This is a genomic window from Gemmata palustris (assembly GCF_017939745.1).
Taxonomy (GTDB): domain Bacteria; phylum Planctomycetota; class Planctomycetia; order Gemmatales; family Gemmataceae; genus Gemmata; species Gemmata palustris.
In genome coordinates this window covers 461,370-519,040 of the sequence record NZ_JAGKQQ010000002.1, presented here as the reverse complement: position 1 = coordinate 519,040, position 57,671 = coordinate 461,370, and the positions used below count along the sequence as shown (strand labels likewise).

General features: G+C 65.3%; 48 protein-coding genes and 1 pseudogene (2 of these 49 cut by a window edge). 39 read left to right on the top strand and 10 right to left on the bottom strand.

What is annotated here, in order from left to right; genetic code table 11:
• The 8 genes from J8F10_RS36555 to J8F10_RS36520 form a co-directional block, all read left to right on the top strand.
• On the top strand, window positions 1-143 hold the 3' portion of the coding sequence (locus J8F10_RS36555) for an NfeD family protein (RefSeq protein WP_210663122.1). It extends 505 nt beyond the left edge of the window; the window shows 143 of its 648 coding nt (coding positions 506-648); its start codon lies off the left edge, out of view; the stop codon is at window positions 141-143.
• A gap of 50 nt (window positions 144-193) precedes the next feature.
• Entirely contained in the window at window positions 194-352 is a 159-nt protein-coding gene (locus J8F10_RS36550) for a hypothetical protein (protein ID WP_210663120.1), read from the top strand.
• Between the two features lie 62 nt (window positions 353-414).
• On the top strand, window positions 415-1,527 hold the full coding sequence (gene floA / locus J8F10_RS36545; protein WP_315854261.1) for a flotillin-like protein FloA: 1,113 nt from the start codon (window positions 415-417) through the stop codon (window positions 1,525-1,527).
• Window positions 1,528-1,589: 62 nt separating this feature from the next.
• Entirely contained in the window at window positions 1,590-2,321 is a 732-nt protein-coding gene (locus J8F10_RS36540; RefSeq protein WP_210663117.1) for a hypothetical protein, read from the top strand.
• Window positions 2,322-2,830: 509 nt separating this feature from the next.
• Entirely contained in the window at window positions 2,831-3,097 is a 267-nt protein-coding gene (locus J8F10_RS36535; protein WP_210663115.1) for a hypothetical protein, read from the top strand.
• A 31-nt stretch (window positions 3,098-3,128) separates the two neighbouring features.
• Entirely contained in the window at window positions 3,129-3,728 is a 600-nt protein-coding gene (locus J8F10_RS36530) for a Uma2 family endonuclease (protein WP_246524778.1), read from the top strand.
• A gap of 100 nt (window positions 3,729-3,828) precedes the next feature.
• Window positions 3,829-4,917, top strand: a complete 1,089-nt coding sequence (locus J8F10_RS36525) for a glycosyltransferase family 2 protein (protein ID WP_210663113.1) — start codon at window positions 3,829-3,831, stop codon at window positions 4,915-4,917.
• A 13-nt stretch (window positions 4,918-4,930) separates the two neighbouring features.
• Window positions 4,931-5,938 carry a glycosyltransferase family 2 protein gene (locus tag J8F10_RS36520; protein WP_210663111.1) on the top strand — a complete coding sequence of 336 codons (1,008 nt, stop codon included), beginning with the start codon at window positions 4,931-4,933 and terminating at the stop codon, window positions 5,936-5,938.
• A gap of 97 nt (window positions 5,939-6,035) precedes the next feature.
• Here J8F10_RS36520 and J8F10_RS36515 read toward each other — a convergent pair whose 3' ends face one another.
• Window positions 6,036-9,014, bottom strand: coding sequence for a PAS domain-containing hybrid sensor histidine kinase/response regulator (locus J8F10_RS36515; RefSeq protein WP_210663109.1), 2,979 nt, complete (start codon window positions 9,012-9,014; stop codon window positions 6,036-6,038).
• Between the two features lie 289 nt (window positions 9,015-9,303).
• Between J8F10_RS36515 and J8F10_RS41045 the strand changes: the two are divergent.
• Window positions 9,304-11,246, top strand: a pseudogene (locus J8F10_RS41045) (UbiD family decarboxylase).
• Here the strand turns inward: J8F10_RS41045 and J8F10_RS36505 are convergent.
• Together J8F10_RS36505 and J8F10_RS36500 are read right to left on the bottom strand one after the other, a co-directional pair.
• Complete coding sequence (locus tag J8F10_RS36505) at window positions 11,227-13,044, bottom strand: tetratricopeptide repeat protein (RefSeq protein WP_210663107.1); 1,818 nt, start codon at window positions 13,042-13,044, stop codon at window positions 11,227-11,229. The pseudogene J8F10_RS41045 and the gene J8F10_RS36505 overlap by 20 nt on opposite strands.
• 101 nt (window positions 13,045-13,145) lie before the next feature.
• A complete protein-coding gene (locus J8F10_RS36500; RefSeq protein ID WP_210663105.1) occupies window positions 13,146-14,639 on the bottom strand; it encodes a protein kinase domain-containing protein in 1,494 nt (497 codons plus the stop codon).
• Window positions 14,640-15,179: 540 nt separating this feature from the next.
• Between J8F10_RS36500 and J8F10_RS36495 the strand changes: the two genes are divergently transcribed.
• The 4 genes from J8F10_RS36495 (at window position 15,180) to J8F10_RS36480 (ending at window position 17,613) form a co-directional block, all read left to right on the top strand.
• Complete coding sequence (locus J8F10_RS36495; protein ID WP_210663102.1) at window positions 15,180-15,479, top strand: hypothetical protein; 300 nt, start codon at window positions 15,180-15,182, stop codon at window positions 15,477-15,479.
• A 256-nt stretch (window positions 15,480-15,735) separates the two neighbouring features.
• A complete protein-coding gene (locus J8F10_RS36490; protein ID WP_210663100.1) occupies window positions 15,736-15,981 on the top strand; it encodes a hypothetical protein in 246 nt (81 codons plus the stop codon).
• Between the two features lie 665 nt (window positions 15,982-16,646).
• Entirely contained in the window at window positions 16,647-17,144 is a 498-nt protein-coding gene (locus J8F10_RS36485; protein ID WP_210663098.1) for a hypothetical protein, read from the top strand.
• Between the two features lie 142 nt (window positions 17,145-17,286).
• On the top strand, window positions 17,287-17,613 hold the full coding sequence (locus J8F10_RS36480; protein WP_210663096.1) for a DUF6869 domain-containing protein: 327 nt from the start codon (window positions 17,287-17,289) through the stop codon (window positions 17,611-17,613).
• Between the two features lie 203 nt (window positions 17,614-17,816).
• On the opposite strand, the gene J8F10_RS36475 is transcribed toward J8F10_RS36480, so the two are convergent.
• A complete protein-coding gene (locus tag J8F10_RS36475) occupies window positions 17,817-18,902 on the bottom strand; it encodes a hypothetical protein (RefSeq protein WP_210663094.1) in 1,086 nt (361 codons plus the stop codon).
• 141 nt (window positions 18,903-19,043) lie between these two features.
• Between J8F10_RS36475 and J8F10_RS36470 the strand changes: the two genes are divergently transcribed.
• Window positions 19,044-19,514: a hypothetical protein gene (locus tag J8F10_RS36470; RefSeq protein WP_210663091.1), complete on the top strand. Its 471-nt coding sequence runs from the start codon at window positions 19,044-19,046 to the stop codon at window positions 19,512-19,514.
• 3 nt (window positions 19,515-19,517) lie between these two features.
• Window positions 19,518-20,921, top strand: a complete 1,404-nt coding sequence (gene hemG / locus J8F10_RS36465) for a protoporphyrinogen oxidase (RefSeq protein WP_210663089.1) — start codon at window positions 19,518-19,520, stop codon at window positions 20,919-20,921.
• 45 nt (window positions 20,922-20,966) lie between these two features.
• Here hemG and J8F10_RS36460 read toward each other — a convergent pair whose 3' ends face one another.
• A complete protein-coding gene (locus J8F10_RS36460; RefSeq protein WP_210663087.1) occupies window positions 20,967-21,968 on the bottom strand; it encodes a hypothetical protein in 1,002 nt (333 codons plus the stop codon).
• Between the two features lie 165 nt (window positions 21,969-22,133).
• Here J8F10_RS36460 and J8F10_RS36455 point away from each other — a divergent pair, with 165 nt between their 5' ends.
• Entirely contained in the window at window positions 22,134-24,284 is a 2,151-nt protein-coding gene (locus tag J8F10_RS36455) for a DUF1549 and DUF1553 domain-containing protein (RefSeq protein ID WP_210663085.1), read from the top strand.
• Between the two features lie 7 nt (window positions 24,285-24,291).
• Window positions 24,292-25,713: a DUF1501 domain-containing protein gene (locus J8F10_RS36450; RefSeq protein WP_315854260.1), complete on the top strand. Its 1,422-nt coding sequence runs from the start codon at window positions 24,292-24,294 to the stop codon at window positions 25,711-25,713.
• Between the two features lie 15 nt (window positions 25,714-25,728).
• Here the strand turns inward: J8F10_RS36450 and J8F10_RS36445 are convergent, their stop codons facing one another.
• Window positions 25,729-26,142 (bottom strand): hypothetical protein, encoded by a 414-nt coding sequence (locus tag J8F10_RS36445; protein ID WP_210663083.1) that lies wholly within the window; start codon window positions 26,140-26,142, stop codon window positions 25,729-25,731.
• 204 nt (window positions 26,143-26,346) lie between these two features.
• Between J8F10_RS36445 and J8F10_RS36440 the strand changes: the two genes are divergently transcribed.
• On the top strand, window positions 26,347-26,817 hold the full coding sequence (locus J8F10_RS36440) for a DinB family protein (RefSeq protein WP_210663081.1): 471 nt from the start codon (window positions 26,347-26,349) through the stop codon (window positions 26,815-26,817).
• Window positions 26,818-26,864: 47 nt separating this feature from the next.
• On the opposite strand, the gene J8F10_RS36435 is transcribed toward J8F10_RS36440, so the two are convergent.
• Window positions 26,865-27,176: a hypothetical protein gene (locus J8F10_RS36435; protein WP_210663079.1), complete on the bottom strand. Its 312-nt coding sequence runs from the start codon at window positions 27,174-27,176 to the stop codon at window positions 26,865-26,867.
• 273 nt (window positions 27,177-27,449) lie between these two features.
• Here J8F10_RS36435 and J8F10_RS36430 point away from each other — a divergent pair, with 273 nt between their 5' ends.
• Both J8F10_RS36430 and J8F10_RS36425 read left to right on the top strand, forming a co-directional pair.
• Window positions 27,450-29,636 (top strand): PSD1 and planctomycete cytochrome C domain-containing protein, encoded by a 2,187-nt coding sequence (locus J8F10_RS36430; RefSeq protein ID WP_210663076.1) that lies wholly within the window; start codon window positions 27,450-27,452, stop codon window positions 29,634-29,636.
• 114 nt (window positions 29,637-29,750) lie between these two features.
• Window positions 29,751-31,193 (top strand): DUF1501 domain-containing protein, encoded by a 1,443-nt coding sequence (locus J8F10_RS36425; protein WP_210663073.1) that lies wholly within the window; start codon window positions 29,751-29,753, stop codon window positions 31,191-31,193.
• A gap of 22 nt (window positions 31,194-31,215) precedes the next feature.
• On the opposite strand, the gene J8F10_RS36420 is transcribed toward J8F10_RS36425, so the two are convergent.
• Window positions 31,216-31,629, bottom strand: a complete 414-nt coding sequence (locus J8F10_RS36420) for a hypothetical protein (RefSeq protein ID WP_210663071.1) — start codon at window positions 31,627-31,629, stop codon at window positions 31,216-31,218.
• Window positions 31,630-32,941: 1,312 nt separating this feature from the next.
• Between J8F10_RS36420 and J8F10_RS36415 the strand changes: the two genes are divergently transcribed.
• The 14 genes from J8F10_RS36415 to J8F10_RS36355 all read left to right on the top strand — a co-directional run bounded on the left by J8F10_RS36415 (window position 32,942) and on the right by J8F10_RS36355 (window position 46,235).
• Window positions 32,942-33,694, top strand: coding sequence for an SDR family oxidoreductase (locus J8F10_RS36415; protein ID WP_210663069.1), 753 nt, complete (start codon window positions 32,942-32,944; stop codon window positions 33,692-33,694).
• Window positions 33,687-35,141 carry an aldehyde dehydrogenase gene (locus tag J8F10_RS36410; protein WP_210663068.1) on the top strand — a complete coding sequence of 485 codons (1,455 nt, stop codon included), beginning with the start codon at window positions 33,687-33,689 and terminating at the stop codon, window positions 35,139-35,141. The genes J8F10_RS36415 and J8F10_RS36410 overlap by 8 nt, the downstream gene beginning before the upstream one ends.
• A gap of 3 nt (window positions 35,142-35,144) precedes the next feature.
• On the top strand, window positions 35,145-35,570 hold the full coding sequence (locus J8F10_RS36405; protein ID WP_210663066.1) for a RidA family protein: 426 nt from the start codon (window positions 35,145-35,147) through the stop codon (window positions 35,568-35,570).
• 18 nt (window positions 35,571-35,588) lie between these two features.
• A complete protein-coding gene (locus J8F10_RS36400) occupies window positions 35,589-36,110 on the top strand; it encodes a 3-hydroxyanthranilate 3,4-dioxygenase (protein WP_210663064.1) in 522 nt (173 codons plus the stop codon).
• Complete coding sequence (locus J8F10_RS36395; protein WP_246524870.1) at window positions 36,110-37,120, top strand: amidohydrolase family protein; 1,011 nt, start codon at window positions 36,110-36,112, stop codon at window positions 37,118-37,120. The genes J8F10_RS36400 and J8F10_RS36395 overlap by 1 nt, the downstream gene beginning before the upstream one ends.
• Before the next feature lie 21 nt (window positions 37,121-37,141).
• Entirely contained in the window at window positions 37,142-37,912 is a 771-nt protein-coding gene (locus J8F10_RS36390) for a cyclase family protein (protein ID WP_210663061.1), read from the top strand.
• A complete protein-coding gene (gene kynU / locus J8F10_RS36385) occupies window positions 37,909-39,192 on the top strand; it encodes a kynureninase (RefSeq protein WP_210663059.1) in 1,284 nt (427 codons plus the stop codon). The genes J8F10_RS36390 and kynU overlap by 4 nt, the downstream gene beginning before the upstream one ends.
• 135 nt (window positions 39,193-39,327) lie before the next feature.
• Window positions 39,328-39,498 (top strand): hypothetical protein, encoded by a 171-nt coding sequence (locus tag J8F10_RS36380; RefSeq protein WP_210663057.1) that lies wholly within the window; start codon window positions 39,328-39,330, stop codon window positions 39,496-39,498.
• A 139-nt stretch (window positions 39,499-39,637) separates the two neighbouring features.
• On the top strand, window positions 39,638-39,943 hold the full coding sequence (locus J8F10_RS39610) for a hypothetical protein (RefSeq protein ID WP_246524773.1): 306 nt from the start codon (window positions 39,638-39,640) through the stop codon (window positions 39,941-39,943).
• A 168-nt stretch (window positions 39,944-40,111) separates the two neighbouring features.
• On the top strand, window positions 40,112-40,492 hold the full coding sequence (locus J8F10_RS39605; protein WP_246524771.1) for a hypothetical protein: 381 nt from the start codon (window positions 40,112-40,114) through the stop codon (window positions 40,490-40,492).
• 222 nt (window positions 40,493-40,714) lie between these two features.
• Complete coding sequence (locus J8F10_RS36370; RefSeq protein ID WP_210663055.1) at window positions 40,715-42,052, top strand: FAD-dependent oxidoreductase; 1,338 nt, start codon at window positions 40,715-40,717, stop codon at window positions 42,050-42,052.
• A gap of 137 nt (window positions 42,053-42,189) precedes the next feature.
• The gene (locus J8F10_RS36365) at window positions 42,190-43,824 is read left to right on the top strand and encodes a HEAT repeat domain-containing protein (protein ID WP_210663053.1); all 1,635 of its coding nucleotides are present in this window, start codon (window positions 42,190-42,192) and stop codon (window positions 43,822-43,824) included.
• A 179-nt stretch (window positions 43,825-44,003) separates the two neighbouring features.
• On the top strand, window positions 44,004-44,921 hold the full coding sequence (locus J8F10_RS36360) for a class I SAM-dependent methyltransferase (protein ID WP_210663051.1): 918 nt from the start codon (window positions 44,004-44,006) through the stop codon (window positions 44,919-44,921).
• A 582-nt stretch (window positions 44,922-45,503) separates the two neighbouring features.
• Window positions 45,504-46,235 (top strand): Bax inhibitor-1/YccA family protein, encoded by a 732-nt coding sequence (locus J8F10_RS36355; RefSeq protein ID WP_210663049.1) that lies wholly within the window; start codon window positions 45,504-45,506, stop codon window positions 46,233-46,235.
• Between the two features lie 133 nt (window positions 46,236-46,368).
• Here the strand turns inward: J8F10_RS36355 and J8F10_RS39600 are convergent, their stop codons facing one another.
• Window positions 46,369-47,538: a transposase gene (locus J8F10_RS39600; protein ID WP_246522717.1), complete on the bottom strand. Its 1,170-nt coding sequence runs from the start codon at window positions 47,536-47,538 to the stop codon at window positions 46,369-46,371.
• A 360-nt stretch (window positions 47,539-47,898) separates the two neighbouring features.
• On the opposite strand from J8F10_RS39600, the gene J8F10_RS36340 reads away from it, so the two are divergent.
• On the top strand, window positions 47,899-50,238 hold the full coding sequence (locus tag J8F10_RS36340) for a DUF11 domain-containing protein (protein WP_210663048.1): 2,340 nt from the start codon (window positions 47,899-47,901) through the stop codon (window positions 50,236-50,238).
• Between the two features lie 1,266 nt (window positions 50,239-51,504).
• On the top strand, window positions 51,505-52,137 hold the full coding sequence (locus J8F10_RS36335) for a PEP-CTERM sorting domain-containing protein (protein WP_210663046.1): 633 nt from the start codon (window positions 51,505-51,507) through the stop codon (window positions 52,135-52,137).
• 121 nt (window positions 52,138-52,258) lie between these two features.
• Here the strand turns inward: J8F10_RS36335 and J8F10_RS36330 are convergent, their stop codons facing one another.
• Window positions 52,259-53,380, bottom strand: coding sequence for a TIGR02996 domain-containing protein (locus J8F10_RS36330; protein ID WP_210663043.1), 1,122 nt, complete (start codon window positions 53,378-53,380; stop codon window positions 52,259-52,261).
• Window positions 53,381-54,265: 885 nt separating this feature from the next.
• Here J8F10_RS36330 and J8F10_RS36325 point away from each other — a divergent pair.
• From J8F10_RS36325 to J8F10_RS36315, 3 genes are all read left to right on the top strand, one after another.
• Window positions 54,266-55,942: a protein kinase domain-containing protein gene (locus J8F10_RS36325; RefSeq protein WP_210663041.1), complete on the top strand. Its 1,677-nt coding sequence runs from the start codon at window positions 54,266-54,268 to the stop codon at window positions 55,940-55,942.
• A 307-nt stretch (window positions 55,943-56,249) separates the two neighbouring features.
• A complete protein-coding gene (locus J8F10_RS36320; RefSeq protein ID WP_210663039.1) occupies window positions 56,250-56,873 on the top strand; it encodes a superoxide dismutase in 624 nt (207 codons plus the stop codon).
• A gap of 266 nt (window positions 56,874-57,139) precedes the next feature.
• On the top strand, window positions 57,140-57,671 hold the 5' portion of the coding sequence (locus J8F10_RS36315) for a ThuA domain-containing protein (protein WP_210663036.1). It continues 3,632 nt past the right edge of the window; 532 of the gene's 4,164 nt are visible here — the first part of the coding sequence; its start codon is at window positions 57,140-57,142; its stop codon lies beyond the right edge, outside the window.

Below are 57,671 nucleotides of genomic sequence, written 5' to 3'. Positions count from 1 at the left end.
GCGCTGATGCCGGGCTGTCCGCGCAACCAAAAGCCGGCGCGCCGGGCAGCGAAGACCCTCGGGCGGACGAACCCAAGCGCGACGAGCCGAAGCGCCCGCGCGACGACTTCGACGACTTCGACATCGGTCTCGATAAGATTTGACACGAACCGGTGTTCGGTACGAAACACTGCTCCGCGGTTCGGGGCCACGCATGTTCGGTATATTTGGACTGGGCGGCCCGGAAATCTTGATCCTCGTCTGCTGCGCTACGGTGCCCGTGGGCGCGGCCGGGATCGCGTTCGCCGTGATCCGTCTGTCTGCTCAAAAAGCGAAGCGCGACGACTTCGACGACGAAACTGATGACCAGTAACAAACAGTAACGTAATCGCCGGGTCGCTGTGACGCACCCGGAACCCGAAAGGACCGACACCCGTGACGCTTTCGACGACGCTCTCGACCGCGCTCGCTCTGTTCGCCCAAGGCAAGGACGCGGTAAAGGACGGGGGCGGGCCTAACCAGGTCAGTACCGTCAGCATCATCATCATCGTGGTGGCGCTGGTCGCGGTCCTCATTTTCGTGGTGTTCCTCTTCCTGTTCTTCAGCTTCATCCGGCTCTGGATTCAGGCCCTGTTGACGAAGGCCGACATCGGCATCGGCAGCCTGATCGGGATGAAACTGCGGAACGTCGATTACGCGATGATCGTGCGCCAGAAGATCGCGCTCGTGCAGGCCGGGGTGCGCGTCACTACCGGGGAACTGGAAAGTCACTTCCTCGCACGCGGGAACGTGCCGAAGACCGCGACCGCGGTGATCGCGGCGCACAAGGCCGGGCTCGATTTGCCGTGGCGCACGGCCGCGGCGATCGACCTCGCCGGGCGCGACGTGCTCGAGGCCGTCCGCACGAGCGTGAACCCGAAGGTCATCGACTGCCCGGACCCGGCCAAGGGCAAGCAGTTCCTCGACGCGGTGTGCCGCAACGGGATCCAGTTGCTCGCGAAGGCCCGCGTGACCGTGCGCACCAAGCTCGAGCGACTGGTCGGCGGGGCGACCGAAGAAACCATCATCGCCCGCGTCGGTGAGGGCATCGTGAAGGCCATCGGCTCGGCCCACGACCACAAGGAGGTGCTCGCGAACCCCGGCATGATCTCGCAGACCGTGTTGCACAACGCCCTCGACGCCCAGACCGCGTTCGAGATCGTGTCCATCGACATCGCGCACATCGAAGTCGGCGAGAACATCGGCGCGAAGCTCCAGGCCGACCAAGCCGCCGCGGACCTCCGGGTGGCCCAGGCCGAGGCCGAAAAGCGCCGGGCCGCGGCCGTGGCCCGCGAGCAGGAAATGCGGGCGCTCGTCGAGGAGAACCGGGCGAAGGTCGTCGAGGCCGAGGCCCAGGTCCCGCAGGCCATCGCGGAGGCCTTCCAGAAGGGCAACCTGGGCGTGATGGACTTTTACAACATGAAGAACGTGCAGTCCGACACCCTCATGCGGAACAACATCGCGACCATGACCGGCGGCGCGGAGGGGCAGAGCGGGTCCGGGCGGTAAGCGCTCGGGCCGGGGTGGTGTAAAACGGGTTCGTTCCTCGTCTCCGTTGGGCGGATTTCGTCATGGGTGCTCTCGCGGTCGTGGTCATCCTCGTCCTCGTCTCCACCGCGGTGGGGGCGCTGGCGAAGATCCTGAACAACATGCAGGAGGCGAGCAACACCCGCCGCCTCGAGCGCGAGCGGTACGAGCGCGCCGGGCGGACGGAGCGCGCCCGGAACGAGCGCGACAACGAGCGCGCGGAGCGGCCCTCGCCGCGCGCCAGTCGGTCCACGAACACGGAGAGCACAAGCACCGGTTCGGTGCGGGCCGCGAACTCGGACATGGACCGGTTCCTCGCCGAGATCGACCGCTTGCGGCGCAAGGCCGGGACGAGCCCGAGTCCGCCCCAACCCGGTTCGTCGGCCCCGGTCGCGCCGGTGGTTCAGCCGATCAAGCCGCCCACGGAGCGCCCCCGGTCCCGCGTGGTCGCGGACCTGGCGGATACCGCCGCCGCGTCGAGCGCCGCGGCCGGGTTCAGCACGTCCCCACAAGCGCCGACGCGCTCCGCCCCGATCGCCGGGCAGATCGAAGAGTTGCCGGTCGCGCAGGTGCTGCGCCCGAGTTCCTCCACGGGCGCCCCGGCGACGAAGGTGACTCGGTTCTTCAACCGCCCGCGCCCGACCGCGAAGACCAACTTCGGCAAGAACCTCACCGCGCTCCTCGGCTCGGGCCAGGGCGTCGCGATGGCGGTCGTGCTGCAAGAGATCCTCGGCCCGCCCAAAGCGAAGAAGAACGCCAACGCCGAGAAGCAGTAGCCGCGATGTACACCGGAAGCCCACCACTGGAACCGTGGGAAACCGACGATTGGCAGTGGTTCAATCACCACCGACAGGTCGTAACCGAAACCGATTGGCTTTCGTGCCCGAATCCAGTGGCACTCCTCGAATATTTGACCCAGAAAGACACTGCGAGTCGGCGCAAGTTCTTCCTTACCGGCGCGGCGTGCGTCCGGCGCGTCTGGCATCTCTTGGAACGTCCCGAGTCGCGAGCGGCGGTAGAGGCGGCAGAACTCTTCGCCGATGGCTACATAAGCCGCGACGAACTGGGCACGGCCAGTTTGACTGCGGTTGTTTACGATCAATTCCCTCCCGTCAGTTACCACTTCTGTGCGGCTCTGGCGGCTTCGCGGTTGCGTCACGACATTCGCCATAACCACGGCAACGCCGAAGAGACCGTGTACGTCCTCCACAGTGTCTCGGATGCTGTTGCTGTCTTGGCCGGTGCGGAGCGTTCAGATGAGTGGGAGGCCGCGCGTATTGCGGAGATGCGGGGTATCGCTGATTTGTACCGCTGCGTGATGGGCAATCCGTTCCAACCCGTCACCTTCGCTCCATCCTGGCGCACGGATACCGTCGTAGCGCTGGCTCGCGGAATGTACGAGTCGCGCGACTTCAGCGCGATGCCGATTCTCGCGGACGCACTTCAAGACGCGGGCTGCAACGAACCCGCGCTCCTCGATCACTGCCGCGATACCAAGCAAACTCACGTCCGCGGGTGTTGGGTCGTTGACCTCGTTCTCGGGCTGGAATGACGGTATTTTGAGATCAGAAGGGAGAACGTGCATGATGCCAGCAAATATTACGACACCGGTTCTGACTGGCCCTCCGCGCAATTTGCTCTGGACGGTCGATCAGTTCCACCATCTCGGTGACCTCGGCATGTTTGAAGGCCGGCGGGCGATGCTCATTAACGGGGTGATCGTGGAGGAGGGGCCGATGAACCCACCGCACCGGATCGCGCTCGAACTGAGCGAGAACGCCCTGCGGGGCGCGTTCGGCGCCGGCTGGCGCGTCTGTAACCAGATGCCGCTCGTTCTCGGACAGACGACCGACCCCGAACCGGACTTGGCGGTGATTGCCGGTTCGCCCCGCGGTGCCAGTACGCACCCGACGAGTGCCGCGCTCGTTGTGGAGGTCTCGGATTCTTCGCTCCGGTACGATACCACGGAGAAGATGAGCCTGTACGCTGCGGGCGCGATCGCCGATTACTGGGTCGTGGACGTGAGCGGCCGGCAATTACTGGTTTTTCGCGATCCGCAGCCGGATTCGACACAGTCTCATGGCCACGGGTACGCCTCGCGCCAGGTGTTCGGCCCGAACGATGCGGTTGCGCCCCTCGCCGCACCGCACGCGCCCGTCCGCGTTGCGGATTTGGTGCCGTAACCGCGCCCCCGCGCAGGTTGCGCTTGCATCGGGTTTCGTACTGTGCGTATCATCGTGCGACCGCGGGCGGACCCGCGGCCGGCACAGGGAAGGAACCCGCATGGCCCTGGCACACTCGCCAGACGGCACTTCGCCGCACGCGCCCGTGGCCGCACCCGGTCACGAACTCGCGCTCGTCACCCCGCGCCGCGCCCCCGCGCCGCCGGTGACCGAGCTCGCGGTAGTCGTCGTCAATTTCTGCCAGTGGAAGAACACGGCCCGCCTCGTGCGCCAGCTCCGGCGCGCGGCCGTCGTTCGCACGGGCGCCGCCCACATCCAGATCATCGATAACGGTTCGCCCGCGCACCCGCTCGCGGACCGCGTCGCGCGGCTCCGGGGCGTGTCGGTGCGCCGGTACGATGCCAACCTGGGCTTCGCGGCGGCCGTGAACCGCGGGTGCCGGCAGAGCGCCGGGCCGTGGGTGCTGCTGCTGAACCCCGACATCACCGTGCCCGACGGGTTCCTCGACGACGTGCTCGGGCGCGCGGCCCGCGGGGACCTGCCGGCCGACGTGGGCGTGGTCGGCTTCCGCCTCCTCAACCGCGACGGCTCGCCGCAACCGTCCACCGGGCCGTTCCCGTCACTCGGGCGCACGCTCGCGGGCCTGTGCCTCCCGCGCGCCCGGCGCAAGTGCCAGGTGAACAATCGCACCGTCGAGAGCCCGGTCGAGTGGGCCACCGGTGGGTGCCTGCTGGTGCGCCGCGAGTGCTTCGAGCAACTCAACGGCCTGGACGAATCGTTCTTCCTCTATTACGAGGACGTGGACTTCTGCCGGCGCGCGGCCGCGAGCGGGTGGCAGGTGCGGTACGACCCGGCGCTGCAGGTCACGCACCACTGGCCGCTGCACGCCCGCCGGGTGCCGCCGCCGCTCCGCCTCGTTACCCGGCACGCCCTCCTGACGTACACGCGCCGGCACTGGTCCGGGTGGCAGGCGCGGCTCCTTTCCAGCGCGGTGTGGGTGGAAGCCGGGGCGCGGCACCTGTGGGCGAAGGCGCGCGGCGAAACGGACGCCGCGCACTGTTTCGATCAAATGCGCCGGCTGGTCGAGGACGTGGCCGCCGGGCGCGAGCACGAGGCCGCCGAACGCATCCGCTTCGCCGCGTCGTTCCTCCACCCGATCGCCGCCGAACAAGACGGCCGAACGAGTTAGTGCGGAGCGCGGAATGCGGAACCCAGGCACGCGAGCCCCCGACCCGATTCCTCTTCATTCCGCGCTCCGCGCTCCGCGCTCCGCGCTCTCGATCCTCATCCCCTCGCACTCGCGCCCCGATTTACTCCGGCTATGTCTCACGAGTGTGTCACGGTACGCTCCCGCGGGGGCGGAAGTGATCGTCGTGGACGACGGTTCGCGCGACGCGATTGTCTCTCGCGCGGCCGCCGAGTTTGCAGGAATCAAAGTGGTGCGCCGGGCGCGGGCGGGCGGGTTCTGCGTCGCGGCGAACGCGGGCATCGCGGCGGCCTCGGCTCCGGTCGTGGAACTGCTCAATGACGACGCGGAAGTCACCGAAGGGTGGGCCGATTCCGCACTCGCGTGGTTCGCGGACGCGCGTGTGGCCGCGGTCGCGCCGCTCGTGCTCCAGAACGACCCGCACCGCAGGGCCTGCGGGCTCCCGCCGCTCATCGACACCGCCGGCGACGAGTACGATTTCGGCGGGTTCGCCGCCAAGCGGGGGCACGGCTCGGTTTGGGCGACCGGTCGGTGTGAGCCGGCCGGTGAGGGTGCAGAACCACACGTCGGTCCGGGCTCTCACCGGCCGGCTCACACCGGCCGGTCGCCCGAGTACGTTTTTGGTGCCAGTGCGTGTGCCGCGTTCTACCGGCGCGAGGCGGTGCTCGCCGCGGGCGGGTTCCCCGAACACTTCGGCGCGTACTTCGAGGACGTGGACCTGTCGTTCCGGCTCCGGCGGCTCGGCTTCGAGATCGTGTACGACCCGGCCGCGGTGGTGTGGCACCGGGTGTCGGGCAGTTACGGCCGAAAGCCGTCGCGCCGAACGCTGGAGCGCCAATCGTGTAACGAGGAGCGGGTGTTCTGGCGGAACGTGCGCGGGCGCCGACTGGTGAAATGCCTCCCGCGCCACGCCGCGGTGCTGGCCGGCAAAGCGCTCCGCCGGTGGCAGGAAGGCGCACTATTGCCGTGGTTGTTGGGGCGCTGCCGGGCCGTGATGGGGTGAACGAGGCGGAGCACTTCAGCGATTGCACGAGCCGCGCCCGCAAGGGCGCGGGCGGTCCCCGGCGCTCGCGGCCCGCCACGGGGAAACGGAAACCGGACTAACCGACGGGTTGGGGCGTGATCGTGAGTGCCGCGCGCACGGCGGCGACCAGTTCCTGGGGCCGGTAGGGTTTGCTCAACAGGCCCTGCGACCCGTCGAGTTCGGCCAAATCGTCGGCCGAGTACCCGGTCGAGAACAGGATGCGCACGCCCGGGTCGATGCGGATCATGTGGCGCGAGGCGTCGCTGCCCGACATGCGCGGCATGGTCACGTCCAGAATCACGAGCGCGATGTCCGCGCACTCGCGCTCGAACACTTCGACCGCTTCCTGACCGTCTTCGGCGGTGATGATCCGGTACCCGGCGCGGGTGAGGACCGCGGTGCCGAGGTCGCGGATCATCTGCTCGTCGTCCACCAACAGGATGGTCGCCGGGGCGGGCGCGATCGGTGTTCGCGCCGGCGCGCTCGGGGTGAGCATTGGGAACGGCGCCGGGATCGGAATCGGGAGCGGGGTGCGCGCGTGGGCGCGCGACGGAGTGGCCATCATTTCGGACATCGGCAGGTTCAGTTCGATCCGGGTTCCGGCGCCGGGGTTGGAGTGGACCTCGATCCACCCGTGGTGCTGCTTCACGATGCCGTGGACCATCGGGAGGCCCAGGCCCGTTCCCTTGCCGATCCCCTTGGTCGTGAAGAACGGTTCAAACAGCCGGGCCTGCACCTCGGGCGTCATCCCGGTGCCGGTGTCGGAAACCGCGAGCCGGACGTACCGGCCCGGGCGCACGTCGTCCCACCCGGCCGGGCACGAGTCGGCGTCGTGGAGGTTAACCGGTTCGGCGGTGAACGTGAGCGCCCCGCCGTCGGGCATCGCGTCGCGGGCGTTCAGCCCCAGGTTCATGATGGCCTGAACGAGTAGCGTCGGGTCGGCGTGAACCGCGGGGCAGTCGGGGTCGACCTCGAGTGCCAGGTGAATGCGCGGGTCCACCGTGTGCCGGAGGAGCGCCAGCACCTCGCCGAGCGCCTCGCGCGGTTCGACCGGGGCGAACACGAGCTGGTTGCGGCGGGCGTAGCCCAGGAGCTTGCGGGTCAGGTCGGCCGCGCGCGCCGCGGCCTGTTCCACGGCCCCCAGGAGGGAGCGGTTCGGGTCGTGGTCCGGCAGGCGCACCAGGGACAGGTTCCCGAGCACGGCCGTGAGCAGGTTGTTGAAGTCGTGGGCCACGCCCCCGGCCATCTGGCCGATGGCCTCCATCTTCTGGGCCTGGCGCAGTTGGTCCTCCAGGAGCCGGCGCTCGGTGACGTTGACCGAGACGCCCAGGCCGTACTCGTACCCGCCCGCGGCGTCGCGCACCGCGGAGAACGAGAGCTCGACCCAGACGATGTGCCCGTCGGGCCGGAGGTACCGCTTGGAGTAACTGAACCGGTCGCGGACCCCGGTGCGCACCTCGTCCATCAGGATCTGTTGTTCGGCCAGGTCGTCCGGGTGCGTGATGCTCGCGGGCGTGAGCTTCAGTACCTCGGGGACGGTGCGCCCGAGCATGGCGGCGAACGCCGGGTTGCACGAGACGAACAGGCCCTCGGCGTTGGTGAGCGAGACGCCCGCGGAGGTGCTCTCGAAGATCCCGCGGAACAGTTCTTCGCTGCGGCGCAGTTCCTCTTCCGCCTTGTAGCGCTCGGTCACGTCGTTAACAAGGGCCAACTTGACCCCGCGCCCCTCCAGGCTCAGGGCGAACGACGACACCTCGACGTTGATGAGCGCGCCGCTGCGGGTCCGGTGGCGCCGGAGCGCGGGCGGGCCGTCGGGCAGCCCGCTGTCGGTGGCCGACGAGAAGGCGTAGTTCACGTCGTCCGCGAGGCGAATGTCGGGCACCGTGAGGGCCAGGAACTCGTCGCGGGTGTACCCGTACTTGCGGATCGCGGCCTCGTTGACCGCGAGGATGCGGAGGGTCTGGGTGTCGTAAACGAACACCGGGTGCGGCACCGCCCGGAACAGTTGCCGGTACCGCTCCTCGCTCCGGCGCAGCGCGTCCTCGGCGGTCTTGAGCGCGGAGATGTCCAGCGCCACGGTGACCACGCCGCGGGCGCCGGCCGGCTCGCTGTCGATCCCGTCGGGCATCCACAGCGGGGCCTTGCTCGTCAGCCACGGGCGCGCGTCGCCGATCGGGGCCGGGTAGCGCGCCTCGTACTGGATCGGGCGGCACGTGGACATCACCTCGCGGTCCCGCTCCACCGTCATCGCGCCGTAGGCCGCGTCGACCAGTTCGGCCGCGGTCCGGCCCACGGCGTCCTCGGGCGTCACGCCCAGGAGCTCGGCCTGGAACTGGTTCATCACCAGGTACCGGCTGTCCCGGTCCTTGGCGCTGATCGGCCCGGGGAACGCATCAATGATGGCGCGGAGCAGCTGGCCGGTTTGGCGCGCCCGGCGCTCGGCCGACTTCCGCCGGTCGATGTCGCGCTGGATCATCACCCAGTGGGACAAGTTGCCGTCCGGGTCCGGGACCGGGACCGCGCTCAGGTCCACCCAGAAGGGCGTGCCGTCCTTGCGGTAGTTGCGCAGCTCCACGCGCAGCGGCGTGCCCGCGTTCATCGCGGAACTGAGGCGCGCGAGCGTGTCGGGGTCGGACCCGGCGCCGCGGAGCATGTACAGCGAGCGCCCGATCACGTCGGCGCGCGAGTACCCGGTGAGCCGGCAGAACGCCTCGTTCACGTACATCACGGACCGGCCCGGTCCCTTATCCGGGCGAGCCTCGACGATGGCCACCGCGTCGTGCGCGTGGACCACGGCCGACTCGAGGAGCCGGAGGCGCGTTTCGGACTCGGGGAGCGAATCGTGCGGCCCGACGTTCACCACGGCGCGCGCGGGCGGGGCGGGGCGGTTGGCCCACCACCCCAGAGCGGCGGCCGCCAGCACGAGCGCCCCGACGAGCGGCCCGGCGACCGGTGGGGGCGCTGCGGTCACGCACACCGCGGCCCCGCTCGCCGCGGCCACCACGAGGGCGATCGGGAACAACGGGAATGGTTTTTTGGGCGGTGAGAATGTCACTGACGGTCCAGGCGGAGGTCGGTTCGCGGTGTCCGCGACCAAAGTGGGCGAAACCCGGGGTCGGGTTCATACCCTACCATAAGCCCGATCCGGGCCGGTTCCAAACGCCCGATTGGGAAACACACGGGTCCGGTTGGGGTCCGTTCAGGAATCTTCTGAAATGGGCAGGAATCGTTAGTAACCGGGAGGAATTGTCAGCGCCCGGCGCGAACTCTCGTAGTTATCCGGCGGAACCCCGCCGCGGTTCTTCACCCGCCCCTCCCCGCGCCAAATTCCGAGCCGAGTTCCGATGGGTCACCGAAATCTGTCCGCCGCCGTCGCCGACCTGGAACGCGCCGGGCACCTCGTCCGCATCGAGCAAGAAATCGACCCGCACCTGGAGGCGGCCGAGATCCACCGGCGCGTCTATGCCGCGGGCGGGCCGGCGATCTACTTCGCGCGAACGAAGGGTTCGCCGTTCCCGATGGTGTCGAACCTCTTTGGCACACTCGATCGCGCGAAGTTCCTCTTCCGCGACGCACTCGAGGGCGTGCGCAAACTCGTTGAACTGAAGACCGACCCGACGAACGCCCGCAAGCGCCCGTGGCGGTATTGGAACTTGCCCCTCCTCGCGTGGCGCTTGCGCCCGAAGTTCGTCCGCTCCGGCCCGATCCTCAAACACACCACGACCGTTTCGCAGTTGCCGCAATTAAAGTGCTGGCCGCTCGATGGCGGCGCGTTCGTGACGCTCCCGCAAGTGTACACCGAGCACCCGGACGCCCCCGGCTGGATGAAATCGAATCTCGGGATGTACCGCGTGCAGTTGAGCGGCAACGAGTTCGAGCCGGACCGCGAAGTGGGACTGCACTACCAGATCCACCGCGGTATCGGTGTTCATCACGCCGCTGCTGTGCGCCGCGGGGAACGCTTGCGCGTGAACGTGATCGTGGGCGGCCCCCCCGCCCTGGCGGTCGCGGCCGTGATGCCGCTACCCGAGGGGTTGCCGGAACTCGCGTTTGCGGGCGCGCTGGGCGGGCGGAGGTTAGCGATGATCCGGGCGAACGGCCGGCGTGAGCCGGCTGGTGCGGTCGCGCGGTCGGTAGTCGCGGGAATTCTCACCAGCCGGCCGCCGGCCGTTCGCCCGAACTCACCCCTCCTGCGGGGGCCGATTTCGTCATCTCGGGGTGGATCGATCCGACGCGAACGAAGCCCGAGGGACCGTTCGGCGACCACCTCGGTTACTACAGTTTGACGCACGACTTTCCCGTCATGACGGTGGACGCGGTGTACCACCGGCCCGGCGCGATCTGGCCCTTCACGGTGGTCGGGCGCCCCCCACAGGAAGACACCACGTTCGGCGACCTGATCCACGAATTGACCGGACCCGTCATTCCCACGGTGATCCCCGGTTTGCACGCGGTCCACGCGGTGGACGCGGCGGGCGTTCACCCGCTGTTGCTCGCGATCGGCTCGGAGCGGTACGTTCCCTATGCCGGTATCCGGCGCCCGCAGGAACTGCTCACGCTCGCGAACGCGGTTCTGGGACAGGGGCAATTATCGCTGGCAAAGTACCTGTTCATCGTGGCGAAGGAAGACAACCCCGATCTCGATATTCACGACATCGGTGCGTTTTTGCGACACCTGCTCGAACGCTTCGACCCGGAAGCGGACCTGCACTTCCAAACGCGGACGACCGTCGACACGCTCGATTACTCGGCGGGATCGGGGCTGAATTCGGGCAGTAAACTCGTGATCGCTGCCGCCGGTCCCGTTCGGCGCACGCTCGGGACAACAGTACCGGCGAATCTGAGTCTTCCTGATGCGTTCTCGGACCCGCGCATCGTGATGCCCGGTGTGTTGGCCCTGAAGGGGCCGAAGTGCGGAGCGCGGGGTGCGGAGCGCGGAACGGACGACGAAGACCCTGACATTGTCCGACTGTGTGCCCGTCTCGGAACGCGGAACGTGGACCTGGAACCCCTGCCGGTTATTGTCGTGGTCGATGACAGTGAGTTCGTTGCGCGCACGCTGACCAATTTCTTGTGGGCGGTGTTCACGCGCTCGGACCCGGCAAACGACGTCCACGGTGTGGGCGCACACACGCGCCGCAAGCACTGGGGGTGCCGCGGGCCGCTCGTGATTGACGCGCGCCTGAAGCCGCACATGCCGCCGCCGCTGGACGCGGACCCCGCCGTGACCCGGCGCGTGGACGCACTGTTCGCGCGCGGCGGGCCGCTCAGCGGGGTTGAGAAGTGACGGGCGGGTTCCACTTTTCGGGCAAGCGGAACGGCAACTTCTGCTCGTAGAGCTTCAACCGGTCGCGAGCCGGGTTCCCGCTCGCGGTGGCAAAGTTCGGGTCTTCCAGGGCACGTTTTTGGAGCTTTACCGCGTCGGTGAACTGACCGGACTCGGCATAGACGCAGGCCAGGAGGTCCAGCGGGGTTCCCGACTTCCACGCGGTCATGTCGCACAATTGCTTCGCATCGGCATACGCTCGGTTCACGTCGCGGAACTTGGCGTCGGGGCACGCCGCCCGAATGACGATTCGGTTGTGTAAGGCGGTGCCCTCGCTCGGGTTGAGCGCGAGGGCCGCGTCGAGATCCGCGAGCGCCTGCTCCCAGCGCCCCAAGTTGAGCAGCACGCACCCGCGGTTCGACAGGATGGAGACGTTTTTCGGATCGAGTTTGACGCCCTCGTCGAGATCCTTGAGCGCGCGATCGATGTCGCCTCGAAGTATCCACTGCGGCGCACGCAGCGCGAACGCCTCGGCATTTTTCGGGTCGAGTTTGATGGCCTCGTCGCACTCCGACAGAACTTTGTCCCACTGCTGTTTTTGAACCATCACCGAGGCCCGCCCGACGAACGCGCGGGCCTCTTTCGGGTTGATGAGCAGGATTTTGTTGTAATCCGTGAGTGCGGAATCCGGGTCGCCGAGCCGGAGGTGAACGAGCGCCCGTGCGGCCAGCGTTGTGGTGTCCATTGGGTCGAGTTGGACGGCCGTTTCGAGATCGGTCTTCGCGCCCTTCAAATCACCGGCTTCCAATCGCGCTTGCCCGCGCGTCCGGTACAGTTCGGCTTCGGGGGGAACCTGGCCCGCAACGAAGCCCTCTGGAGCGGCAATTAGGTCCCCGGGCATCCGGTAGCGGTTGTTTTGACCGGAGGTGAGCCGGAGCACCGCGTCGAGATCGCTGATGACGTTTTTCCAGTCCTTTTTGGCCCACCAGAGCGAGACGCGCTTTAACAGCACCGCCGGCTGGTTCGGGTTGAGCGCGAGTGCTTGGGTGTAGTCCGTGAGCGCCAGATCCGGGTGCTGCTGCTCCCGAATGCGTCCGCGGTTATAGGCCGCTCCCGTGTGGCGCGGGTTGAGGCGCATCGCTTCGTTGAGATCCTGAATCGCCTTGTCTATTTCGCCCAGTTCGCTCCAGGCGCCGCCGCGGTTCGAGAAGGCATCGGAGTCGTTCGGGTTCAGGCGAATGGCCTCGTCACAGTCCGCGATAGCTTTGCGCCACTCCTTTTTCATACACCAGAGCGCGCCGCGCGCGGAGTAGCTCGGCGCGTACCGCGGCTCGGTTTTGATCGCCGCACTCAGGTACTCGAGTGCAGTATCGACTTCGCCCTTTCGTCCGTGAATGGCGCCCTTGAATTGGAGTGCAACGGCGTCTTTAGGGGCCAACCGAAGGGCTTCGTCCACGTCCCTCAGAGCGTTGTCGAGTTTCCCGAGTTCGGCCCATGCTCGGGCACGGGTGTAGTGGGGCGGGGCGGCCGTTGGGTCGAGTTGAATGGCCCGATCGCAATCGGGGAGGGCGCGGAGCCAGTCGCCCTTCTGAACGAGCGCCCAACCGCGGAAGCGGAACGCTTTTGCGTTGTGTGGGTCGAGGCGAACGGCCGTGTCGCACTCTTCGATGGCTTTATTGAACCTGCTCTCGTCGCACAATCGGTCGGCCCGACCGATGGCGGCGGCGGCTTTGAGCGCTGAGTACGGAGGGGCCGGGGGCCGGGCCGATGCGGTGGCGGTTGATAGCAACGCGGCGAGAAGAGCGAGCCGGGCCGACATGGGCGTTCCCTCCGAGGGGGCTGGGAGCGCGGCTCATTAGGCAAACTGCGGTCGTTGTGTCAATGCGAAGTGCGGGCAAGATGCCCGCGGTCCCAGGGGGATCAGCGCTGGATCTTGCACTTCGGAAGTGCTTTTTGAACGGCGTCGATTGCGACGGTCGTGAGTTTCGGGCAGTCGGTCAGTTCGAGCGTGCGGAGCTGGGCGAGGCCGTGGAGGTGAACCAACCCGGCGTCGGTGATGTTGGGGCACGCCCGCAGGAACAGTTGCCGCAAGTGCGTGAAGTCCTTGAGGCGCGTCAAACCGCTATCGGTGACCCCGGCACAGTACGAGAGGTTCAGATAATAGAGCGCGCGCAGCCCGCCCAGAACCGCGAGCGCGGCCACGTCCTTTTCGGTCGCGGTGGACTTGATCGAGAACCGGTACAGTTCGCCGGGCGCGATCCGCACTTCGGCGGGCGTGGTTGCGACGATCTGCCATTCGACCGCGGATTTATCGGCCGGGCGCGAGTACCAGCGCCCCCGCGCGGGGACGTCGAGCATTTGCGTCACCACGGACCCGCTCGTCCCACTCGAGCTCCCCGATTCGCTGAGGATGTCGAGTTCCTCGGTCGGGGTGTCGCGCGACACGTCCGGGGGCTGGGTGGGCGCGCGCCGCGCGACCGTTTTCTTCTGCAACACGGCCGCGAGTTTGGCTTCCCACTCGACCGCGTCCTTGGGGCGCCGTTCCGGGTCGAAGGCGACGCTCCGCACGATGAGCGACGCCAGTTCCACGGGGATCTTCAGCGCGCGCAGTTCGGCCGCCGCGTCGGGACCGGGAATGGCCGTCAGGTCGCTGAGCATCATCTGGTAGGCGAGTACGCCGATCGCGAACACGTCGTCGCGCGGGTTCGGCGGGCTCCCGAAGAGTTGCTCCTGGGGGGCGTACCGCGAACTCCCCATCGCCCGGAGCATCGTCGGCACGCGGGCCAGGATGCTGGTGTTGGCGTCCGGGCGCTCGGATTGGGCCGCTTCCGCGGCCACGCCGCCGATCCCGAAGTCGGTAATCCGCGGGACGCCGCGCGACATCAGCACGTTCTGCGGCTTCAGGTCGCGGTGGACGAGCGGCGGGGCGAGTTGGTGGAACTTGGCCAGCGCGCCGGCGATGACGTGCAGCACGCGCACGGTCCGGCCGAGCCGGCGCGGGGGCGGTAACGTGCTCCATTCCGCGACCGCTTCGGCGAGCGTACCGCCCTCAACGAACTCGTACATGAGCCACGGAATGTCGCCGCTGAGGTTGCACTCCAGTAGCGGGACGATGTTCGGGTGGTCGCCGTGTTTCATCACGCGGGCGACGACGGTCCGTTCGTGGGTGACGAGTTGGTGCCGGGCGGTCGGGTCGGTGCAGAACTTAACGGCGGCCGTGCCCTTGCGCTCGTGCCGGGCGAGCCAGACCTCGCCGAACCCGCCGCCCCCGAGCCACCGCTCGAGTACCCACATTTCCAGATTGGGGAGCGGGTCGCCGGGCGCGAACCGGGAGCGCGCCTCCGGTTGGGGGATTTCGAGGGGCGCGGGTCCGGGTGCGTTTTCGGTCGGGGGCCGGTCGCCGGTGTCGCTCATGGCGGCTCTCGGTCGGAAGGAAGCCCCAGGATAACACACCCGAAAGCGGTATGGAACCGGTCGGCAGGGCCGTACTACGAAACGAATACCGTTTCAGCAACTGCTGCCCAATCCTCTGAGCTACAAGGGCGAATGCCTTATTTCCCAATCGCTTGCGGCTTTTCCTTTGCCTTCTACCCACGAGTGACACCCGGTATCACTCGTGGGCGACGGAGGGTGCTGGTAACGCCCCCGATCGGGGCACAACAACCGCTTCTGAAGAACGGCCGCTGTGTCCAATGACGATTCTATTTCGTCTGACAGCTCAAACAAGCCAAACAAACCTTGGACACCGGTCCACGGTACCCGGCGCCCGCCGGGCCGTGGGTTCTGATCCTGCACGGGTGCTGGGTGGTGGACTTGGTGTTGAGGAAGGAGTAACATCAACGGCCGAACCCGACGTTGAACCTGACAGCGGCAAACTACCCGGCTCGTTTGTCGTTCAGTCGGCTCCCGCGACCGGTCAGCCGTATGTTAGGCCGTCCCGGAGGGCGCTGTGGCGTGTGGCGTTTCGCGTTCACGGTGGGCGATAGTTTCACGGTGCGGAGGCTCGGGCTGATCCTCTTCCCGAGCGTCGGTCAGCTCGATCACGGGCTGCGCATCGGCGACACGCTGGAACTGCGGCGGCCAGATGAGAGCGCCCGCCGGACGACGGTCGTGTGCCTCAACCCTGTGCATGCCAACCCGACGCCGTTCTGGGCGTTGGTGCTACCGGACTGGCAGCCGTTGGACGCGCCGGTCGGGACACAAGTCTGGGTCGCAGAGGCCGAACCCGCCGCGGCGCCGGACCCGGCTACGTGATTGGTTTGGTGTTGCTCGCCGCGCATCGCTGTAGCCGGTTGCGATCCCGGCCCGGCCGGTGAGCGTGGTCGTTCGGCGAAGGAGGCCGTCGGTGGGGTATCGGTTTACTGGGTTCTTCGCACAACCGCGAGTCGATCGACCTGCCAAGCTCCCCATCGGAGCGGTTTGGCGGGAAATATCCGCACCGTTCACGGGTGTCGGGATCAGCCTGCCCGGACACACTGGCAAACAGCCAGGTCCAGACGAGGTGCGGCGGTTGCTCGCCGAGGCTGGGCTGGGCGATACGACCAACTGGCTGTTCATTGACTACTCGACCTGGGGCGGCCGCATCGACTGCGTGTACGGGCTGGGATCGTCGGCTGGGCGGGCATTTGGCCCGGTGGACGAGTCGGGTCGTGATACGGTGGAACCGACCTACCTGGAGTTGATGAGCGCGTTCGGAGTGGCATCGGCCGACGCTCTCAATTTTCCGCCATTCGTCCGCGGTTTTTGGGGTGAATAGCCCACCGCTGAACCGGGTACTGCACCGGACCCAGCCACGTAGTTTTTCAGCACCAGTTGCCGTATGTGCGGCTGGTGAGCTTGGTCGTTCGGCTCCGCGAGGGATCTTTCGTTGATCGACGTGCGTCATCTCCGACAGCTTACTCCCGAGTCCTGCTTGCGGTGCGGGGCCTCGGATTTCGACCGCTTTGAACCGGGGCACATGAGCGGGGGGCGCGGACCGGGCATGAACTGGTTGGTGCGGTGTCGTGGTTGTAGCGTGCTGTGGAAGGCGTTGGCCCTGATTGATGCGGTGCTGGCGGGCGCGCCGTTGGATTGGTTCAGTGTCGAATCCGATCCCCGCACGGTTCCTCGGGTCGAGGAACAGCAGCCACCCGCGCCTCGTTGCCCTGGGTGCCGGGCCAAATTGACCTTCGGCGAGGAATCCGAGTGCTCGCATTGCGGCTGGTTGAAGTACCCGACCGCCGCACGTGAGCAGTGGGGGCGAGTCGGGAGCTGTCCCCACTGCGGATTCGCCTATCGTTGGGATGGCACCACATGCTCCCATTGTGGACATCCGGGAGGGGCCAAACCGAGCGCTGCACCTGATCCGGCCGCGTGTAGGCGCCCCTGACCACCGCGCCAAGGCGCGGTGTGGGTGATCTGTGTCGTTCGGGGATAAGGCCGATGAGTTTAAGTTACTTCTACGTCAACCGCGATAAGGAGCAGTTTTTCCGCTGTGGCCTCGACGGCCTGAATAACCGTTTCAATAGGGTTGGTACCGAGCCTGGTTCGCGGGCTCTGGCGATTCTCCTTTCCGAGCACGGTACTTGGCAGGGTGACCGCATCGCTGTCGTCAGCGACAGCTCCGAAGAGTTCGAGGAACTGGTGATCCGCGGCATCGACATCGGGGTGGAAGTCCAACTCATGCTCATGAAGTTCGATGGCTTGGGGTGGGTTGAGGAATGCCTCGACGTATCGATCTCAATGTTCCAGCGGATGTGTTGTTACGCACTCCTATTGAGGCACGCGGACGTAACCGTGATGTTGGACCGGAAGTACGGTCCCGGGAAGTGGCAGAAGCGCTACGAGAAGCACCTACAGGGCAACACCGATCTCCAGTCGCAGAGGGTCGTTGATGCGAAGAACAGGGCACTTGATCTCTTGAGGCGGCGAGAAGACTGAACGGTTCGAGCCGCCCGTGTCGCGCCGGAGCAGGCGCAGCACCTGACCGGCGGGGCATGATCTGATTCTCACCGCTCCCTACTTAATGTGCCGCGCGGGGTTGCGCGGCCGGGCCGGTGAGCTGTATGCTCGGCGAGGCGTCATGGAACCAGCGGTCGAAGAATTGGTCGCGGCATGGTTCGCGGGCGACCACTGCCTGTTCGAGGCATGCACCGAGCAACCTGAACATGCCTGGGGCGCCGTCCTCGCGCTTCTCCAACATGAACTGTCGCCCGACGATCTGGCCCTGCTCGCGGCGGGGCCGTTGGAAACGCTCCTCGGCTCGCACGGTGCCGCCTTCATCGGGCGCGTGGAGGATCGGGGGGCGAGCGATCCGCGGTTCAATCACTTGCTCGGTGGGGTGTGGCAGGGCGGGATGCCGGACGCGGTTTGGCAGCGGGTCCGGGCCGCGCGCAAAGAGGCCTGGTAAGGGCGTCTGCCGGAGCCCGCCGCTGCAACAGACCGGGGTAAATTGCATGGCTTCAGGACCGTGGCGCGGTGTGCGCGGCCGGTGAGCTTGGTGTTCGGCGGTGGAGGGCGAGTTCCCGTGCGGTCAATCGGCACATATCGGTTCAGCCCCGACGTCCGAACGGCCCAGGAACGGGCGCCGGGCACATGGTATTCGGAACCCCTTCAATACATTCCCGTCTTCAGCCGCCCGCGCATATAATCGGGTGCGAGGGGCTGGAACAGCGCCCCGCCGAGCCAACCGCCGAGCAGCGCGAGGAACAGCACCCCGCCGACCGCGGCGCCGACCGCGGCGGGGTCCGTTGGCGCGAGTTCGCTGAGCGATAATTGTCCCAACCAGTAATTCACGGGGCTCAGCGCTTCCCCGTGCAGGGCCGTCGCACCGAGTACGCCGACCGCACCGAACACGCCGGCAACGAGCCCGTGCCGGAGCCCCGCGCCGGTGGTCGCCCCGGCGATCGCCCCGCCCGTCAGTACGCCGAGCACCGCGAACTGCCAGGTGATGAACTGCGCCTGTCCCACGCTCCCGACCTTCAGCATCCCGTCGGAATACTTCTGCATCCCCTGGCGCACCTGGTCGGACGCCGCGATCGCGATCACCATCAGCACCGCACCGATCAAAACGCGCCCCCAGGCCGTCGGGCGCCCGGTCGCCGCGCGCGGGTCCGGAGTGAAGCACAACGAGCTGAGTTTGTGCGCTGGGGGGATCGGCATGTCGATCACGGGCACTGCGCCCCACACGCGCGCAGCGAACACCCCCGCGATCCCGCCCACGGCGACCAGTACCAGCGGTTGGATGTACAGCACGAGGTCGCGAAACGGCGCGCCGGCCACGAGTTCGGACGCGAGGAACAGCCCGCCGCACACCCCGCCGACGGTCGCGCCGAACACGAACCCGCCGACCCGACCGGCCGCGGCGAGCACGGCCCCGAACACGACCGCCACGACCTGCGCGCCGCACACGGTGGCGAGGCCCTCGAACGAGGTCCACCACGAATCCGGTTCCGGGTGCGCGGCGAGGACCGCGCCCATCGCGAGCTTCCGCAAACCGAGGTACAACCCCAGCGCGAACACCGCGCCCACAATGACCCGGCCGAACGGCGTCGGCTCGGGCGGCGGGGGCGCGGGCGCCTTGAAGTGGGGCGACTCTACGGTGGCCGCTTCGTGCGGGAGCAGCAGCAATCCCTCGCACCGCGGGCACCGCTGCGTTCCCGCGAACGCGGTTTGGCAGGCGGGGCAAAATAATTGCATGGCTGCGGTTCCGGTTGCCAAAAAGGGTCCGTTTTGAGCTTAGAACGCAATTCGGTCGCGTGCCCGGAGACTCTTTCCAAGTTCGCAACTTGGAGTTCGGTACAATACCGCGGGTGTTTTGCCCCACGGGAGGTTCCGCCAATGCGCCCGCTCGCCGTTGCTCTGCTGGTCGCGCTCGCCGTGCCGGTATCGGCCGCCGACAAGGACGAAGAGAACGTGAAGGACGTGTCCCTCGCTTTCCTGAAAGCCGTCAAAGCCAAGGATCTCGACGCCGTGCTCAAGACGGTAGACGTGCCGTTCATCCTCGACGGGAAAGCCGAACCGATCACCAAGTCCGAAGAACTGAAGGACGCCCTCAAGCCGTTCCTGGAAAAAGTGGAGCCGGAGAGGGTGCCGACCGAACTCGGCACGCTCCTCGATAGCACCGCGTTCCGCAAGAAATTTGAAGACCGGGGCTTGAACAAGGAGCGGGAAAAACAACTCGCGGACATTGAAACGGTTCTCGGTAAAACCGGTTACGTCGTGATGATCGTGCGGGACGGGAAGGAACGCGGGGGACTTCTGGTCCGCATCAAGGACGGCCGAGCGAAGGTCGTCGGGGTACCGAAATAACTCATGCCGCACGTTATCGTCGTGGGCGGGGGGCTGACCGGGCTAACGGTCGCCTTCCGGCTCAAGCAGTTCGCCCCGGGTACGGCGGTCACGGTTCTGGAACCGCGTGACCGGCCCGGCGGGAACATCGTCACGGAAGACCACCGCGGGTTCCGCGTCGAGTGCGGGCCGAACGGGTTCCTGGACCGCACCCCCGCGATCCCGAACCTCGTGCGCGATTTGGGGCTCTCGGACCGGCTCGTCGCGGCCAGCGACGGGAGCCGCAAGAACCGCTACGTCTTCGTCGGGAACAAGCTCCACAAGCTCCCGAGCGGCCCCCTCGGGTTGCTCACCACGCCCCTTCTCTCGCGCCGCGGTAAGTGGCAACTGCTCACCGAACCGTGGCGAAAAGCCCCGCCCCCGGGCACGGAAGAATCGGTCCAGGAGTTCGCCACGCGGCGCGCGGGCAAAGAAGCCGCGGACGTGTTCGCCGACGCGCTCGTGACCGGCATTCACGGCGGCGACCCCGCGATGCTCAGTGTGGCCGCGGCGTTCCCCCGGTTGCCCGTGATGGAGCGCGAAGCGGGCAGCGTGGTCCGCGGGTTCATGCGCGCCGCGAAGAAGCGGAAGCGCGACGCGAAGGCGCGCGGCGAACCCGTGCCCGGCCCGATGAAGATGTGGTCGTTCCGCGAGGGCCTGGGCGTGCTCGTCGACGGCCTGTGCGAGACCCTCGGCGATTCCGTGCGGTGCGGGGTCGAGGTTCAGACCGTCACCGAGACCGCGAGCGTGGCGCCGTGGCAGGTCTACGATCAGACCGGGTACTCGTGGTCCGCGGACGCGGTCGTACTGGCGTGCCCGGCCTACGAACAGGCCGTGATCCTCGCGGACTTGGACCCGGCACTGGCAGATGAAGTGGGCGCGATCCCGTACAACCGCATCGCGGTGGTGGCACTGGGCTACCGCGCCGAGCATTGCCCCGGTGAACACGACGGGTTCGGCTATATCGCGCCACAAAATACCCGGCGCGACGTGCTCGGCGTGCAGTGGTGTTCGAGCATCTTCCCGGACCGCGCGCCGCAGGGGTTCGTGTTGTGGCGCGCACTGTGCGGCGGGGTCCACCGCGCCGAACAAGTAGAGTGGGACGACGAGCGCCTGGCGCGGGCCGTCCACGACGAGATCCGGCGCGCAATGGGCGTGACCGGTGAGCCGGTGTTTCAGCGCATCGTGCGGTGGCCGAACGCGATCCCCCAGTACGTCATCGGCCACCTCGACCGCGTGGCCCGAATCGACGCGCTGGCCGCGAAGCACGCCGGCCTGTTCCTGACCGGTAACGCTTATCGCGGCGTCGCAATGGCCGACTGCGTGGAGCAAGCCGAAGCTACCGCGGTCCGCGTCGCGCTGCACTTACAGCAAGGGGCGAATCAGTAACCGAGCTTCGCGGGTACGGGATCGGCGGTGTTGGGGAATGAATAGTCAGTTCCCGTCACCGACGCCCCAGCGGAACGCCATCGCGTCGAGTTTGTCGATGACTGCCGCGAGCGGGGTTGGTGACGTTCCCAATCCGAGGTCGCGTTCGGCTACCGTGAGCGCGTTGTTGAACGTCGCGGAGCCGGCCGCGTCACCGGTGTGAAACACCAGTCGATCGAGTTTCGCCATTCGTGCCGCCAGGATCTGAAGCAGCGCCATCAGAGTGCGGTGCCCGCCGTAAGCGCCGCACCCCCAGTACCCGGTGTGGATCACCACCTCTGGCGATGCGGACAGCCGGGCCGATTCGATGCGCGTGGCCACAAAGCCCGTGTACGCGGTGCGCAGGATGTACTCGATTTCGTTCCGTGCGTAACGCCCGGAGCCGCCGGTCGGGGCTTCCATCGCGAGCACATTTGTGATTGTCGGCGGAACGAGTGGTTCGGTCGCGCGGGCGATCGCGTCGGGTTTCGCGCGGGTGAAATTGTTGCCGTACAGCCCGACCGGGCGGCCGAGCGAGGCGTCCGGGTTAATCGCCACGCGGCACCGGCGCTCGACTCCCGCAACGAGCGCCGGAGTGGGCGTTCCGTCTTTGACCGTCAGCGGTTCGAGGTCTGATTTCAACAGCGATTCGCGAAGTGAGCCCAGCGCCGGGTGCTCCGTCACCTGCATTTCATCCTGCGCGAATAGTGCTCCGCTGTATGCGCAGAACAGATCGTAGTGAGAGAAGTTCAGGTACCACTCCACGCGCGCCGCGCCGGCGGGTACGGGTTCGTAGCCGAAGTAATCCTCGCGCGACTCAATGGCGATTGCGTTTTGGGGCACCTCCGTTGGGAGTTCGAGCGCGGACCAGCGCGAGAACGTGATGCGCCCGGAATGAACCGAGTCGAGCGGGCACGAGATGCCGTACACAATTTTCTTGTTCGGGTGGTAGAACCGCGGTGGGAACTCCGCGACGAGCGCGGCCGTATCGAACTCCCGGCGGCAAATCGGTTCGGGTATTTCGGACATGAGCGCCCCGCGAAGTAAGGAGAGCGAACCCTTCGTTGGTGTATTCGTGCGCGGTCCCGAAGGTAAAAATCGCACCCGACAAACAGACGGCGCGTGCTTGTGACGCGGTTCGCGGTGCGGGTATACTTTCTTCAACCCGCCCGCTCTCCCTCCCGGCGCTCAACGATGCGAACCGCTGCCGCACTGTTGATCTTCGTCGCGCTCGCGCCGTGTCAGGCGGACGAGCCGCAAAACCACTGGGCCTGGAAGAAACCCGAGCGCCCGAAGGTGCCCGCCGTTGAAGGGCACTCGTTCGCGAACCCCATCGACGCTTTCATTCGCGCGAAGTTGGTCGCTGCGAAACTGTCGCCCGCGCCGACCGCGACACGCGAGCAACTCATCCGGCGCGTCACGTTCGACCTCCACGGTCTGCCACCGACGCCCGAAGAAATTGATGCGTTCGTCAACGACAAGGCCCCCGATGCGTGGGCCAAGGTGGTCGATCGCTTGCTCGCGAGTTCCAGATACGGCGAGCGCTGGGGCCGGCACTGGCTCGATTTGGCGCGCTATGCGGACACCAACGGCTACGAGTTCGATGAACCGCGCCCGGATGCGTGGCGGTACCGCGACTACGTCATCAAATCGTTCAACGACGACAAGCCCTTCGACCGGTTCATCATCGAGCAACTCGCGGGGGATGAGGCCTTCCCCAACAACCCTGAAGCACTCGTCGCGACCGGCTTCAACTTGCTCGGCCCGGACATGACCGACTCCGCGGACCAGGCCCAACGGCGCCTGAACACCCTGACCGACATGACCGATACCGCGGCCCTGGCATTTCTGGGGCTCACGGTCACCTGCGCGCGGTGCCACGATCACAAGTTCGAACCGATCTCGCAGAAGGACTACTTCCGGCTGCAAGCGTTCTTCACGCCCGCGAATTTCCGCAAAGACGTTCCCGTTGCGACTTCAGCAGAAGCTAAAGCCCGCGCGATCGCGCTTCGCAACTACGAAGAGCTGACAAAAGACTTGCGCAAGCAGGTCGCGGCAATCGAAGAGCCGCACCGCAAGCGGATGTTCGAGGAGCGGCTCGCCAAACTCTCGCCCGATGCTCAGGCCGCCCACCGCACCGCGCCGACCAAGCGCACCGGCGGGCAGATCGAACTCGTTGCAGAAACGGAAGCGAAAGTTCGCGTCACGGACGCCGAGGTCGCGAAAGCGCTGACCCCCGCCGAGAAGACACTGGCCGAGGAACTAAAAGCCAAACTGAAAGCGTTCGAAAGCAAGAAGCCGCCCGCGCCGCCGGTTGCGATGGGGCTGATCGACAAACCGGGTCCACCGCCGAAAACCTTCCTGCTCGAACGCGGCGAACTTGGCAAGAAGGGCGTCGAGGTCGAGCCCGGTTTCCCCGCGATCCTGTTACCCGAGAACAAGGAGGCACCCGCTGCGGTGAAGGCGCTCCCGAGCAGCACCGGGCGCAGGCTCGCGCTCGCGAACTGGGTCGCCAGCGCGGACAACCCGCTGACGGCCCGGGTCATCGTGAACCGCCTCTGGCAACATCACTTCGGGAGAGGCATCGTTGGTACCGCGAGCGACTTCGGCGTTCGCGGGCAGAAGCCGACGCACCCGGAGTTACTCGATTGGCTCGCGTGCGAACTAGCGGGTTCCGACCACAAGGCCGGCGACGATTCCCGCTCCTGGTCGCTCAAACGCATGCACCGACTGATGCTCTTGTCGGAGACATATCAGCAGTCCACGCAGGCGAGCACCGACGCCGCGGCCGTCGACCCGGACAACAAGCTTTTCGCACGCGCGAACCGGTTGCGGCTCGAAGGCGAGGCGGTTCGCGATTCGCTCCTCGCGGTCGGCGGGCGCCTCAACCCGAAAATGGACGGTCCCGGCGTCGTGTTGCCAGAAGCGTCGCGCGCTGCGGGTGGTTCGCGCGCGGTCGCGGTCACGGCCGACTCCGCAGAGCACACCCGCCGGAGCGTGTACCTCTTCTCAAGGCGCAACCTCAAACTCGCGTTCCTCGAAGCGTTCGACCTGCCCGACAGTAACCTGAGTTGCCCGAAGCGCGAGCGCAGCACCACCGCAACGCAAGCTCTGGCGCTGCTGAACGCCGAAGAAACGATGATTGCGGCGAAGGCACTCGCCGACCGCCTCACGCACGAAGCAAAGACCGAAGACGCCCGCGTCGCGCTCGCCTACCGACTCACGCTCGGTCGCGCGCCGTCCGCGAAGGAAATGGACCGCGCAAAAGTGTTCCTGAAGGAGTCGCCGTTGAGCGAGTTGTGCCGCGCGCTGTTTAACGTGAACGAATTCGTCTATTTGGATTGAGGTTGCCGTGCCCCCACTCGCTTATTCTCCGGATCGCCGAGCCTTCCTCCGCAACGCGGGATGCGGGTTCGGTGCCCTCGCGCTCGCGGCGATGCTCGGCGAGGACGGGTTGCTCGCGGACGACAAGCCGGTCGACCCGCTCGCGCCGAAGAAACCGCACTTCGAGCCGAGCGCGAAGCGCGTCATCTTCCTGTTCATGTCGGGCGGCCCATCGCACGTGGACACGTTCGACCCGAAGCCCGAACTCACGCAGCTCCACGGCCAAAAACTCCCGGAATCGTTCGGTCCGGTGAAAACGCGACGCGGTGTTGACAAGAACAAGTTGCTCGCCTCGACCCGCACGTTCAAGAAGCACGGCAAGAGCGGTATCGAGGTGTCCGACTGGTTCCCGCACATCGCGGAGCGCGTCGATGACATTTGTCTGCTGCGCGGGTGCCACGGCGACAGCGTCACGCACCCCGAGTCCGTGTACCTGATGAACACCGGGTCGATCCTGATGGGGCGGCCCAGTCTCGGTGCCTGGGTCAGTTACGGGCTGGGCACCGAGAACCGGAACATGCCCGCGTTCGTGGTGCTGCCCGACCCGGGCGGGTGGCCAAAGGGTGGCGCGCCCGCGTGGGGTAATGGTTACATCCCGGCTGCGTACCAGGGCACGGTCGTGAAGGGCGGACAGGCACCGATCGAACACCTCGCGACTCCGCCCGGCGTGAGCGCCACTCAGCAGCGCCGGACGCTCGATTTCATCGCTGAAAGTAACCGGGAGTTCGGCGCGAGTCGCGCAGCGGACTCGGAACTATCGGCACGAATCGCGGCTTACGAACTCGCGTACCGGATGCAGGCCCACGCACCAGACGTCGTCGATCTCACGAAGGAAACGGAAGAGACGAAGACGCTCTACGGCCTCGACCGCAAGGAAACGGCCGAGTTCGGCACGCGGTGCCTGCTCGCGCGCCGAATGATCGAGCGCGGGGTGCGGTTCGTGCAACTTTACAGCGGCGATACGAACGGCTGGGACGCGCACTCCGACTTGGAGAAGAACCACGGCACGCTCTGTCTTCAGAGCGACAAGCCGATCGCGGGCCTGCTAACGGACCTGAAGCGCCGCGGGTTACTAAAAGACACGCTCGTGGTGTGGGGCGGGGAGTTCGGGCGCACCCCGATGACCGAAGGCACGAACGGGCGCGACCACAACCCGCACGGGTTCTCCATGTGGCTCGCTGGCGGTGGCGTGAAGGGCGGTCAAGCGCTCGGGGCCACGGACGCGATCGGGCTGCGTGCGGCCGAAGACAAAACGCACGTCCACGACGTTCACGCGACGATCTTGCACCTGCTCGGGTTCAACCACCTGAAGCTCACGTTCCGGCACAACGGTCGCAACGAGCGCCTCACCGACAACGCCGGCGAGGTGATCGACAAGGCCATCGCGTAGCCGGGCCCCGAGCGATTATTTGGCGTCGTTCGCGAACTCGGTCCGCTCCTCTTTCCGTGCGGCCGGCGCCGGGGGCGGAACTCCCACTCCGATCTGTACCGTTGGAGCACTCGTCGCCGTGATCGGTACACCTCGCGCTTCCCAGGTGACTTCGCGCGAGAAGGGGTTGGAATTCTTGATGCGGAAGTGGTCGGGCTTCTGCTCGATCACGGAGCAATCGTTGAAGGTGCTCTCTGTGGTGAGGTTCGGGGGCGACACGAACGGCACCGGGTAGTACACCTCCAGCACGTCGCCCGGCGGGACCACCGCTTTCCCGCGCTGGTGCGTCGCGCCTTCGGTCGGCACGTGCGTGGTGGACGTGATCTGGCACCCCGCCCCGGCGAGCAGAGCAAGGCCCGCGAGCCACACACTGTACAAAGCTCCTCGCATGGCTCACCCGTGGGCTTGGGTCCGGCGCGGTGGGTCTGTCGTCAATTCGGTGGGCCGGAAATAGCGATGGCCGGGCGAAAATGCAAGTTCGCACAGCCCAGCGCGAACCCGCTGGGTTGTGCGGCAGTCTGAACCGGGTATCATCACGCGGCAAACGCGCACCACTGTCGTTGAGGCGCGCCGAAACTCCGAACGGGAACCACAATGGATCGTGCCCTTATTGATGCGTATGAATCCGCGCCGGCAACGCTCCGCGTCGCGGTGAGCGGGCTGACCCGCGAGGAGCTAACCGCTCGCCCCGGACCGGGCGCGTGGTCGATTATGGAAGTAGTCAGTCACATCGCGGACAGTGACGCGATCAGCATCGACCGGATGAAACGGATCGTCATTGAGGACAACCCGCCGCTCCTCTATGCCGACGAAACCGCTTACGTCGAGCGCCTTTTCCCGCACGATCAAGACCTGGAGGACGCGCTCACGCTGCTCGAGGTGGGGCGCAGACAATGGGCACGGGTGCTCCGACGCTTGCCGGATTCGGCGTTCGCGCGAGCGGGACTGCACAACCGGCGCGGGACCGTCACGCTCGGTACGCTCGTCGGTGACTACGTCGCCCACATCGACGATCACCTCAAGTTCATTCACGGCAAGCGGGCCAACCTCGGCAAACCCGTGTAACCACGCGCGGCAACTGGTCGCTCCGACCGGAGCGAAGGGAATCACCCTCAGCGCGGCGCCCGGTCGCGGTAGACCCGGCAGGGCGCGTGCTCGGGAAGGTTCTGTCGGTAGTGGTACTCGGCTCGTTTCAGGAGCGTCTCATCAGTTTGGTTCGGACCGTGTCGGATCTCGTTCCGCACGGCGGGGAGCGCGTCCGCGAGCGAGCAACCGATGCGCGACGCGAGCCGGCGCGTGAGTTGTTCCTCGCGCTCGTTCGCGAACGTCACTGCACGACCCCCGCGCGCCACCGCGAGCCGGACGACGCCCAGTGCGGCGGCCACGCTCAGCATGACGACCACCGCAACCCATTCGTCTGGCATTTTGGTGCCCCGCCATCGTGGAGGAAAACAGCCACATCGTACCCGCTCTTTGAGGCGCTCCAACGCACAAATTTCGCGAACCGTCAGAACGTTGTGTTGGGCTCACCTGGGCAGGCTTCGAGTTTCTAAAATCGGTTTACTAAAAATACTTTACAAAAGGCGGCGCACCATTTACTCTGTTGGCTCACGCCACCCACGATGGGACGTTTGATCGCTGGTCGGGAAACCGAACCGGGGTATCATGAGCGTCCCTCACTCTCCGGTGCCGACCTCATGCGGCTGCTCGCCATCATCTCGTCCGCCCTCCTCGTTCCCGCCACGAGTTCCGCCGCCGCGCCCGACTTCGATAAGGACGTGGTCGCGGTCCTGGGGGCGCGGTGCCTCGATTGCCACTCCGGGGCCGACCCGAAGGGCGGGCTGGACCTCACGCGCAAGGACGCCGTCCTCGGTAAGAGCGGGTCCGTCACGCCGGGCAAGCCCGATGCGAGCGAATTGTGGAAGCGGGTCGCGTCCGACGAGATGCCGCCCAAAAAGCCGTTGTCCGCGCAGGAAAAAGCGGTGCTGAAGGAGTGGATCGCGAGCGGCGCGAAGTGGGGAACCGATCCCATCGACCCGTTCGCCGCGAGCACGGCGAACCGCGCCGGGCGCGACTGGTGGAGCCTCCGGCCCGTCACGCGCCCGAAGGTTCCCGACGCGCCGGGTGCCAAAACCCCAGTTCCCAACACCATCGACCGCTTCGTTCTCGCGAAACTCCGTGACAACGGGATGTCACTTGCCCCGCCCGCGGACCGGCGCGCGCTCATCCGCCGCGCGTATTTCGACCTGCTCGGCATTCCACCGACTTACGAGGAGACCGAAGCGTTCGCGAACGACAAGGCGCCGAACGCATACGAACGACTGATCGACAAACTGCTCGCGAGCGAGCACTACGGCGAGCGCTGGGGTCGGTACTGGCTCGACGTCGCGCGGTTCGCGGAGACGTGCGGGTACGAGCGCGACCAGGTGAAACCGGACGTGTGGAAGTACCGCGACTGGGTCATTAAGGCGTTCAACACCGACATGCCTTACGATCGCTTCGTGCAAGAGCAACTCGCAGGGGACGAGTTGCCGAACGCCAACGCGAACACCACCGTCGCGACCGGCTTCATCCGGCTCGGCACCTGGAACGACGAGCCGAACGACCCGAACGAGTACAAGTACGACCGGCTCGAAGACATGGTGGGCGCGACGAGCACCGCGTTTCTCGGGATGACGGTGAAGTGTGCCCGGTGCCACGACCACAAGTTCGATGCGATCCGCCAGACCGATTACTACCGTATGGCGGGCGTGTTCTGGGCGGGGTTCATTGAACCGGGACCGCGCGAGCACCTCGGCGGACCGGACGCAAAGGCCCTCGGGCATAACGGCGTGTTCGGCTGGACCGATCGCGGTAAAGATGTCCCGCCGATCAAGCTCTTGAAGAAGGGCGATCCGAACCGCCCCGGCGCGGTCGTCGAACCGGGCCACCTGTCGATGATCGCGGCACTCGACAAGCCGCTCACAGTTCCGCCCGCGGGCGCAAGCACAACCACCCGCCGGCTCCAACTCGCACAGTGGATCACGAACCCCCAAAACCCGCTCACCGCGCGCGTCTGGGTGAACCGCGTGTGGCAGTACCACTTCGGGCAGGGGCTGGTGCGCACGCCGGATAACTTCGGCTTCACCGGTGACAAGCCGACGCACTCCGAACTGCTCGACTGGCTCGCGAGCGAGTTCGTTCAAGGGGGCTACACGACAAAACGGCTCCACCGGCTCATCATGCTCTCGGACACCTACCGCCAATCTTCCATTCACCCGAAGCAGGACGAGTACGCGCGCCGCGATGCGGGGAATAAATTCTGGTGGCACGCGGAGCGCCGGCGGCTCGATGCGGAAGCGCTACGCGACACGCTCCTCTTCGCGGGCGGCAATCTGAAGTTGGACAAGATCGGCGGGCCGAGTTTCGCGCCCGAGATCCCGCCGGACGCACTGGAAGGGCTCTCCATGAAGGGCAACGCATGGAAGGCGTCACCGGCAGCGGAGCAGGGGCGGCGCAGCGTGTACATCTTCGCGAAGCGCGGGCTGTTACCGCCGTTACTGACCACGTTCGACCTCCCGGACACGACGCTCCCGAGCTGCCAGCGCGACGTGACGACCGTACCCACGCAGTCGCTCGCGCTGCTCAACAACCCGTTCGTTCACGAACAAAGTGCGGCGCTCGCGAAACGGATCGGCATCAAGAAAGAATCCAAAGAACAAGTGATTTGTGTCTGGCGCAGCGCACTCGGGCGCGACCCACGCGACGCGGAGGTGGCCGCTGCGCTCGTACACCTGGAGAAGCAGGCGAAGACGTTCGCGAGCCGCCCGGACCCGGCCCTCGATGCACTCGCCTCGCTGTGCCACGTGCTGCTGAATACCAACGAATTCATGTACGTTGATTGATTCGCGCTGCCATGTCCGGGCGCCCGCGGGCGCCCGCATTGAAGCGCGACGAAATATCTTGCGACACACACGAATGAGCTTGTGCGGGTGTCTCACTCGCCCCTGGAGACAGATATGTCCAACCTCTTCCCCTGTGGTCTAACGCGGCGCGAACTCATTTGGGAAATGGGCGGCGGGTTCGCCGGAGTCGCGCTCGCGGGGATGCTCGCGTCCGAATCGTGTGCGTCGGACATGTCCGCCAGCGCCGGCTCGCCACTCGCGCCCAAGAAACCGCACTTCCCAACGAAGGTGAAGAGCTGCATCTTCCTCATGATGAACGGCGGGCCGTCGCAGGTCGATACCTTCGACCCGAAGCCGGAACTGGAGAAGTACGCGGGCAAGGAGATCCCGAAGGACAAGAAGTTCATCAACTCCGGCGGGCGGAAGATCGGGTACCTGACGCCCGCGTTCCGCAAGTTCCGACCGGGCGGCAAGAGTGGGCTGCCCGTCTCGGACTACTTCCCCAAGGTGCGCGAGCACGCGGACAAGCTCGCGGTGATTCGCTCGTGCCACACGGACAGCCACGCGCACGGCTCGGCGCTGGTGATGATGAACACGGGGAAGACGTTCATCGGTCGGCCTTCGCTCGGGAGTTGGGCGGTGTACGGCCTCGGCACCGCGAACCAGGACTTGCCCGGCTACGTGGTGCTGATGGACAAGCGCGGCGGGCCGATTAGCGGGCAGCCGAACTGGTCGAGCGGGTTCATTTCGGCCGCGTACTCGGGCACGCTGTTCCGGCCCTCGGGCGACCCCATTCTCGACCTGCGCGGTCCCGCGCATCTCACAAAAGACGTGCAGAAGGAACAGCTCGACCTGCTCGCACAACTCAACCAGCAGCACATGGACGCTCGCCCCGGCGGGCGCGAACTGGCCGCACGTGCCGCGAGCTACGAGTTGGCCTACCGGATGCAGTCGGCGACCCCGGACGCGGTCGACCTCACGAAAGAGTCGGCGAAAACGCTGGAGATGTACGGGGTGGGCCAAAAGCCCACCGACGAGTTCGGGCGGAACTGCATCATCGCGCGCCGATTGGTGGAACGCGGGGTGCGGTTCGTGCAACTCTACAGCGGCGGCGGGCACCTCGAAGACACGTGGGACGCGCACGCGGGCATCGAATCGAATCACGGTAAGCACGCGGCCGAGGTCGATCAGCCGATCGCCGCACTGCTCGCCGACCTCCAATCGCGCGGCCTGCTCGATCAGACACTGATCGTGTGGGGCGGTGAATTCGGGCGGATGCCGTTCAGCGAGGGGAAGAACGAACCGGGCCGCAACCACAACCCCTACGGGTTCTCGATGTGGCTCGCGGGCGGGGGCGTGAAGGGCGGCACCGCCTACGGTGCGACCGACGACCTCGGCTTCGAGGCGGTCGAGAAGAAGGTCCACATTCACGACCTGCACGCGACCATCCTTCACCTGATGGGCCTCGACCACGAAAAGCTGACGTACTTCCACCAGGGCCGCCACGAGCGCCTGACCGATGTGTACGGCAACGTGGTGAAGGACATTATTGCGTAGGCTCTGCGAGCGCGGGTAGGGATTATTCCTCTTCGAGAGAATTGCGGACAATGTAAGCGAGGTAGGCAACAAGAGATGAATCCGGATCTGATGCTAATTTCCGGAAATAACTGGACAGTTCCTCTGAAGACTTGATGTGCTGCTCCGCCGTCTGCTCAAGACTAGCATGTCGGGCGATCGGATAGCCGGCTCCAGTCACCGTGAAGCTCGTCAGTTTTCGGAGTTGTTGCCCCGTTGTAACAACGCAGAGGTCGTACCCTGTTGCGGTGCCATCTTTCGCGATTGGAAACAGCCGTAAGGTCGCTTTTCCTCCTGTCACTGCTTCGACCGCCTTAGCTGCTTCGACTACGGTGGCATGCAAATCGCGGTTGGCCTGATCGAACTTTACATTCGCGCCTTTCAAGGAAGCGCGCAGGAGTTCTTCAAGCGTCGGCATAATTCAGCTTGTTGGAAAGATGATGCGCCCGGTCAGGGGCAAGTGATCGGAAAGGCCACTCGCGATGCCGTTGACCCAACTGAACGCCTCTGGTTTTCCGCCGCTTCCGAGGCAACCCGGCAACGGCGTGATCCCGAAAGAACTTTCCTCCAGGTAAGGTGCGTTCCCACTGAAAACCGGCACTTGGTCGGATGTGTGCCGGGCGCGATCATTACCGCAACTGAGGCATTAGTCGGCGCGAAGTTAGTCAAGGCCCACAATCCTATCCAACCCGAGCGCAACTACTAACTCTCCTGAAAGTGGGACTATTTGCCCTGCGGTGAGATCAAAGGAGGCACGTCCACCTCCGAGCAGCCACCACCTCCCTTTGAGCGGAACGGCATCGGCTTCAAACCAATGTACCCACCAAGTACAGTCCGTTTTCCGCGTTACAATCCCGTACCGCTTACCCGGTTGCCAGCGGACATAAGCGTCCCAGTTCACGTTCGGGTTATTGGGCTGTTGGCGACTCCAAGTGCATATCGCGGGGTGCATGGTGAACGGGATCGAGAGTTCGTTGGCCGGTGACCAGTCCATATTGAGGACGGCCCCACCAGATTCCGCAGCCACACTGAGGAACTCGGTGCCGGGGGGAATATTAGTCACGTCCACTCGCACCCGCCAAGGCGGCGAGAAAAAGCGGCAGATCCCAATCGCAGCACCAACAACGACTGTGAGCAGAAGTGCCCATAGGACAGCCCGCTTGTGGTGGAAGTGGGTAGGGCCGTGCAGCTTCGCTAGCATGATTTGTCACAAATGTTAATGTTAGTTAGTAAATAATTGTCGGATATATGACGCGGAATGCAATCGCATTCACTGTACTTTCCGCAGACGATTCGTAAGCAGGGAATAACCGAAGTTGTAACGCTTCTGCCGCAGTCGATGTGATCTCGCCCAGTCCCAAGATGTCCGGGTCGTGCGTGTTGATGAGGTGCCGCAGGGCCGTATCGACTCGCGCGCGATTAGCGTCATATTCGGCCTGCTCAAGCGGCCACCGATCTTCACCGGCTCGGTTCGTGTCGAAGTGCGCGAAGCTATACACGTTCCACCACGCGAATCGGACCGAAGGGAGGGCAGCAGGCAACATGGGCACCGACCGAGCCGAGTAATGAGCGCAACCGGGACGAAGATACCACGGCGAAATTGGAATACCAGTCGCTAAACTGCGTAGAAGCAAATTCAGGTTGCCGCAGGCGCATCGCTCCCGACTCTCTACCGCGCGCCGTGTAGGATGTCAGTAAGCAACGCCATTGGTTCTCGGGCACTTCATCTCATGAACGACCTCGCTGGCAAGAAGGCACTGGTGTGCGGCGGATCGCAGGGCATCGGCCTCGCGGCGGCGCGCGAACTCGCGGCACGCGGAGCGGATGTAACTGTGCTCGCGCGATCCGAGCCAACGAGCGAAGACACGTTCGCGTTTCTGCGCGCGGACCTGCAACAAATCGAAGACCTGATTCCCGCACTGGAGAGGCAGTTACAATCCGCGCCGGCGTTCAGCATTCTCGTGAACAATAGTGGCGGTCCGCCTCCCGGTCCCATTGTGGACGCGACACCCGAACAGTTCCTCACGGCGTTCAAGCAACAGGTTCTCGCCGCGCACTTACTCGCGCAATGGACGTTGCCCGCAATGAAGGCGCAGGGGTACGGCCGCATCATCAACGTCGTCTCCACGAGCGTCCGCGAGCCGATCGAGGGATTGGGCGTGTCGAACACGATCCGCGGCGCGACCGCGTCGTGGGCGAAAACGCTGTCGCGCGAGGTCGGCAAGTTCGGCGTTACGGTGAACAACGTGCTCCCCGGCGCCACGCGGACCGGGCGCCTGGAGGCGATCATCAAGCGGAAGTCGGGTGCGAGCGGCACCCCCCAGGAAGAAGTCGAAGCCAAAATGCGCGCGGAGATCCCGGCCGGCCGGTTCGCCGAGCCGAGCGAGATCGGGGCCGTGATCGCGTTCCTCGCGTCGCCTGCGGCGGGGTACATTTCCGGCGTGAGTGTTCCGGTTGACGGCGGGAGGTTGCACTGTGTCTGAGCGCGAGCGCCTGCAGAACTACATCGATGGGCGGTTCGTCGCGCCGGTGCGCGGTGAGTACCTGCCCGTCTACGAACCCGCGACCGGGCACCAGTTCGCTGAGGTCGCGTCGTCCGATCGGGCGGACGTGGACGCCGCGTGCATCGCGGCCGAGCGCGCGGCCCGCGGGTGGCGCGAGACGCCGGTCGAGAAGCGCGCGGCGATCCTCGACGCGATCGCGAACAAACTGGAAGCACAACTCGACCGCTTCGCCAGCGCGGAATCGAAGGACAACGGCAAGCCGGTGTCACTAGCGCGGGCCGTGGACATCCCGCGCGCGGTGTCGAACTTCCGGTTCTTCGCGGGGGCGATTCAGCACTTCGCGAGCGAGTGCCACCCGACGTCCGCCGACGTGCTGAACTACACGCTCCGCACCCCGCTCGGCGTGGTGGGGTGCATTTCGCCGTGGAACCTTCCGCTGTATCTGTTCACGTGGAAGATTGCTCCCGCACTCGCGGCCGGCAACTGCGTGGTCGCGAAGCCGAGCGAAATCACGCCCGTTACCGCCACAATGTTCGCGGAGTTGTGCGGCGAGGCGGGATTACCGCCGGGCGTGCTGAACCTCGTTCACGGCACCGGTCCCGAGGTGGGTGAAGCGATCTGCGCGCACCCGACCACCAAGGCCATTTCGTTCACCGGGGGAACGAAGACCGGCGCGCGGATCGCCTCCGTCGCAGCGCCCCTGTTCAAGAAGCTCTCGCTCGAACTCGGCGGGAAGAACCCGGTCCTCGTTTTTGATGATTGCGCGTTCGACGAAATGCTCGCGACCACGCTGCGCTCGTCCTTCAGCAACCAGGGTGAAATCTGCCTGTGCGGGTCGCGCATCTTCGTGCAGGACGCGATCTACGAGCGCTTCAAAACGGAGTTCGTGGCCCGGGCGAAGAAGCTCCGCGTCAGCGACCCGCTGGAGCCAACGACCGAACAGGGTGCGCTCGTTTCCGAACAGCACCACGCGAAGGTGCGCAGCTACCTCGACCTGGCGCGCAAAGAGGGCGGTACGATCCTCTGTGGCGGCGAAGTGATCTCTCCCCCAGGTCGATGTGCGAACGGCTGGTTCCTGTCGCCCGCAGTGATCGAGGGGTTGCCACACAATTGCCGCACGAGCCAGGAAGAGATCTTCGGCCCGGTCGCGTCGCTGTACCGCTTCAAGACCGAAGACGAGGCGGTCGCGCTCGCGAACGACACGCCCTACGGCCTCGCGTCCGTGGTATGGACGCGCTCGCTGGACCGCGCCCACCGCGTCGCCGGGAATCTGCACGCGGGGATCACCTGGGTGAATTGCTGGATGGTTCGTGATTTGAGAACGCCCTTCGGTGGGGTAAAACAGTCGGGCGTCGGGCGCGAGGGCGGGTGGGAAGCGCTCCGCTTCTTCACCGAGCCGAAGAACGTGTGTCTCAAATTGTCGTGAAGCATGAACCCCACTCAGCGCAAGATCGTTTCGGAGCGCGCGGCGGAGCCGGTCGGCGCGTACCCGCACGCGCGGCAAGTCGGCAACCTGCTGTTCCTGTCCGGGATCGGGCCGCGTGAGCGCGGGAGCAAGGTGATCCCCGGCGTTAAGATGGACGAAGCGGGAACCGTGCTCGACTACGACATTGTGGAAGAGGCGAAGTCGGTGTTCCGCAACATCCGGTTCATCCTCGAAGATGCGGGAAGTTCGTGGGAGAACATCGTCGATGTGACGGTGTTCCTCACATCCATTGAACGCGACTTCAAGCGATTTAACGAAATCTATCGCGAGCACTTCGGCAGTATCGAACCGTGCCGCACGACAGTCGAGGTCAACCGGTTACCGACGCCCATTCACGTCGAACTCAAGGTCATCGCCACCATCGACTAATTCGCGGGAGAGTGTGACATGCTCCGCACGCCGCTCAACTTCAAGCGCTGGATCAACGAGCACCGCCACCTCTTCAAACCGCCGGTCGGCAACAAGATGGTGTGGGAGGACGCGGACTCCATCATCATGGTGGTCGGGTCGAACACGCGAAAGGATTTCCACGTCAACGAGGGCGAAGAGTTCTTCTATCAGGTCGAGGGCGACATCGTTCTGAAGGTGCAGGATGAGGGAAAGATTGTGGACATCCAGATCCGCGAGGGGGACATCTTCCTGCTCCCGGCGCGCGTGCCGCACTCCCCGCGCCGGCCCGATGGCACGATCGGCCTCGTGATCGAGAAGAAGCGCGAAGCGGACCAGATGGACGGTTTCCAGTGGTACTGCGAGGGGTGCGGGGCCAAATTGCACGAGGAGTTCGCCCACATCACGAACATCGTCACGCAGCTCCCGCCGATCTTCACCCGGTTCTACGGCGACGAAGCCAAGCGCGTTTGCAAGGTTTGCGGGGAACGGTTCACGGACCCGAAGAAGGCCGGCGCGTGATGCTCACCGTCGATATCCACACGCACATTCTGCCGCAACACTTGCCGCGCTGGGCCGACCGGTTCGGCTACGGCGGGTTCGTGGAACTCGCGCACCACCGGCCCGGCTGCGCGCACATGATGGTTGATGGTAAGTTCTTCCGTGAAATCGAGATGAACTGTTGGAGCGCGGAGAAGCGCATCGAAGAGTGCGAGGCGTGCGGCGTCCGCGTGCAGGTGCTCTCTACCGTGCCCGTCATGTTCAGCTACTGGGCCAAGCCCGAGCACGGGTACGAGGTCGCCCGGTTCCTCAACGACGACATCGCGGCGACGGTGCGGAAGTATCCGAAGCGGTTCATCGGGCTCGGCACGCTGCCGCTTCAAGACCCGGCCCTTGCGGTGCGCGAACTGGACCGCTGCGTTCACGAACTCGGCTTCCGCGGGGTGCAGATCGGCTCGAACGTCAACCAGGCGAACCTGAACGCGGCCGAACTCTTCCCCGTCTTCCAGCGCGCGGAGGAACTCGGCGCCGCGGTGTTCGTTCACCCCTGGGAGATGTTCGGCAAAAACGAACTGAACCAATACTGGATGCCGTGGTTGGTGGGAATGCCGGCCGAAACGACGCGGGCGATCGTGTCACTGATCTTCGGCGGCGTGCTGGAGCGGCTCCCGAAACTGCGGATCGCGTTCGCGCACGGCGGCGGGTCGTTCCCCACAACGATCGGGCGCATCGAACAGGGGTTCCGCTGCCGCCCGGACCTGTGCGCGATTCACAACACTGTGAACCCGCGCGAGTACCTGAGCCGCATCGTGGTCGATGCGCTCGTACACGACGCGCGCAGTCTGCAATACCTGATCGACGTCATGGGTTCGGACCGCGTCGCGCTCGGCACGGACTACCCGTTCCCGCTGGGCGAAACGGAACCGGGATCGCTCATCCGCTCCATGAACCTTCCGCGCGACACCGAAGAGAATCTGCTCTTTCGGACCGCGTGCTCGTGGTTGGGGGTGGTACCGGAACAGTTCGAGTAAACCGGGTCGTGAGGTGCCCTCATGCCGTTCGCGCAGGTCACCATCGGAGCGCGCATCTACCCCCTCACCAAGTGGGTCGATATCTCCATTCCGCTCGATCCGCACGGCCCGCAACCGAACGCATACGGAGTTCCGCCCGCGACCGCACGACCGTACTCCGGCGACGGCTTCGTGCTCGACACGCGACGGGGCGGGTCGTGTAACTGTGACGTAATCGAACTGACACCGCACTGCAACGGTACGCACACCGAGAGCGTCGGGCACCTCACGACGGAACGCTTCCCGCTCTCGAAGGTTACGCTGCCGTTGTTCCTGCCGTGTGTGCTGTTTTCGGTGGCTCCCGAGGGGCGCGAGATCCGCGCGGATGCGATCGAACGCGCCATAGGAAGGGCTCCGGTCGAGTTCCGAAACGCGCTCGTTGTTCGCACGCTCCCGAACGATCCGGACAAAATCACGCGCAAGTGGGAGGACGCGACCACTCCCTACTTCGGACCCGACGCAATGGCCGCGATCCGCGTGCACGGTGTGCAGCACCTGCTCGTCGATCTACCGTCGCTCGATCCGTTGATAGACGGGGGACATCTGACCGCGCACCGTATATTCTGGGACGTGCCGCCCGGTTCAAAAGAATTGCCCGATGCGCGTGCGTGTCAGCGCACGGTCACCGAGATGATCTTCGTGCCCGATCGGGTGCCGGACGGTCGTTACGCGCTCATGGTCCAGGTGCCGCCGCTGGTTTCGGACGCGGCCCCGTCTCGCCCACTCCTTTTCGATCTGGATGGCGCGGTATGACGATCGCCGAACTTCGCGCACGAGCCGACGAACTCGACCGGATCGACGCACTCTCGCACTTCCGCGATCGGTTCTGCGTTCCGCACCACACGGACGGCTCGGAAACAAGGTACCTGTGCGGTAACTCGCTCGGCCTCGCGCCGAAGGCCGCCCGCGCATCTGTCGAACAGGAACTGCTCGCGTGGGAATCGCTCGGCGTCGAGGGGCACTTCAAGCCCGAGCGCCCGTGGGTGTCGTTCCACGAGTTGTTTGCCGAACACCTCGCGACGATCGTGGGCGCGGCCCCGCACGAAGTGGTCGCGATGAACACGCTCACGGTGAATCTTCACCTGATGCTCACGAGCTTCTACCGCCCGGAACCGGCGCGCTTCAAAGTGCTCGTCGGGCACGCCGCGTTCCCCTCGGACCGGTACGCACTGGCATCGCAAATCGCCCTACGCGGATTCACGCCAGAAAATGCCCTCATCACCGCCGCACCGCGCGAAGGCGAGCACACGCTGCGCACCGAAGACGTTGTTGCCCTCATCGAGCAGCACGCGAGCGAACTGGCGCTCGTGCTCATGGACGGCGTGAACTACTACACCGGCGAGCGCATCGACATCGCGGCGATTACAGAAGCCGCGCACCGGTACGGGATCACCGCTGGGTTCGACCTCGCGCACGCGGCCGGCAACGTGCCGCTCGCGCTTCACGACTGGGACGCCGATTTCGCCGTGTGGTGCCATTACAAGTACCTCAATGGCGGGCCGGGTTGCGTCGCCGGGTGCTTCGTTCACGAGCGCCACGGGTTCGCACGCGACCCGCTCCCGCGAATGGCGGGCTGGTGGGGCCACGACAAGCACAGCCGTTTTCAAATGGGGCCGGAGTTCGAGCCGATTCTGGGCGCGGAAGGCTGGCAGCTCAGCAACCCGCCACTGTTCTCGCTCGCCGCGCTGTTACCGTCACTCGAACTGTTCGCGGACGCCGGAATGGACCGCCTCCGCGCAAAAAGTGAGGCGCTCACGGGCTTCCTCGATCGCACGCTCCGCACACTCTTCCCGGAGTGGATCGAGATCATCACGCCCTCCGCTCCCACTCACCGAGGGTGCCAGCTTTCCGTGCGCGTGAAGCGCGACGCGAAGAAGGCGTTCACCGCACTCGGCGCGAACGGCGTCATTTGCGACTGGCGCGAACCGGACGTGATCCGCCTCGCCCCGGTCCCGCTGTACAACCGGTTCGCGGACGTGGTGCGGTGCGCGGAGGTGCTGTCCGCGATTCACGCGGGTTCGGATTCTCTGTAAAACGAGCGATCGCGAGGAAGTGGCGCGCGCCCTGTATAACGAGCCGCGACCGCAACAGTAGTTTCAAGTGATTTGGCAGTGCCGCATGGGAGTTCCTAAGTTCAAGGTTCTCAGGCACTTGAACGGGAGCCTCCCATGCGACGTGGTTACTCTACGATCACCCCGGCGGTGGTCCACGCACTGACGCGCCGGACCTTGGAACGGACCCTGGGTTGGACCGATCATAAGGGCTCCGTTACCGTGGGCCAACTGATGGACGTGGTGCTGTTAGTGGCGGCCACCACCGGACCCTGTTCGCCGTGGTGACCCGGTACTTCCACTTCTCGCACGAGACCGCGCGACAGGCCGTTCGTGCGAACCTGGGCTCCGGGGACCACCTCACGGGCCGGTTGGTCGATGCCCTTCACGACGTGGCCGCGTTCACCCGGCGGGACCGGAGGCGCCGGTGGACGTGCGCCCTCGACGTGCATTACGTCCCCTTTACGGGGACCGCAGCACCCCAGGGATCATCGGCGGACCCAAGAAGGCCGGGACCTCGTTCTTCCACGCATGCGCCACCGGGGTCCTGATCCACAAGCACCGGCGGTACACCGTGGGGCTGATGAGCGTGACGAAAGGAGCCAAGCCGCACCAGCAGGTGCAGACCCTTCTGGACCAGGTGGCGGCCCGCGGGCTCACGGTCCGCGGGGTGGTTCTGGACGCCGGGTTCGACAGCGGGAGACCCTGTTGCTGTTGCAGGAACGGAACCTGAGCTACACCGTGCCGATGCGCAAGAAGGGTTCCGGCACGAACCGACGCAACGAGTGCTACACGCAACCTCACGGCACCATCACCACGATGGACGGGGTGACCGAGAAGGCCCGCCGGTCGGTGCCCACCCGGGTGCTCGTGTGGCGCCGCCCGGGCGAATCCCACGCGGGTGTACGCGTTCTCCGGGTGGGGCAAGGGAACGGCCGTGTCCGAGGCGAGGCGCGCGTGGCTCGGGCGGCGCCGGTACCGGGAGCGGTTCGGGATCGAGACCAGTTACCGGCAGAAGAACCAGGCCCGCGGGTGGACCACGAGCACCAACCCCGAGTACCGGTTGCTGCTGGAAGGGGTGGCGCTGCTGTTGCGACAGGTGTGGGTGTGCTTGACCCTTCGGATCGCTCGCGCACGGAACCGGAGCCCGAATGCGTGGGTACCTGAACTCCCGTTGGTCGAGATGCTCGACTGGCTCGCACAACGTATCCGCGCGCGATACCCACGCACGCGATGTATCACGCTGCCCCACAAAATACTTACAACCGCTCCAATGCCTTGAAACTACTGGCAAGGGAGCGGGGCGCTTCCCGCTCCCTTGCGGTCGCGGCTCGTCCGGCGCGCACAAGGTACCCGGGGTTGAAACCCCGGGCTATTCCCGGTGGCCCCGTTGGGGCCGCGAAGACACGCCGGTTTATGGTTTTTGGACCCCGAATGGGGTCACCGGAAATAGCCCGGGGTTTCAACCCCGGGCGCCTCACGCCACCCAACGGCGGAACCTCCCATGCGTGAAGTCACTCTGGTCGGCGGCGGGTTGTCCGGCGCGCTGCTCGCGCTGATGTTGGCGCGCCGAGGGGTGAGCGTCACCGTCTACGAGCGGCGCGCGGACGTGCGCGCCGAGCAGATCGAAGAGGGGCGCTCGATCAACCTCGCGCTCTCGGTGCGCGGGATTCACGCCCTGAACCGCGTGGGCCTCGACGCCGAGGTGCTGGCGCGGGCGATCCCGATGCGCGGCCGGTACATCCACCCCGTAACCGGTACCTGTTCGCTCATCCCCTACGGGCGCACGGCCGACGAAGTCATTCACTCCGTCGGGCGCCGCGGGCTGAACGTGCAACTGCTCGATGCCCTCGCGCGCGAAAAGAACGCCACCGTACACTTCCAGCACCGCTGCACCAATTACAACCTCCGCACGCAGACGCTGTCTATCCGCGACGAAGCCGCCGGGCGCGAATTCGGGGTCGAAGCCCCCGTTGTGATCGGCACCGACGGTGCGGCGTCCGCGGTGCGACTCGCGCTGATGCAAAACACGCGCATGAATTACTCACAGGAGTATTTGGACCACGGCTATAAGGAATTGACGATCCCGCCCGCGCCCGACGGTACGTTCCGGCTGGAACCGAACGCGCTGCACATCTGGCCGCGCGGCGGGTACATGATGATCGCGCTGCCGAACCTCGATCGCTCGTTCACCTGCACGCTGTTCCTGCCGCACCAAGGCACCCCGGGATTCGATCGACTCGCAGTGCCCAGCGACGTGACGGCGTTCTTCGCCCAAACGTTCCCGGACGCGGTCCCGCTCATTGCCGACCTCCCGGGCGAGTTCTTCCGCAACCCGACCGGCGGACTGGTCACCGTGCGCTGTTCGCCGTGGTATTCCGCTGGGCACGCGCTTCTGCTCGGCGATGCGGCGCACGCGATCGTCCCGTTCTTCGGCCAGGGAATGAACTGCGCGTTTGAAGATTGCGAAGTGTTGGCGGACCTGTACGACGAGCAGGGCGGAAACTGGGACGAGGTGTTCCCGCGGTTCTTCGCGTCGCGGAAGCCGAACACCGACGCCATCGCGCAACTGGCGCTGGACAACTTCATCGAGATGCGCGACACATCAGCCGATCCGCACTTCGCCTTGAAGCGGCAACTCGAACACAAGCTCGAAGAACGCTACCCGGGCCAGTTCGTCTCGAAGTACGGGATGGTCTCGTTCCACCGCACCCCGTACCGCGAGGCCCTCGAACGCGGGCGCGTACAGGATCGAATTCTGATGGACGTGTGCTCGCGGGCGAACGCCCTCGCCGAAATCGACATCGGTGCCGCGTTCGCGCGGCTCCGCGCCGGGGCGTGATTCAAACTGCCACTCCAGCAAGCTTGTAAAGTTTTCAAGTCCGGCTTGTGATCGTCGTTCCGCTCAGGGTAAGATTCTCCCCGCCTTGTGCCCGTGTGGGTCGGGATGAAGGTTACTAACTCCAGGAGGGACACGTCATGGTCGGTTACCGGAGTTCGCGGTTCGTACCAGTGCTCGTTGCGGGCGCGCTGATGCTGTCAGGGCCAGCACTGGCACAGCAAACCGGTGTGCAAACCCTTCTTCCACCTCCTATTACCATCCCGGTTCCACCGCCTCCCGCCACGTCCCCGCTACCCTCGCTGGAACTGCCCGCCCTGCCCACGCCGCCCCAACCCCAGCCCGTTCCGAACTTCATGCCGTCGGTTGGGGGCCTTCCACCGACCATGCCCGCACCCATACGACTCGCCTTTAAGATCGACCCAAATGCGTCCGTAAAAGACCTGCTGCCCCCGGCACCGAAGATCGCCCGCGCGCGCGGACCTCTCGTGACGGACGATCTCACGAAAGTAGAGGAAGTTGAGTTCGAGGCCCGCCCCGAGAAAGTGCCCTCGGACGGCAAGCTGACCGAACGGGCCGCGCACCAACTGGCGAAGATCAATCACATGAACGCGAAGAAGACCGATGCGTTCATGGCCGCGCTTGTGGAGAATCGCCCGGATCTCGCGGGTTTGCCTTTCGCGATGGGTGACGACTGCCGCACTTCTGGCGAGCGCAGCAAACAGTTCGGGCACGCGGTCGCAACAATCCGGAGGTCGTTCCCCAACCAAACGACTTTTGGCAGGCAAGCCGATGGCGTTCCTCCAGGGGTGCAAGGTTTTTGGCCGCTCTACACCACGTTCTGCGATCAAGAAGACGCGACTCGCTCCAGGACCGACAAGGTGCTCGCGGAACACGTTGCGGTCGCGCGCATCGCGGCGCTCATGCAGATGCTCGCGCCCGAGTCGCCGGAATTGCGCACCGGACTGGTGAAGTACCTCGCGGCTGTTCAGCACGCGGAAGCGACGAAGGCGCTCGCGAAGCTGGCGGTCTTTTCGTCCGAAGACGAAGTGCGGAACGCAGCAATTGATGTGCTCAAGGTGCGCCGGGAAAAGGACTACACCGATATTCTGGTGAAGGGGCTGCGCTACCCGTTCCCCGCGGTCGCGAAGCGGTCCGCGGACGCGATCACCCGCATCGGGCGCACGGACCTGATCGCCGAACTCGTCGCGGTGCTCGAGGAGGAAGACCCGCGGATGCCGCAACTGAAGAAGGACGCGGACAAGAAAACGCTGGTCGTGCGCGAGATGGTGAAGGTGAACCACCACCGCAACTGCATGATGTGTCACGCGCCGAACGCGAATAGCGTCGTGCCCGCGTCCGCACTCGCGGCCGAAGTACCGGTTCAGGGCCAGCCGCTCCCGACACCGGCCCAGGGCTACCGCCAATCGTCGCCGGAGCTGATGATCCGCCTCGACGTCACGTACTTGCGGCAAGATTTCTCGGTGATGCTCGCGGTCGCGGACGCGCACCCGTGGCCGGAACTGCAGCGGTTCGATTTCCTCGTTCGCGAACGCACGCTCACCGGTGATGAAGCGGCCGCTTATCGCGACAAACTCACGCCCAAAGAGATCGGCGTACTGTCGCCGTACCACCGGGCCGCGCTCGCCGCGTTGCGCGAGTTGACGGGCAAAGACACCAGCCCGACCGCGGCGGCCTGGCGGAAGTTGTTGGACATGCCCACAAAGTCCGACACGAAGACCAAGACCGAAGTGATTGAGATCATCCGCGGGTAGTCGAAGTCGTGGGCGCCCGCGTGCCGTGGCTCTTCGTCACGGGGAGTTACGGCGCGCAAAATGCCATGCCACTTTGAAAACACACTCCTCGGTTGCTGTGGCACGACCGCGCGAAATGCCGTATTTAAAGGATGACCCGAAGTCGGGCCGGAGTGCAACCACCACGAGGAATCGGCGATATGGACATCGCTGCGAAGCAGGCGGAACTGGACGCGGTCACGTGGTACCACGAGTTCGACTTCGGGAATGGATTGCGGACCAAAACGCACTGCCACCAGATCGAACAGCACCGGCACATCTGGAAATTCATGGAGTCGCACCTCGCGACCATTGATTTCCGCGACAAATCGGTTCTCGATATCGGCGCCTGGGACGGGTACTGGAGCTTCTTCGCCGAGAAGCGCGGGGCACGATCGGTACTCGCGAGTGACGACCTGGGGCAGAACTGGTCCCAGGGGCGCGGCATTCACCTGGCGAAAGAGCTGCTCGGCTCGTCCATCGAAATTGATCAGAACCAGTCCGTTTACACGCTCGGCGCGCGCGGGCAGAAGTTCGACGTAATTCTTTTCCTCGGCGTTTATTACCACCTGCACGACCCGTTCCACGCGCTCGCGCAGATCCGGCACTGTTGCCACCCGAACACGATCGTCGTTGTCGACGGCCCCGTTGCGACCAACCTCGAACCGAACGAGGCGCTGTACGACTTCCCGAATCAGTACTGCGAATGGCTCCCGACCGTCGGGGCGCTTCAACAAGTGCTGACAGCGACGTACTTTGCGAACACTGTTGCCGGCTACCTGGAACCGCAAGCCCCACCGCCCCCGCCGCTCGCTCCGCCACCCGGTCGGCTCGGCTGGCGGTGGCGCATTGAGATGTGCCGCGCGGCCCTGCGCGGTTCGCGCCCGGATATGGTGACCCTGCTCGATAACGTCACGCCCGAACCCCCGCCGCCGCCCCCGCACGCTCACAACAAGCGGGTGCTGTTGACTTGCACCCCTCACGAGGGTGCGGGTACGTATCACTACCGCCCGCCGTTCGGACTCGACGCTTACGATCCGCGTTTTCGTAACGCACGCGGTGCCCGTACCGCGGCGTGAAGCGACTTGTCTCGCGGCACGCAGTGTGCATAGAATGGGTGGCCTTTGGGGACATTCCACCGAAGCGTCTTTGCACACAGCGTTCATGGCCGGAATCCCGAGTGCAGTGAGTTCGCGGATTCGGGGTTAAGCGGCCGCTCTGTTTACCGATAGAGGGTGTATTTTCTCAACGGAATGCGCTCTGTCGTGAGTCAGAAAATCCGGCGGGGCGGGGCAAGAATCGGCCGAACCCAAAAATGTTAGCAAATGTTAGTGGGGGCGCAGTTTTCTCTGGTTTTTCATGAGTTTTGTACGTGGTGCGCGTGCGGAAAATGGGCGCGGAACGTTAGCCATTGTTAGCCGTTTGGAGCGGGGCCAAGAACCGATCGTACAGAGCCATCGAACCGATTTTCCCAGCATCTGCTGGCATTTCGTGTACCATCCCATTTAGTTTGAACGAATACCGTGCTCTCGCGGCGGTACGGCCCGCAATTTTGGTTGCGAGTTACTCTTGCGCAATTGAGAGAAACAGGTTGCAGCGCCCGCAGCATTGATTCGGCAGAAGCGTCAGACGAAGCGAAAATTCACTAGCAGAGGTTCAACATGAGCTACCTCGTTGACGGATACCACAGCGAAACCGTGGCCTCAGCCCCGCCGAGCGCCCGCGTCGCGTTCATTCGCCGGACCTACGCCCACCTCGCGGGCGCGGTACTCGCGTTCGTGGGGATCGAAGCGGCCCTGCTGTCGTCCGGCCTCGGGATGGAGGTGTTCAAGTCGCTCTTCGCCTCCGGGGGCAACGGCGCGTGGATCGCGCTCATGGTGCTGTTCGTCGTGGGCGGCATCGGGGCACAGATGATGGCCCGGTCGCGCCAATCGGTGGGCGTGCAGTACGCAGGGCTCACGCTGTACGTACTGCTGGAAGTCATCATCTTCCTGCCCATTCTGATCGTCGCGACGCAGGCCCCGCAGTACGCCGGGAAAGACCTCCCGCTGCAAGCCGGGATCGTGACGCTGGCCGCGTTCGGCGGGCTGACCGCGGCCGTGTTCACGTCCGGCAAGGACTTCTCGTTCCTCGGGCCGGTCCTGTGGGTCGGGGCACTTCTGGGGATGGGGCTAGTCATTGCCGCGGTGATCGGCGGCTTCAGCCTGGGGTTGGGGTTCGCGGCGCTGATGGTGGCTCTGGCGTGTGGGTTCATCATTTACGACACGTCGAACATCATGCACCACTACAGCACCGACCAGCACGTGTCGGCCGCGCTGCAACTGTTCGCGTCCGTGGCGCTGCTGTTCTGGTACGTCCTCCGCATCTTCATGAGCGTCAGTAACGACGACTAGTGACTGAACGAGCGGCGACCGCGAGGGAGCGGGGTTTCCAGTGACCGAACGAGCCGCGAGGGAGCGGGAGGCTGCCACGGTTTTCGGTGTCCGACACACGGGATGTCTCTGCACCGCTCCCTCGCCAGTAGTTTCAAGGCGTTGCGTTGGTTGTAAGTGTATTGTGTGGCAGGGTAATACATCGTGTGCGTGGGTATCGTGAGCGGATCCGTTGCGTGAGCCAGTCGAGCATCTCGGCCAACGGGAACTGGGCGACCCAGGCGGTCGGCGCGAGCCCGCGTGCCCGAGCGATCCGGAGCGTCAGGTACACCCACACCTGGCGCAACAGCAGGGCCACGCCCTCGAGCAGCAACCGGTACTCGGGGTTGGTGCTGGTGGTCCACCCGCGGGCCTGGTTCTTCTGCCGATAGCTGGTCTCGATCCCGAACCGCTCTCGGTACCGCCGGCGCCCCAACCGAGCCCGGTTCGCCTCCGACACGGCGGTCGCATCGCCCCACCCGCGGAACGCGTACACCCGGGCGTGCGATTCGCCCTTCCGTTGCCACACGAGCACCCGAGTCGATACCGCCTTGCGGCTCTTCTCGGTGACCCACTCCATGGTGGTGATGGTGCCGTGGGGTTGGGTGTAGCTGGCGTTGCGGCGGTTGGTACCGGTGCCCTTCTTGCGCATCGGGACCGTGTAGCTCAGGTTCCGTTCCTGCAACAGCAACAGGGTCTCCCCGCTGTCGAACCCGGCGTCCAGAACCACCCCGCGGACCGTGAGCCCGCGGGCCGCCACCTGGTCCAGAAGGGTCTGCACCTGCTGGTGCGGCTTGGTTCCTTTCGTCACGCTCATCAGCCCCACGGTGTACCGCCGGTGCTTGTGAATCAGTACCCCGGTGGCGTACGCGTGAAAGAACGAGGTCCCGGCCTTCTTGGGTCCGCCGATGATCCCCGGGGTGCTGCGATCCCCATAAAAGGGGACGTAATGCACATCGATGGCACACGTCCACCGGCGCCTCCGGTCCCGGCGCGTGAACCCCGCCACCTGGTGAAGGGCATCCACCAACCGGGCCGTGAGTTGGTCCCGGGAACCCCGGTTGGCGTGCATCGCCTGTCGCGCGGTCTCGTGGGAGAACCCGAAGTACCGGGTCACTACCGCGAACAACGTGCGGGTGGTGCCCGCGATCAACAGCACCAGGTCGAGCAACTGGGTGCGCGTGACCGACCGCTTGTAGTCGGTCCAACCCAGGGCCCGTTCCAACGTTCGGCGCGTCAGTGCGTGGACCACCGCCGGGGTGATCGTAGAGTAACCACGTCGCATGGGAGGCTCCCGTTCAAGTGCCTGAGAACCTTGAACTTAGGAACTCCCATGCGGCACTGCCAAATCACTTGAAACTACTGGCAAGGGAGCGGCTCGTTTAGTCAGGGGTTGCGCTAGCGCCTTACCCCTGGCTACCATCGATCGCCCTTACCGGGGTTAAAAGCCCCGGTCCTTTGTCTTCTGTTTTCTGGCCTCTGTTCTCTGCCTTCTGATCTCTGTTCTCTGTTCTGTCTGATCCGCGCGATCCGCGTTATCCGCGGTTGTTCCTCGTGTCGGCCGGGCCAGACCCGGCTTGCACTTCTTTCAAACTCTGCGTATCTCCTCACGCGCCTGAGTCCCTGCGCGGAGGGTTTCGCACCGATGTTCGCACGCCTCGCCGCTCTGGTTCTCGTCGCTGCGGTCGCGGGTATCGGCGGGTGCTCGTACAACCCCGCCACGTTCCCGTACTGGCTCCCGCCCGGGCGGATCGAGCAAACGCACGCGAAGCCCCGCGGGTTCGGTTACTTTCGCGACTTCGACCCGAAGGCGTGCCGCCTCGAAATCAAACCCGGCGGCAACGCGACCGCGCCGCTCGGCTCGCAAATCGTCCTCGTCGCCACCGTGTACGACAAGGAAGGGGTACCGCGCCGCGACCGGCGCGTGGAGTGGATGATCGAGGGGCCGGGGAACATCGTCGAAGCGGACGAGTCCGGGGTCTTCGCCGGGCGCGGGTACAAGGTCGATAACAAGTACGCGGTCACGTACACGTCTTACATTCCCAAGACAATCACGCGCGGCAACGACGACCCGAAAGACGACGTGGCCGTTGAACCGGGACAAACGTTTGTGGTCATCAGCTCGGCCATCCCGGGCGAGACGGTGGTCACCGCTTACGCGCCGGAAGTCTTCAACTGGGACAACGGGCGCGTCATCACAAAAGTGATGTGGGGCGATTCGCGGTTCAAGTTCCCCGAAACCACGACCGTGCGCATCGGCGGCGAAACGACGCTCGCGACCAGCATCAACCCCGCGTCGGCGGACGCCGGGAGCAACTTCCGCGTGCGGTACCGGGTGATCGGCGGCCCGCCCGCGGTTCTCGTGTCAAAGAGCGGAGACGACACCACCGCGAGCCTGTCCGGGAGCGGCGGGAAGGAAGCCGAAGCGCTCACCGACACCAACGGCGAAGCGGCCGTGCGCCTCGTTCAGCGCGACCCGAAGGCCGGCAAGACGCGCGTCGCGGTCGAAGTGGTGAAGCCCCCGGAGAACGGCGTCGGCCCCGGTACGGTCGTCGGCCGGCGCGAAACGGTCGTCGAGTGGGCAACGGCCGAGGTGAAACTCAAGGTGGACGCGCCTCCGGTCGCGAGCGCGATCGGCACGTTCCCGGTGACGGTGTCGCTCGACAACATTGCCGGTGTGGACAGCAAGGACGCGCGCGTGCGGGTTACGATTTCCGACAGCGCGACCCTTTCGCGCAGCGAACCGCCGCCCACTCGTCAGGACGAAAAGGGCGGTCTGATCTTCGACCTCCCGCCCGTGAGCGGTAAGGGGAAGCAGTCGGTCGTGATGCAGGTGAGGCCCGCGAAGGTGGGGCAAGTCACAATCACCGCGGAAGCCGTCACCGCCGACAGTATGCGAGCGGACACGAGCGCGACGACGCGCGTCGAGCAAGGGAAACTGAACCTCGTGCTCGAAGTGCCCCCGATCGCACTCGCCGGCGAACGCATCCCGGGGCGCATCGCAATTACGAACGGCGGCGCGGCACCGGCCGAGAACGTGACCGTGTGGGCACAATTCGATGAGGGGTTGCTCTCCGGCACGGCGCGCAGTCCGGTCGAACTCACTGCCGGTACCCTCGCGCCGGGACAAACGAAGACGCTCGACCTTCCGCTGACCGCAAAGGCCACCGGCAGGTACGGTGTCCGCGTTCGCGCGACAGGCGACGGCAATTTGTCCGCTTCGGCGGAACCACTTTCCGTCGAGGTCCGCAAAGCCGAACTCGCGGTCGCGATCACCGGCCCGAAGCTCGCGTACCTCTACCAGCAGGTGAGTTGGTCGATCACGGTGGCCAATCGCGGCGACGCGCCCGTGTCGAACGCCGTGGTGCGAGCCACGCTCCCGCCCGAGGTGAAGATCACCGCTGCGGACGGCGGCACCATCGGCCCGGGTTCGGTGGAGTGGAAACTCGCGGACTTGGCTTCTGGCACGCAGAAATCGTTCAAGCTCGAAGGCGATGCGATCAAACTCGCGGCGCAAGCCGGTGTGACCGTCTCCGTGCTGGCAGACGCAACCAACAACGGCAAAACGGTAGGTACGCCGGTGGAGGGTCGAGCGGAAGCGTCGGTCGCGGTGATCGGGAACGCGGCCCTCTCGCTCGAACTCGCGACCCCGCCCGGGCTCGTGGAGGTGGGCAAGCGAGTCCGGTTCCAGATCCGCGTGAAGAACCAGGGGACCGTTTCCGCCCGCAATATCGACGTAACCGCACTAGCCCCGCCGGAACTGAAGCCGTTCCGCGGCACTGGGCCGGCGGAGGGCCGCATCGATAACGCCGGGCGCGTTGTGTTCCCGACGGTGGATGAACTGCAGCCGGGTCAAACGCTCACGTTCACGGTCGAAGTCGACGCGGCCCAAACCGGAGACGCCCGGTTCACGGCAGAAGTGAAGGCCGCGCACCTGCGGAACCCACTGAAGGAAGAACAGTCCGTCCGTGTTACCGGGAAGTAGCGACGCCCGCCCCTGCCCGCGATGCTTCCGGGCAGGTTTCTTTGAGGCGGCCGTTTTGCAGGATCGCACATCGTCTGTATTGAAACAGCGCGAATTACCCCGCCCGCGCTGTCGCTCACTCCCGCTGAAAGACCGCGAAAATATTTCTTATCGCCGCAAATCGTTTGTAAATCGCTGTTTGCTGAAATTGCATCGTGAGGCAAATCACAATTGGCACCGCGCGTGCTTTACCTTGTGTCGAGTCGGTATGCGAGTCCCGACTCAAGAAAGACATCACGCCAAACACGGGCACGGGAATAGTCGGGGTATGCGAGTCCCCCGACCGAATCCCGTGCCCCACTTCTTTTTCCAGCGCTAATTCGGCACAACTGCACACGAACTCCATTTACACTGCTCAATCCAGTCAGGTTGAGAATCCACCCGTAAGCCCGTTGCGGAGATTGAAGTGGCCGCGGTCACTCTTCACGTCTTGGACCTGGTTGGCCCCTGCGAGTCGTGGCCCGCTGATGACCAAGGCAACGCGGTCGTTCATTTTCCGGCCGGCGCCGTTGAACTGTCAAAAGAGCTGCGAAGGTTCTGGATTTATGTGTTGCTGATGGCCGTCCGAGATGGTGCGACCTCTGTGCATTGTCACTCAGAGCCAGCATCTGGCGCAGTGACGCTGTGCTACGCCGTGGACAACGTTCGCTACGAGTTTACTCCCCCACCGCCCGGCTACGCGACCGCACTCCTTGCCGTGGCCCGGTCGCTGTTCGTGCCACCTCGTCGCCGATTCGCGCTGTTTAACCGCCGCAGGTCCGACGCGACGATATCTTCGACGGTCGCCATTGACTCGGGCGGCAACCCGATTGTTTGGGACGCAGTATGTTGGTCGGTCGGTGCCCGGGCTGGTGTTGAATTGTACCGCGTGACGCCGTTCGACCGCCTGAGCGTTACCCGCGTGAGCACCAGACATCCGTGCGAATAATGCGGCCGGTTAGGACCGGGAAACACCTCTGTCAGTGGCCTTGGGGCCCAATTCATTCATTTTTGGCCCTCCTTTTCTCCCTCGCGCCACGTGGCTCGGTCACAAAACGCTAGGAATCCCGGGGCGTTTGCCCCGCGCGACCTGCGGTTGACACGTTCCGGCAGTTCGCTTAAAGATGCCGCCCGAACGAACCGACGGGGCTGGCTCTGGATTCGGACCGGAGCACCGGCCCTGCCCCAAACGGTCAAGAACGACCGCGTCGGACCGTCGAGACATCGCCTATCACGGAGGGTTACCGCATGATTCGTCGAACCTGGATCACCCGCCTGTTCACCGCGGCCGTCGCGATCGTGGTCAGCGCCGGGACCACCAACGCCGGGCTGTTGCCCGTCTCGGTCACCGTTCAGCCAGAAGCCGGAAACTTCCGCTGGACGTACTCGGTGGTGCTGCCGACCGACATGAAGTTGCAGGCCGGCAACTACTTCACCATCTACGACTTCGCCGGTTACCAGGCCGGGTCCGCCGCGGTGACGTCCACTTCGCCGGATGCCAGCTTCGCGCAGTACTGGACGCTCAGCACCTCGAACCTCGGGCCGACCCCGGACCGCCTGAACCCGCAGGACGACCCGAACATCGCGAACCTGACGTTCACCTACAACGGGCCGACCATCCCGGCCGGCCAGTTGACGCTGGGGAACTTCTCCGCGACCTCGCTGTACGGGGAAACGGCGCAGAGCTTCTTCACCGCCACCAACCCGCAGGCCATCAGCGGGAACGTCGACAGCAACATCACCTCGACGCTGGTGCCGCAAGGCGACGGCGGCCCCGTGGTCGGCACCCCGGAACCGACCACCCTGGTGCTCGCGGGCCTCGGCCTGCCGCTGATCGGCCTCGGGCGCGTCCTGCGCCGTAAGACCATCGCCGCTGCCTAAGTCGGTAGATCGCATCGTGTAGTACCGAACCCTCGGACGAGTTCGTCCGGGGGTTCTGCTTTTATGCTCGTTCGTCCTCCACGGGCGCTACGAGTAACGGCCGAGGAAAGCCTCGTCTCATCTACACAAGCACTTCTGCCTCTGGAAACCGCCCCTTCAGCGCGACGCGGTGCGAAGCACTCAGGCCGTTGTTCCGCAGATCGAGGTGGTACAGTTTCAGTCGCGCCGGGTCGGAGTCGACCAGCGCGTGAACCGCGCTCGCCGTGAGGCTGTTGTTTGCCAATCCCAACCACCGTAACGGCGACGGGACCGGGCGCCGACTCGTTCCAGCGATGATCTCGCCCACGCCGGGGTCGCTCACACCTTGCCCGTCCAGATCGAGCACCCGAAGGTGGTCGAGCGGAATGGTCCAGCCCAAATTCAAGTGCGTGAGCGGTCCCGGTCCGTTCGGCTTGGAGCGCCACGCGAACCGCAGTTCCTCCACCGTGCGCAGGCACCGACTCGCAAGGGTCTTCTGGATCTGATCTGAAGAGAATCTGATAAAGCTCAAATCGATCCGAGTAAGCCGTCGGTGATCGGCACGGGGAAGTGCCTCGGTCAAGACTTCGAAAAGGTTTGTGTCGTCGGTCAGATCGAGCCCGATAAGTGACGGCAGCGCGGGGCCGGCGAGAAGCGCCCGAAGCCAGGGGATCGGCACCGGAAGATCCCGTAAGTTCAGATCCGTCAGTTGCCCCAAGTGCGAGCACGCGGCGAGTTGATCGAAATAATCTGGGTCCCGCCTTAGTTTGCTGAAATCGAGCCGCTTCACTCGCGTTAGTTGAGGGGAGTTGAAGAGCGCTGCGAGCGAAACGGGAGCCATCGTGAACGTGAACCGTTCCACGAGAAGCGAGCGAATCGGGGCGGCCGCGAACAGCGCCGAAGCGTCGCGTGCGAACGTCGCCGCGTTCACGCCCACGTGCTCAATAAACCCCCGCGCGAACCTGTACCCGATGATGCGTTCCGCTACGGGCTGGGTCCATTCTTCTCGGAACCGGTCCAGTAGCTTCTGGGCCGCGGCCTCCGACTCCCGAGCGCAGGGGCTAAACGGTTCCGCGTGCGCCGCTTCCACTTGCAAGCGAATGAACTCACCGCGGTCCGGGTCGCCGTTCTCCTTCAGCCAGTCCGCGAACATGAGGCGCGGAGTGTCCTCTTCCGGGTCCGCGATAATGGCGGCGAGCAGCGATTCGCGGTCGCTCAGGGACATGCTCGAACGGCTCCTCGGCGTGCGCGACGAGAAACTGGGCTAATTAGCGCCCGCGCGCTTCGACTCGGGCACAGATCGGGTCGCGGACGCGCGGCCGCATACGATGCGGTTCGCGAGATCCGGGTCGTCATTTCATAGCATCGCGCAACCGCTCGCGTCTGGCGCATCACGCGACTCGCTTCGCCCGTACCGGTGTCGTGTCATTTCGACATCGGCTGTAGAGTTATGGATTGTACCAGCACAACGCCAATGCCCGCACTTCATAATGTTGGGGAAGAAGCGCCGCGCGCAGATCGCTCCCTCCGATCCTAAGGGCCAGTCTCGCGTCACCGAAACACAAAGCGTCTTTGCTGTTACTGAGTGCGGTGTTCCAGAAAGCTAACCTTACGCTAACATTTCGCCATCAAAATGGGGGCGGTGGCTACGTTTTCTCGCAATTCGAGATCGCAAATTCACCGTGATTTCCGGGTATTTCGCGTTTGAGGTTAACAATTGCTAACATTTTCGGGGGCCAACTGGTACCGCGTACTGCGCAGAGGTTCCGCGGTTTCAATCTCACGAGCTATTATACCACCGGGTGATAATATACGCAGTTATATTTTCACCAGGTTAGCGCGTATTTGCTGGGGGGATCGCGGGCGCACACGTGTGCCCGGTCCGTACTCGGCCCCAGTGCGGAAATTTGGCACCGGAACGCTGTACCGTCGTCATTGAATCGGATATAGTCATGCGATCCAACGAGTTTCATGACTCCGTTGCACCGGGCCGCCCCGATCGCCCACTGCGAATCGAAAATGTTCGCGCCAGCACACCGGGGCAGTCGAGTACCGTGTGGTACCGAACACCGCGCCCGAGTGCCTGCACCGGGACTCCAGAGACCGCCGAATGACGAACGCATCCGACTTCGACGGTGACGGCCGCGGGTCGACTCAGTCTTCGGTTCCGACCGTGCCGGGATTCGTCCCGAGGTTCGCGCCCGGCGCGGCCGAACTGATGCCGCGCGGGGCGTTCCCGGAGTACGAGTTCCTGCGCGAGTTGGGCCGCGGGGGGATGGGGATCGTGTACCTGGCCCGGAACCGCGCTCTCGATCGCCTCGAAGCGATCAAGGTCGTGAGCGGCCCGTGGTCCGAGGACCAGTTCCGACAAGAGGTCCGGGCCGCGGCGCGGCTCAACCACCCGAACGTGGTCACCGTTTACACCGCCCTTTCGGGCGGCCCCCTGGCGTTCGCGATGGAGTTCGTCGAGGGCGAGAACCTGGCGCGCCTGGTGAAATCGCGCGGGCCGCTCTCGCCGGCGCGCGCGTGCTCCTGCGCGCGGCAGGCGGCTCTGGGGCTCCAGCACGCCCACGAGCGCGGGATGACGCACCGGGACGTGAAACCACAGAACCTGATGGTGTTCCGGGCGAACGGGCGGGACGTGCTCAAGGTTCTGGACTTCGGACTGGCCAAGCTCGCGGAGCCGGACCTCGACTCGGTCGCCGTGCTGGGGCCGATACTCGGAACCCCCGGGTACGCTTCCCCGGAACAGGTCCGGAACGCGGACGCCGCGGACGTTCGGTCGGACGTTTACAGCCTCGGGGTCACGCTGCGCTTCCTGCTGACGGGGGAGCAACCGGGCGAGGACGATCCGTCGGAGTCAGACGCGCTCCAGGCGTCCTGGCCCGACGGACTCGCCGCGGTTCTCGCAAAGATGACGGCCCGTGCCCCCGGTGATCGGTACCAAACGGCGGCCGAGGTCGCGTCGGCACTGGAGCCGTTCACCGTGCCCCCACAAGAACCCCCGACGCCCGCGCGACCGAAACGCCGGTGGCGCGCGGTCGGTGCGGGTGGTGCGCTTCTGGCGATTGCCCTCGGTGTCACGGCGATCGCTCTTTCCGGTGGGGCGCCTGCAGTGCCCCCGATCGGTGGCCCCACTCCCACCGCGCTTCAACCCGTCGAAACCGGATTCGTTCCCCTTTTTAACGGCACCGATCTATCCGGTTGGGTTGTGGACGGCGGCGACGCCGATCAGTGGCGCGTCGAAGAGGGCGCGCTCGCCACGACCGGGCGCAAGAACGGACCGCAGACGTGGCTCCTGAGTCAGCACCCTTACGGCGACATGCGGTTGCGCTTCGAGTACCAGCTCGAGGCGGGCGGGAACTCCGGGTTCGCGTTCCGCGCGGTGCCGGGGGAGCGCCCGATTTTGGCCCCCGGTGGGCGCCCGACGCCGACCGCGTACCACCAACAGGTGGAACTCTCCGACGACGCGGATAAGGAGTGGCAGTGGCTCCCCACCGGGCAGGTGGCCGGTGGGAGCGGACCAACCGCCCCCGTGCTGAAGCCCACGAGCCCGGCCAAGCTCCGACTGCCGGGCGAGTGGAACGCGGTCGAGATCGAGATGGTGGGGCAGGCGCTCAAGGTGACACTGAACGGGAGCGTAATTCAGACGGCCGATCTGGACCGACTCATCGCGCAGGGGAGCCGGTTCCCCGCCCTCAAGCGCAAACAGGGGCGGATCGGGTTCCAACAGTGCCGGTACACCGCGCGGTTCCGCAATATCGAGGTCCTCGAACTTCCCAAGTGAACCCCGCAAGGGTGGCGCGCCCCTCCCTCGCAAGGGTGGGTGCCCACTGAGAGGCAAGCGAACCCCGCCCTTGCGGGCGGGGGGGGGGCTTCGCGCCGACAAGTACGCGCACCCGCCGCCCTTGCGGGCGGGGTTCACGTCGCGCGCTGTCGGTATGGCGCCGTCGGTTCCAATCGGGTTCACCTATCGTCGGGCTTTCGAGTTCCGCTGAGCAGTTCCACGCAAACCCCGCACCCGTCCATAAACTGACTGGGTCGGGCGACCGACCGCCCGCGTGGTTCCCGTCTCATACCCGAGGAATTTCCCAATGGCACATACCCTCCCCGCGCTGCCGTATGCGTTCGACGCACTCGAACCGCACATCGACGCCAAGACGATGGAGATCCACAGCCAGAAGCACCACAAGGCTTACGTCGACAACCTGAACAAGGCGCTCGAAGCGGCCCCGGACCTCGCGAACCAGGACATCGTGACCCTGCTCCGCGGGATCGGGAGCGTGCCGGCCGGGATCAAGCAGGCCGTCATCAACAACGGTGGCGGGCACCACAACCACACGCTGTTCTGGGAGATCATGGGCGCGGGCGCCGGCGGCGAACCGACCGGCCAAATCGCGGACGCGATCAAGGAAGGGTTCGGCGACTTCACCAAGTTCAAGGACACGGTGAAGAACAACGGCCTCACGCAGTTCGGCAGCGGGTGGAGCTGGGTCGTGTACAACCCGACCTCCGGCAAGCTCGAAGCGCTCAAGAAGCCGAACCAGGACAGCCCGCTGATGGAGGGTTTGGTGCCGGTCCTCGGCGTGGACGTGTGGGAACACGCCTACTACCTGAAGTACCAGAACCTCCGCGCCGCGTACATCGATGCGTGGTGGAACGTGGTGAACTGGAAGGCGGTCGAGGCCAAATACGCAGCCGCCAAAGCCGGGAAGTAAGGCGCGGGTGGGGGATGCACGGGGGGATGCACAGGGCTTCCGCCCTGTGCTACGTCAGACGGCCCCTCCGGGGCGAATACCGAAAGCCATCTACCTGGATGAAGACCAACACCCTCAATGCGTTTCCGCCCCGGAGGGGCCGTCTGACGTAGCACAGGGCGGAAGCCCTGTGCATCTCCTCTCTTCTGTGCCCAACCGAGATTTCACTTCCCCGTCTTTGCGGGTCGCGGCTACCATCGGAACACCTCTTCCGGGAACCGTGACTCATGCTCTACCTCCGACTCGCATTCGTCCTTCTTTGCACACTCACCGGGCGGGCCGTTACGCACGCGGTCGAGCCGTGGGCCGATGACAAGCTCCCCGTTACGGACGGTATCGCGCTGTGGTTGGACGCGGGCCGCATCGACGCCGCGCGCAAGGCCAACAACGAGAAGCCCCCGGCGGGTGGGAAGCTCGCGACGTGGTTCGACGGGTCCGGGAGGGGTCGGAATCTGAAGCAACCGGCCGCGACCGCGCAGCCGAAGATTGTGAAGGTCGGCGACACGAGCATCGTGCGATTCGACGGCGAAACCAATCACCTCCGGTTCACGGGCGGTAAAGACGACGCGAAGGCGTTCACGGCCTTCGTTGTGGTCGCACCGCGAACTAATCCCGGCGCGTTCCGCGGGTTCTTCGCGCTCAACGCCCCCAACGGGCGCGACTACGAAAGCGGCTTCACCATCGACATGGGACCGAACTTCACGCCGCGTTTCACCGATCTCAATGTTGAGGGCCGGGGGTTCGGCGGATGGCAGAACC

Bases quoted from the DNA above. Each gene is read 5' to 3' on its own strand.
- J8F10_RS36500 (WP_210663105.1), bottom strand. From the start codon at position 14,639: ATGAGCGACACCGGCGACCGGCCCCCGACCGAAAACGCACCCGGACCC.
- J8F10_RS36335 (WP_210663046.1), top strand. From the start codon at position 51,505: ATGATTCGTCGAACCTGGATCACCCGCCTGTTCACCGCGGCCGTCGCG.
- J8F10_RS36505 (WP_210663107.1), bottom strand. From the start codon at position 13,044: ATGTCGGCCCGGCTCGCTCTTCTCGCCGCGTTGCTATCAACCGCCACC.
- J8F10_RS36330 (WP_210663043.1), bottom strand. From the start codon at position 53,380: ATGTCCCTGAGCGACCGCGAATCGCTGCTCGCCGCCATTATCGCGGAC.
- J8F10_RS36420 (WP_210663071.1), bottom strand. From the start codon at position 31,629: ATGCCGACGCTTGAAGAACTCCTGCGCGCTTCCTTGAAAGGCGCGAAT.
- J8F10_RS36370 (WP_210663055.1), top strand. From the start codon at position 40,715: ATGCGTGAAGTCACTCTGGTCGGCGGCGGGTTGTCCGGCGCGCTGCTC.
- J8F10_RS36395 (WP_246524870.1), top strand. From the start codon at position 36,110: ATGCTCACCGTCGATATCCACACGCACATTCTGCCGCAACACTTGCCG.
- hemG (WP_210663089.1), top strand. From the start codon at position 19,518: ATGCCGCACGTTATCGTCGTGGGCGGGGGGCTGACCGGGCTAACGGTC.
- J8F10_RS36530 (WP_246524778.1), top strand. From the start codon at position 3,129: ATGATGCCAGCAAATATTACGACACCGGTTCTGACTGGCCCTCCGCGC.
- J8F10_RS36470 (WP_210663091.1), top strand. From the start codon at position 19,044: ATGCGCCCGCTCGCCGTTGCTCTGCTGGTCGCGCTCGCCGTGCCGGTA.
- J8F10_RS36460 (WP_210663087.1), bottom strand. From the start codon at position 21,968: ATGTCCGAAATACCCGAACCGATTTGCCGCCGGGAGTTCGATACGGCC.
- J8F10_RS36435 (WP_210663079.1), bottom strand. From the start codon at position 27,176: ATGCCAGACGAATGGGTTGCGGTGGTCGTCATGCTGAGCGTGGCCGCC.
- J8F10_RS36430 (WP_210663076.1), top strand. From the start codon at position 27,450: ATGCGGCTGCTCGCCATCATCTCGTCCGCCCTCCTCGTTCCCGCCACG.
- J8F10_RS36390 (WP_210663061.1), top strand. From the start codon at position 37,142: ATGCCGTTCGCGCAGGTCACCATCGGAGCGCGCATCTACCCCCTCACC.
- J8F10_RS36320 (WP_210663039.1), top strand. From the start codon at position 56,250: ATGGCACATACCCTCCCCGCGCTGCCGTATGCGTTCGACGCACTCGAA.
- J8F10_RS36425 (WP_210663073.1), top strand. From the start codon at position 29,751: ATGTCCAACCTCTTCCCCTGTGGTCTAACGCGGCGCGAACTCATTTGG.
- J8F10_RS36415 (WP_210663069.1), top strand. From the start codon at position 32,942: ATGAACGACCTCGCTGGCAAGAAGGCACTGGTGTGCGGCGGATCGCAG.
- J8F10_RS36340 (WP_210663048.1), top strand. From the start codon at position 47,899: ATGTTCGCACGCCTCGCCGCTCTGGTTCTCGTCGCTGCGGTCGCGGGT.
- J8F10_RS36380 (WP_210663057.1), top strand. From the start codon at position 39,328: ATGCGACGTGGTTACTCTACGATCACCCCGGCGGTGGTCCACGCACTG.
- J8F10_RS39600 (WP_246522717.1), bottom strand. From the start codon at position 47,538: ATGCGACGTGGTTACTCTACGATCACCCCGGCGGTGGTCCACGCACTG.
- J8F10_RS36535 (WP_210663115.1), top strand. From the start codon at position 2,831: ATGCGGGGTATCGCTGATTTGTACCGCTGCGTGATGGGCAATCCGTTC.
- J8F10_RS36480 (WP_210663096.1), top strand. From the start codon at position 17,287: ATGGAACCAGCGGTCGAAGAATTGGTCGCGGCATGGTTCGCGGGCGAC.
- J8F10_RS36360 (WP_210663051.1), top strand. From the start codon at position 44,004: ATGGACATCGCTGCGAAGCAGGCGGAACTGGACGCGGTCACGTGGTAC.
- J8F10_RS36475 (WP_210663094.1), bottom strand. From the start codon at position 18,902: ATGCAATTATTTTGCCCCGCCTGCCAAACCGCGTTCGCGGGAACGCAG.
- J8F10_RS36550 (WP_210663120.1), top strand. From the start codon at position 194: ATGTTCGGTATATTTGGACTGGGCGGCCCGGAAATCTTGATCCTCGTC.
- J8F10_RS36325 (WP_210663041.1), top strand. From the start codon at position 54,266: ATGACGAACGCATCCGACTTCGACGGTGACGGCCGCGGGTCGACTCAG.
- J8F10_RS36525 (WP_210663113.1), top strand. From the start codon at position 3,829: ATGGCCCTGGCACACTCGCCAGACGGCACTTCGCCGCACGCGCCCGTG.
- J8F10_RS36405 (WP_210663066.1), top strand. From the start codon at position 35,145: ATGAACCCCACTCAGCGCAAGATCGTTTCGGAGCGCGCGGCGGAGCCG.
- J8F10_RS36455 (WP_210663085.1), top strand. From the start codon at position 22,134: ATGCGAACCGCTGCCGCACTGTTGATCTTCGTCGCGCTCGCGCCGTGT.
- J8F10_RS36400 (WP_210663064.1), top strand. From the start codon at position 35,589: ATGCTCCGCACGCCGCTCAACTTCAAGCGCTGGATCAACGAGCACCGC.
- J8F10_RS36365 (WP_210663053.1), top strand. From the start codon at position 42,190: ATGGTCGGTTACCGGAGTTCGCGGTTCGTACCAGTGCTCGTTGCGGGC.
- J8F10_RS36520 (WP_210663111.1), top strand. From the start codon at position 4,931: ATGCGGAACCCAGGCACGCGAGCCCCCGACCCGATTCCTCTTCATTCC.
- J8F10_RS36485 (WP_210663098.1), top strand. From the start codon at position 16,647: ATGAGTTTAAGTTACTTCTACGTCAACCGCGATAAGGAGCAGTTTTTC.
- J8F10_RS36355 (WP_210663049.1), top strand. From the start codon at position 45,504: ATGAGCTACCTCGTTGACGGATACCACAGCGAAACCGTGGCCTCAGCC.
- J8F10_RS36540 (WP_210663117.1), top strand. From the start codon at position 1,590: ATGGGTGCTCTCGCGGTCGTGGTCATCCTCGTCCTCGTCTCCACCGCG.
- J8F10_RS36445 (WP_210663083.1), bottom strand. From the start codon at position 26,142: ATGCGAGGAGCTTTGTACAGTGTGTGGCTCGCGGGCCTTGCTCTGCTC.
- kynU (WP_210663059.1), top strand. From the start codon at position 37,909: ATGACGATCGCCGAACTTCGCGCACGAGCCGACGAACTCGACCGGATC.
- J8F10_RS36440 (WP_210663081.1), top strand. From the start codon at position 26,347: ATGGATCGTGCCCTTATTGATGCGTATGAATCCGCGCCGGCAACGCTC.